The 56,689-nt window shown below is 63.0% G+C and carries 57 protein-coding genes and 1 tRNA gene (2 of these 58 running past the window's edge); 41 read left to right on the forward strand and 17 right to left on the reverse strand.

Going from position 1 to position 56,689, the window contains the following annotated elements:
• Nucleotides 1-480 carry the 5' portion of a MogA/MoaB family molybdenum cofactor biosynthesis protein gene (locus tag V8V93_RS13590; RefSeq protein ID WP_338667128.1) on the reverse strand. Its footprint begins 312 nt before the window's first position, so the window shows 480 of its 792 coding nt (coding positions 1-480); its start codon is at nt 478-480; its stop codon lies off the left edge, out of view.
• 17 nt (nt 481-497) lie between these two features.
• Nucleotides 498-1,229 carry a DUF1614 domain-containing protein gene (locus tag V8V93_RS13595; protein ID WP_338667129.1) on the reverse strand — a complete coding sequence of 244 codons (732 nt, stop codon included), beginning with the start codon at nt 1,227-1,229 and terminating at the stop codon, nt 498-500.
• Between the two features lie 137 nt (nt 1,230-1,366).
• Between V8V93_RS13595 and rfbA the strand changes: the two genes are divergently transcribed.
• A complete protein-coding gene (rfbA, locus tag V8V93_RS13600; protein ID WP_338667130.1) occupies nt 1,367-2,248 on the forward strand; it encodes a glucose-1-phosphate thymidylyltransferase RfbA in 882 nt (293 codons plus the stop codon).
• Between the two features lie 107 nt (nt 2,249-2,355).
• Here the strand turns inward: rfbA and V8V93_RS13605 are convergent, their stop codons facing one another.
• Nucleotides 2,356-2,499, reverse strand: coding sequence for a hypothetical protein (locus tag V8V93_RS13605; RefSeq protein WP_207259676.1), 144 nt, complete (start codon nt 2,497-2,499; stop codon nt 2,356-2,358).
• A 257-nt stretch (nt 2,500-2,756) separates the two neighbouring features.
• Between V8V93_RS13605 and V8V93_RS13610 the strand changes: the two genes are divergently transcribed.
• Nucleotides 2,757-3,329: a PilZ domain-containing protein gene (locus tag V8V93_RS13610; RefSeq protein ID WP_338667131.1), complete on the forward strand. Its 573-nt coding sequence runs from the start codon at nt 2,757-2,759 to the stop codon at nt 3,327-3,329.
• On the opposite strand, the gene V8V93_RS13615 is transcribed toward V8V93_RS13610, so the two are convergent.
• A complete protein-coding gene (locus tag V8V93_RS13615) occupies nt 3,326-3,703 on the reverse strand; it encodes a hypothetical protein (RefSeq protein ID WP_338667132.1) in 378 nt (125 codons plus the stop codon). The two genes, V8V93_RS13610 and V8V93_RS13615, sit on opposite strands and share 4 nt — an antisense overlap.
• Nucleotides 3,704-3,867: 164 nt before the next feature.
• On the opposite strand from V8V93_RS13615, the gene rdgC reads away from it, so the two are divergent.
• From rdgC to V8V93_RS13630, 3 genes are read left to right on the forward strand one after another with little or no spacing between them, the layout of a single operon-like run.
• A complete protein-coding gene (gene rdgC, locus V8V93_RS13620; RefSeq protein ID WP_338667133.1) occupies nt 3,868-4,482 on the forward strand; it encodes a recombination-associated protein RdgC in 615 nt (204 codons plus the stop codon).
• Between the two features lie 9 nt (nt 4,483-4,491).
• Nucleotides 4,492-5,013: a hypothetical protein gene (locus tag V8V93_RS13625; protein WP_338667134.1), complete on the forward strand. Its 522-nt coding sequence runs from the start codon at nt 4,492-4,494 to the stop codon at nt 5,011-5,013.
• A 4-nt stretch (nt 5,014-5,017) separates the two neighbouring features.
• Nucleotides 5,018-5,584, forward strand: coding sequence for an arylesterase (locus V8V93_RS13630; RefSeq protein ID WP_338667135.1), 567 nt, complete (start codon nt 5,018-5,020; stop codon nt 5,582-5,584).
• Here the strand turns inward: V8V93_RS13630 and V8V93_RS13635 are convergent.
• A complete protein-coding gene (locus V8V93_RS13635) occupies nt 5,574-6,308 on the reverse strand; it encodes a TVP38/TMEM64 family protein (RefSeq protein ID WP_338667136.1) in 735 nt (244 codons plus the stop codon). The two genes, V8V93_RS13630 and V8V93_RS13635, sit on opposite strands and share 11 nt — an antisense overlap.
• Before the next feature lie 152 nt (nt 6,309-6,460).
• Here V8V93_RS13635 and V8V93_RS13640 point away from each other — a divergent pair, with 152 nt between their 5' ends.
• Nucleotides 6,461-8,131, forward strand: a complete 1,671-nt coding sequence (locus tag V8V93_RS13640; protein ID WP_338667137.1) for a YcaO-like family protein — start codon at nt 6,461-6,463, stop codon at nt 8,129-8,131.
• On the opposite strand, the gene V8V93_RS13645 is transcribed toward V8V93_RS13640, so the two are convergent.
• Nucleotides 8,115-9,413 carry an APC family permease gene (locus tag V8V93_RS13645; RefSeq protein WP_338667138.1) on the reverse strand — a complete coding sequence of 433 codons (1,299 nt, stop codon included), beginning with the start codon at nt 9,411-9,413 and terminating at the stop codon, nt 8,115-8,117. The genes V8V93_RS13640 and V8V93_RS13645 overlap by 17 nt on opposite strands.
• Nucleotides 9,414-9,637: 224 nt before the next feature.
• Here V8V93_RS13645 and V8V93_RS13650 point away from each other — a divergent pair.
• Nucleotides 9,638-9,724: transfer RNA gene (locus V8V93_RS13650), tRNA-Leu, on the forward strand.
• 62 nt (nt 9,725-9,786) lie between these two features.
• Here V8V93_RS13650 and V8V93_RS13655 read toward each other — a convergent pair.
• Nucleotides 9,787-10,848 carry a TOBE domain-containing protein gene (locus tag V8V93_RS13655; protein ID WP_338667139.1) on the reverse strand — a complete coding sequence of 354 codons (1,062 nt, stop codon included), beginning with the start codon at nt 10,846-10,848 and terminating at the stop codon, nt 9,787-9,789.
• Nucleotides 10,849-11,005: 157 nt separating this feature from the next.
• On the opposite strand from V8V93_RS13655, the gene modA reads away from it, so the two are divergent.
• The 4 genes from modA (at nt 11,006) to V8V93_RS13675 (ending at nt 13,928) form a co-directional block, all read left to right on the forward strand.
• A complete protein-coding gene (modA, locus tag V8V93_RS13660) occupies nt 11,006-11,740 on the forward strand; it encodes a molybdate ABC transporter substrate-binding protein (RefSeq protein ID WP_338667140.1) in 735 nt (244 codons plus the stop codon).
• 3 nt (nt 11,741-11,743) lie between these two features.
• Nucleotides 11,744-12,412, forward strand: a complete 669-nt coding sequence (locus V8V93_RS13665) for a molybdate ABC transporter permease subunit (RefSeq protein ID WP_338667141.1) — start codon at nt 11,744-11,746, stop codon at nt 12,410-12,412.
• Between the two features lie 8 nt (nt 12,413-12,420).
• Nucleotides 12,421-13,146 carry a Rossmann-like domain-containing protein gene (locus V8V93_RS13670; protein ID WP_338667142.1) on the forward strand — a complete coding sequence of 242 codons (726 nt, stop codon included), beginning with the start codon at nt 12,421-12,423 and terminating at the stop codon, nt 13,144-13,146.
• Between the two features lie 182 nt (nt 13,147-13,328).
• Entirely contained in the window at nt 13,329-13,928 is a 600-nt protein-coding gene (locus V8V93_RS13675; protein ID WP_338667143.1) for a DUF922 domain-containing Zn-dependent protease, read from the forward strand.
• Between the two features lie 353 nt (nt 13,929-14,281).
• Here V8V93_RS13675 and V8V93_RS13680 read toward each other — a convergent pair whose 3' ends face one another.
• The 7 genes from V8V93_RS13680 to V8V93_RS13710 all read right to left on the reverse strand — a co-directional run bounded on the left by V8V93_RS13680 (nt 14,282) and on the right by V8V93_RS13710 (nt 24,229).
• Nucleotides 14,282-16,612 (reverse strand): FAD-dependent oxidoreductase, encoded by a 2,331-nt coding sequence (locus V8V93_RS13680; RefSeq protein ID WP_338667144.1) that lies wholly within the window; start codon nt 16,610-16,612, stop codon nt 14,282-14,284.
• A gap of 30 nt (nt 16,613-16,642) precedes the next feature.
• Nucleotides 16,643-18,277, reverse strand: coding sequence for a glutamate synthase-related protein (locus V8V93_RS13685; RefSeq protein WP_338667145.1), 1,635 nt, complete (start codon nt 18,275-18,277; stop codon nt 16,643-16,645).
• Nucleotides 18,241-19,377 (reverse strand): glutamate synthase, encoded by a 1,137-nt coding sequence (locus tag V8V93_RS13690; protein ID WP_338667146.1) that lies wholly within the window; start codon nt 19,375-19,377, stop codon nt 18,241-18,243. Before V8V93_RS13690 ends, V8V93_RS13685 begins: the two co-directional genes overlap by 37 nt.
• 449 nt (nt 19,378-19,826) lie before the next feature.
• On the reverse strand, nt 19,827-20,183 hold the full coding sequence (locus V8V93_RS13695) for a type II toxin-antitoxin system HicB family antitoxin (protein WP_338667147.1): 357 nt from the start codon (nt 20,181-20,183) through the stop codon (nt 19,827-19,829).
• Nucleotides 20,184-20,266: 83 nt separating this feature from the next.
• The gene (locus tag V8V93_RS13700) at nt 20,267-21,361 is read right to left on the reverse strand and encodes a murein transglycosylase A (RefSeq protein WP_338667148.1); all 1,095 of its coding nucleotides are present in this window, start codon (nt 21,359-21,361) and stop codon (nt 20,267-20,269) included.
• 152 nt (nt 21,362-21,513) lie between these two features.
• A complete protein-coding gene (locus tag V8V93_RS13705) occupies nt 21,514-22,623 on the reverse strand; it encodes an AI-2E family transporter (protein ID WP_338667149.1) in 1,110 nt (369 codons plus the stop codon).
• A gap of 40 nt (nt 22,624-22,663) precedes the next feature.
• The gene (locus tag V8V93_RS13710) at nt 22,664-24,229 is read right to left on the reverse strand and encodes a hybrid sensor histidine kinase/response regulator (RefSeq protein WP_338667150.1); all 1,566 of its coding nucleotides are present in this window, start codon (nt 24,227-24,229) and stop codon (nt 22,664-22,666) included.
• 422 nt (nt 24,230-24,651) lie between these two features.
• On the opposite strand from V8V93_RS13710, the gene V8V93_RS13715 reads away from it, so the two are divergent.
• From V8V93_RS13715 to V8V93_RS13835, 25 genes are all read left to right on the forward strand, one after another.
• Nucleotides 24,652-25,476 (forward strand): transporter substrate-binding domain-containing protein, encoded by an 825-nt coding sequence (locus V8V93_RS13715; protein ID WP_338667151.1) that lies wholly within the window; start codon nt 24,652-24,654, stop codon nt 25,474-25,476.
• 76 nt (nt 25,477-25,552) lie between these two features.
• Nucleotides 25,553-26,563 (forward strand): amino acid ABC transporter permease, encoded by a 1,011-nt coding sequence (locus tag V8V93_RS13720; RefSeq protein WP_338667152.1) that lies wholly within the window; start codon nt 25,553-25,555, stop codon nt 26,561-26,563.
• A 2-nt stretch (nt 26,564-26,565) separates the two neighbouring features.
• Nucleotides 26,566-27,297 carry an amino acid ABC transporter ATP-binding protein gene (locus V8V93_RS13725; RefSeq protein WP_338667153.1) on the forward strand — a complete coding sequence of 244 codons (732 nt, stop codon included), beginning with the start codon at nt 26,566-26,568 and terminating at the stop codon, nt 27,295-27,297.
• Nucleotides 27,298-27,530: 233 nt separating this feature from the next.
• Nucleotides 27,531-29,312 (forward strand): ABC transporter ATP-binding protein, encoded by a 1,782-nt coding sequence (locus tag V8V93_RS13730; RefSeq protein WP_338667154.1) that lies wholly within the window; start codon nt 27,531-27,533, stop codon nt 29,310-29,312.
• A 134-nt stretch (nt 29,313-29,446) separates the two neighbouring features.
• On the forward strand, nt 29,447-30,484 hold the full coding sequence (locus V8V93_RS13735) for a TIGR00180 family glycosyltransferase (RefSeq protein WP_338667155.1): 1,038 nt from the start codon (nt 29,447-29,449) through the stop codon (nt 30,482-30,484).
• A 10-nt stretch (nt 30,485-30,494) separates the two neighbouring features.
• The gene (locus V8V93_RS13740; RefSeq protein ID WP_338667156.1) at nt 30,495-31,340 is read left to right on the forward strand and encodes an NAD-dependent epimerase/dehydratase family protein; all 846 of its coding nucleotides are present in this window, start codon (nt 30,495-30,497) and stop codon (nt 31,338-31,340) included.
• 47 nt (nt 31,341-31,387) lie between these two features.
• Nucleotides 31,388-31,630 carry a hypothetical protein gene (locus V8V93_RS13745; RefSeq protein WP_338667157.1) on the forward strand — a complete coding sequence of 81 codons (243 nt, stop codon included), beginning with the start codon at nt 31,388-31,390 and terminating at the stop codon, nt 31,628-31,630.
• Nucleotides 31,631-31,644: 14 nt separating this feature from the next.
• Entirely contained in the window at nt 31,645-32,424 is a 780-nt protein-coding gene (gene rfbF / locus V8V93_RS13750) for a glucose-1-phosphate cytidylyltransferase (RefSeq protein WP_338667158.1), read from the forward strand.
• Between the two features lie 4 nt (nt 32,425-32,428).
• On the forward strand, nt 32,429-33,445 hold the full coding sequence (gene rfbG, locus V8V93_RS13755; protein ID WP_338667159.1) for a CDP-glucose 4,6-dehydratase: 1,017 nt from the start codon (nt 32,429-32,431) through the stop codon (nt 33,443-33,445).
• Nucleotides 33,446-33,479: 34 nt separating this feature from the next.
• On the forward strand, nt 33,480-34,010 hold the full coding sequence (locus V8V93_RS13760) for a dTDP-4-dehydrorhamnose 3,5-epimerase family protein (protein WP_338667160.1): 531 nt from the start codon (nt 33,480-33,482) through the stop codon (nt 34,008-34,010).
• A 24-nt stretch (nt 34,011-34,034) separates the two neighbouring features.
• Nucleotides 34,035-34,814, forward strand: coding sequence for a sulfotransferase domain-containing protein (locus tag V8V93_RS13765; RefSeq protein WP_338667161.1), 780 nt, complete (start codon nt 34,035-34,037; stop codon nt 34,812-34,814).
• Nucleotides 34,815-34,816: 2 nt separating this feature from the next.
• Nucleotides 34,817-36,043: a class I SAM-dependent methyltransferase gene (locus V8V93_RS13770; RefSeq protein WP_338667162.1), complete on the forward strand. Its 1,227-nt coding sequence runs from the start codon at nt 34,817-34,819 to the stop codon at nt 36,041-36,043.
• Between the two features lie 139 nt (nt 36,044-36,182).
• Nucleotides 36,183-37,214, forward strand: coding sequence for a glycosyltransferase family 9 protein (locus V8V93_RS13775; protein WP_338667163.1), 1,032 nt, complete (start codon nt 36,183-36,185; stop codon nt 37,212-37,214).
• A gap of 96 nt (nt 37,215-37,310) precedes the next feature.
• Nucleotides 37,311-38,321 (forward strand): NAD-dependent 4,6-dehydratase LegB, encoded by a 1,011-nt coding sequence (locus V8V93_RS13780; protein WP_338667164.1) that lies wholly within the window; start codon nt 37,311-37,313, stop codon nt 38,319-38,321.
• Nucleotides 38,322-38,329: 8 nt separating this feature from the next.
• Nucleotides 38,330-39,448, forward strand: a complete 1,119-nt coding sequence (locus V8V93_RS13785) for a LegC family aminotransferase (RefSeq protein WP_338667165.1) — start codon at nt 38,330-38,332, stop codon at nt 39,446-39,448.
• Nucleotides 39,449-39,450: 2 nt separating this feature from the next.
• Entirely contained in the window at nt 39,451-40,467 is a 1,017-nt protein-coding gene (gene neuB, locus V8V93_RS13790) for an N-acetylneuraminate synthase (RefSeq protein WP_338670193.1), read from the forward strand.
• Nucleotides 40,464-41,639, forward strand: a complete 1,176-nt coding sequence (gene neuC / locus V8V93_RS13795) for a UDP-N-acetylglucosamine 2-epimerase (RefSeq protein WP_338667166.1) — start codon at nt 40,464-40,466, stop codon at nt 41,637-41,639. The genes neuB and neuC overlap by 4 nt, the downstream gene beginning before the upstream one ends.
• A gap of 8 nt (nt 41,640-41,647) precedes the next feature.
• Entirely contained in the window at nt 41,648-42,715 is a 1,068-nt protein-coding gene (locus V8V93_RS13800; RefSeq protein ID WP_338667167.1) for a nucleotidyltransferase family protein, read from the forward strand.
• A 3-nt stretch (nt 42,716-42,718) separates the two neighbouring features.
• Nucleotides 42,719-43,630: a Gfo/Idh/MocA family protein gene (locus V8V93_RS13805; protein WP_338667168.1), complete on the forward strand. Its 912-nt coding sequence runs from the start codon at nt 42,719-42,721 to the stop codon at nt 43,628-43,630.
• The gene (locus V8V93_RS13810; protein ID WP_338667169.1) at nt 43,627-44,316 is read left to right on the forward strand and encodes an acylneuraminate cytidylyltransferase family protein; all 690 of its coding nucleotides are present in this window, start codon (nt 43,627-43,629) and stop codon (nt 44,314-44,316) included. The genes V8V93_RS13805 and V8V93_RS13810 overlap by 4 nt, the downstream gene beginning before the upstream one ends.
• Nucleotides 44,313-45,116, forward strand: a complete 804-nt coding sequence (locus V8V93_RS13815; protein WP_338667170.1) for an SDR family oxidoreductase — start codon at nt 44,313-44,315, stop codon at nt 45,114-45,116. The genes V8V93_RS13810 and V8V93_RS13815 overlap by 4 nt, the downstream gene beginning before the upstream one ends.
• Before the next feature lie 11 nt (nt 45,117-45,127).
• Nucleotides 45,128-45,997 carry an imidazole glycerol phosphate synthase subunit HisF gene (hisF, locus tag V8V93_RS13820; protein WP_338667171.1) on the forward strand — a complete coding sequence of 290 codons (870 nt, stop codon included), beginning with the start codon at nt 45,128-45,130 and terminating at the stop codon, nt 45,995-45,997.
• A gap of 1 nt (nt 45,998) precedes the next feature.
• Complete coding sequence (gene hisH, locus V8V93_RS13825) at nt 45,999-46,661, forward strand: imidazole glycerol phosphate synthase subunit HisH (protein WP_338667172.1); 663 nt, start codon at nt 45,999-46,001, stop codon at nt 46,659-46,661.
• Nucleotides 46,662-47,876, forward strand: a complete 1,215-nt coding sequence (locus tag V8V93_RS13830) for an N-acetyl sugar amidotransferase (RefSeq protein ID WP_338667173.1) — start codon at nt 46,662-46,664, stop codon at nt 47,874-47,876.
• A gap of 13 nt (nt 47,877-47,889) precedes the next feature.
• A complete protein-coding gene (locus V8V93_RS13835; RefSeq protein ID WP_338667174.1) occupies nt 47,890-49,236 on the forward strand; it encodes a surface carbohydrate biosynthesis protein in 1,347 nt (448 codons plus the stop codon).
• A 9-nt stretch (nt 49,237-49,245) separates the two neighbouring features.
• Here the strand turns inward: V8V93_RS13835 and V8V93_RS13840 are convergent, their stop codons facing one another.
• Nucleotides 49,246-49,449, reverse strand: coding sequence for a hypothetical protein (locus V8V93_RS13840; protein ID WP_338667176.1), 204 nt, complete (start codon nt 49,447-49,449; stop codon nt 49,246-49,248).
• Between the two features lie 239 nt (nt 49,450-49,688).
• Here V8V93_RS13840 and V8V93_RS13845 point away from each other — a divergent pair, with 239 nt between their 5' ends.
• Genes V8V93_RS13845 through feoB form a run of 3 tightly spaced genes read left to right on the forward strand, consistent with a single transcriptional unit; the run spans nt 49,689 to nt 52,313 of the window.
• Entirely contained in the window at nt 49,689-49,871 is a 183-nt protein-coding gene (locus V8V93_RS13845; protein ID WP_338667177.1) for a FeoB-associated Cys-rich membrane protein, read from the forward strand.
• A 59-nt stretch (nt 49,872-49,930) separates the two neighbouring features.
• Nucleotides 49,931-50,173, forward strand: a complete 243-nt coding sequence (locus V8V93_RS13850) for a FeoA family protein (protein WP_338667178.1) — start codon at nt 49,931-49,933, stop codon at nt 50,171-50,173.
• 4 nt (nt 50,174-50,177) lie between these two features.
• A complete protein-coding gene (gene feoB / locus V8V93_RS13855; RefSeq protein WP_338667179.1) occupies nt 50,178-52,313 on the forward strand; it encodes a ferrous iron transport protein B in 2,136 nt (711 codons plus the stop codon).
• Nucleotides 52,314-52,388: 75 nt separating this feature from the next.
• Here feoB and V8V93_RS13860 read toward each other — a convergent pair whose 3' ends face one another.
• Together V8V93_RS13860 and V8V93_RS13865 are read right to left on the reverse strand one after the other, a co-directional pair.
• Nucleotides 52,389-53,987, reverse strand: coding sequence for a 4Fe-4S binding protein (locus V8V93_RS13860; RefSeq protein ID WP_338667180.1), 1,599 nt, complete (start codon nt 53,985-53,987; stop codon nt 52,389-52,391).
• A gap of 1 nt (nt 53,988) precedes the next feature.
• A complete protein-coding gene (locus V8V93_RS13865) occupies nt 53,989-54,921 on the reverse strand; it encodes a DUF362 domain-containing protein (RefSeq protein WP_338667181.1) in 933 nt (310 codons plus the stop codon).
• A gap of 474 nt (nt 54,922-55,395) precedes the next feature.
• On the opposite strand from V8V93_RS13865, the gene V8V93_RS13870 reads away from it, so the two are divergent.
• Entirely contained in the window at nt 55,396-56,361 is a 966-nt protein-coding gene (locus tag V8V93_RS13870; protein ID WP_338667182.1) for a nucleoside recognition domain-containing protein, read from the forward strand.
• A gap of 20 nt (nt 56,362-56,381) precedes the next feature.
• A protein-coding gene (locus V8V93_RS13875) for a RidA family protein (protein ID WP_338667183.1) crosses the window boundary here: on the forward strand, nt 56,382-56,689 show its 5' portion. It continues 76 nt past the right edge of the window; only the first 308 of its 384 coding nucleotides appear in the window; it begins with the start codon at nt 56,382-56,384; its stop codon lies beyond the right edge, outside the window.

The raw sequence follows: 56,689 nt of genomic DNA on the forward strand, positions 1-56,689 counted from the left end.
GACTCCCTGGTTCAGGGCCAGGTCGGCCAAAAGCCCCTTGAGCTGGCCGGTCTCGTCCGGGATGACGAACCCCTGCACGTTGTTCAGCTCCAGGACCTCCCCCACCAGCTTGCCCACCAGCGGGCCGGATTCGTCCACGCGCTCGCCCCTGGCCCCCTTGTCGCTCAAGGTGATCCACGCCAGAGCGTAGCCGGAGCGGGAAACCTCGAACATGCCGTCGCCCGGAGCCATGTCGCCGAGGGCTTCAAGCAGGTACAGGGGACGGGACGAAGCGCCCGGCCCCTCGGGCAGCCAAGCCGCCGAGCGGACCTTGAACGCGCCGCCCTCCCCGCCCAGCCGGTCGCCGACGCGCAGGCCGGGCCGGACCGTGTTCGTGGTCAGGGCCGCCGGAGACAGATTGCCGCTGCCGGAGCAGAGATACACGAGGTCGCCCTTCTTGACAGGTGAGGCCAGGCCGATGTTCAGGCTTTTGCAGGACATGATTCCTCCCTTGGTTATCAGGCCAGCAGGACGGACAGGATGCCCGCCACGAACACACCGCCGAAAGTACCGGGGCCGCCGATGGAGACCAGTTGCGTACCCACCCGGTTGCGGAAGCGCGGCACCAAGAGCGGGATGACGTTGCCGCCGAGCACGGCCCCCATGGTCCCGGCCACGTAAGCGGCCACCGGACGGTACTCGGGGGGGACGAAAAAGAAGACGCACAGGAAGGTGATCAGAGCGGGCAGGACCAGCGGGATACGCATGCCGGTGAACGGGTCGGGCTTGGACATGGCGTAGCACCCGCCCGCGACCATGAGCAGGACGAATCCGATCCAGGGGTAGACCCCGCCCGCCTGAAAGATCATATGCTGGCGGATGATGAAGGTGATGCTCAGGAGCAGGGGCATGAGGAAGCCGCCCACGTTGACGGCGAAGACTTGCTTCCGGAGTTCGCTCTCCGCCTCCTCCTCGATGCGCACCGGACGGCCGCCCTCGTCCATGCCGAAGCTGACGGACCGGGGCTTCGTGACCACCACCAGCCGTTCGCTGGTGTGCACCGGGATGTTGATCATCCGCCCGAGCAGGATGGCGATGAGCATGAGCACGCCCTGGGCCGGGGTCAGCCCCAGCTTGGAGAAGGCGTCGGCCACCAGAGAGACCGGCAGGAATATGAACAGGAAAAAGAGCGCCACCAGCAGAAGCAGCGCCGGGATCATGCCGCCGGAATATTGAAAATAGGGATTCATTGGTCACACCTTTGGTAAGGACGCGCCCGGACCGGTTGCTTTTGCTTTTATCCCGGCCCTATAGTAAGGCAATGTCCATGCAGTTGGGGTGTATCCTAACTTGAAATCGAAGTAAATCAAAGCACTCAGAGGCATATATGAAAGGCATCATCCTCGCGGGCGGCTCCGGGACCCGGCTCCATCCCCTGACCAGGGTGGTCAGCAAGCAACTGCTGCCCGTGTACGACAAGCCGATGATCTACTATCCCCTGTCCACCCTGATGCTGGCGGACATCCGGGACATCCTGATCATCTCCACCCCCCACGACCTGCCGAACTTCAAAAAACTGCTGGGCGACGGTTCCCAGCTCGGCCTGAAGCTGACCTACCGCGAGCAGCCCCGGCCCGAAGGGCTGGCCCAGGCCTTTCTCATCGGCGAGGAGTTCATCGGCAACGACAATGTCTGCCTGGTGCTCGGAGACAACATCTTCCACGGCCACGGGTTGGGCTCCATCCTGCAGTCGGCGGGTCGCCTGAAAAAAGGAGGCCTGGTCTTCGCCTACCTGGTCAAGGACCCGGAGCGCTATGGCGTGGTAGAATTCGACCGCAATTTCAAGGCGTTGTCCATCGAGGAAAAACCGGCCAAACCCAAGTCCAAGTACGCGGTCACCGGGTTGTACTTCTACGACAACGACGTCATCGACATGGCCAAATCCCTCAAGCCGTCGCCCCGCGGCGAGCTCGAGATCACGGACATCAACAAGCTCTATCTCAAGCGCGGCGACCTGGAAGTCCAGACTCTGGGCAGGGGGTACGCCTGGCTCGACATGGGCACCCACGAATCCCTGCACGGGGCGGCCGGCTTCGTGCGCGCGGTCCAGGCCCGGCAGGGATACGTCATCTCCAGCCCCGAGGAGATCGCCTACCGCAGGGGGTTCATCGGCCGCGACCAACTCATGTTCCTGGCCGCGGAGATGAGCAACAACGACTACGGTCAATATCTCCTGGAAGTGGCCAAGGAGGAGCCCGGCATATTCTAGCCCGGTTGCGCCCGCCCCCGAAGACAACGAAGCCGCTTCCCCCGACAACGGGAAGCGGCTTCGCCATAAAGAGAGAAAACGCGGTCCGGAGACCGCGTTCCTAAGCTCTAGTGATGGTCGCTGTGCATGGCCTCACGCACACGGATGATGCCGATGGTGAGAATCCAAGCCAGGTAGATGAAAATCAGGGACACGCCGACAAAGCCGGGACCCGAACTCTGAGCCATACCGTGAAGCAGTTCGCCAATCATGTTATTCCTCCTCGATCACCCTTTTTAGCTTGAAAAGATGTATCTTATTGCCCCTCAAACCGGCTTGTTGTCAACCCTATTTCACTATTTGCCCGATTCCTTCCGGGGTCTCCGGAGAGTTGCCGACCCCGCCTTCGCAAGGCCGGGGACAGAGAATTTCTTCGCGCCGTACCCCGCTCCGGATATCTTGTCACCATCCCGGCTTTGCCATACTATTGTCCCGCAAGCGCAGCAAACCCTTCTACACACGGCAAGCAATGGGCATTCTGGATTCTCTCGGCAAGATCTTCTCCAAGTCCGGCAAGGACGGTTCTCCCGCCGTGGACAAGGCGGCCGGGACGTCCGCCGGTCCCGAAAGGAACGCCGCCGCCCCGGCCCCAAAGCAGCCCGCCCCACAGGACAGGGACGAGGACTTCCGCGGCGGGGCCGGGGACGAGGGGGCGCTGGGCTTCAGCATCACCATCAAGAACGGCCGGATCACCAAACGCAAGGCGTTCCGGATCACCGTGGACGGATTGGCCGTGTTCATCCCCCGGTTGGGCAAGACCTTCCCGGCGAGCGACATCAGCGCCTCAGGCCTGGGCTTTCGCTTTCAGAAGCCCCGGATCAAGTGCGGCGTGAAGATCAAAATGGACCTGCTGATCAACGGAGGCCGCGAGGTCGAGGGCGTGCTGTGCAAGGTCATGCGCCACGAACGCGGCGTGGTCGGCTGCGCCTTCATGGACCTGGACCGCAAACAGGAGGACGCGGTCAGCCGCATCGTCCTGGAGGGCGAAAAGCAATTGGCCGCCCGCAGGACCGCCGCCAGAAAGGGAAAGAACCGGTCCTAGCTTCCGGCCCGTTCGCGCAATTCCTCAATATATGCGTCGAGGTCGTTGGGCTCGCCCGCCTTATGGTCCTCGGGATAGAGCAGCGCGGTCATGAAAAAGACCGAGCCCAGGCGCAGGGCCGTGCTCGCGCTCATGGAGAACTGCTCCAGCCGTCCGGCCACGCCGTCCGCCAGGTCGTTGGGCAACCGCTCGACCAGCACCCACGCGTTCTCGGCCAGTCCGGCCAGCAGCTTGGCCTTCTTCTCCAGGCAGGCCTGAAAGGCGGTCTGCCCCCCTTCGGCCAGGGCGGTCTCGCCCTCTGTCTCGATGCGTTTCACCTCGGCGCTTGTGTGTTCCAGAAAGGTTATCAATTCCTGCAAGGCGTTGTCGGACATGTTGATCTCCTGATTTTTCATCAAAGCATAGCCGCGAAACTCTTTGAAAACAAGGGCGTGCGGAACCGGGATGCCCGCATCGGGCCGGTAAATCCGCTTTACACGGAGGCCAAGAGGTTTTACCTCATTGGGTCCCGGAACTCGAACATCCAAGGAGACCCGAATTGAGCATACTCTCCGCCAGCCTCGGGCTGACACGATACCGCATCATCGAAGAGGTCCCCACGGAACTGCTTCAACAGGTGCCTGAAAAACTGAAGCAATTCTGCATGGTGGACATCGACGGCACGGCCGACGAGCGCTCCTTCGGCTGGACCAACATCGACGACATGCTGGACATGAACTGGACCGCGTCCCCGCCTGAAAAGGCCGACTACTTCGCCTTTTCCCTGCGCCTGGACACCCGGCGCATCCCGCCCGCGGTGCTCAAGAAGCACAACACCATAGCGACCAACAAGGAACTCGAGCACAACAAGGAGCAGGGCAAGAATTTCGTGTCCCGCGACCGCAAGCGCGAGATCAAGGAACAGGTCACGCTCCGGCTGCGCGCCCGGACCCTGCCCATCCCCGCGGTCTTCGACGTGATCTGGAATGCTTCGGCCAACCGCATTTACCTGGACACCACCAACGCCAAGGTCCGCGCCCTGTTCGAAGACCACTTCACCCTGACTTTCGACCTCCACCTGGAACCGCTGACCCCGTTCTTCATGGCCATGGACATCCTCGGCGAAGAGGCCGCGCCCAGGCTGGAAAACCTCGACCCGACCATCTTCGTCTAGGAGCACGCCATGGATCTTTCACTCGTTGAACGCGAAAACACCCTGCTCGGCCAGGACTTCCTGACCTGGCTCTGGTTCAAGACCGACCAGGACGCCGTGCTCTTCAAGCTTGAGGACAACCGGACCTTCACCCTGCACATGGAGCAGAAGCTGTCTGTCCAGGGCGGCGAGGGCGAGACCAAGGCCACGGCCACGGTATCCAGCCCGGCCGGTGAACTGTCCGAGGCCAAGACCGGCCTGCGCACCGGCAAGAAGGTCAACAAGGCCCAGTTGCTCTTCGCCATGGACCAGGACGAATGGCTGGTCACGGTCAGCGCCACGGACTTCGGCCTGTCCGGCCTGAAGACCCCGAAGATCAGCACCAAGGACGACGAGGGCGATGACCCGGACGCCAAATTCCTGGAAAAGATGTTCCTGCTGGAGCGCTGCCTGGAGATGTTCGACGTGGTCTTCACCCAGTTCCTCAACCTCCGCCTGAGCAAGGACTGGGCCGAGGAATCCGCCCGGGTCAAACTCTGGATCAACGGCTAGCATCATGTCTGAAACCCTGCGTATCGCCTGCTTCGGCGACAGTCTGACCGAAGGGTACGGCCTGGCCCGGCAGGAGGCCCTGCCCGCCATCCTGCAGCGTGAGCTGTACGAGCGGGGCGTGAACGCCCACTGCCTCAATTTCGGCGTGTCCGGCGACACCTCCGAGGACGGCCTGGACCGGCTGGACGATGTCCTTGAGGCGGAACCCGACGGCGTACTCCTGGCCTTCGGGGCCAACGACTGTTTCCTGGACGACCCGGTGGACGAGGTGGCCGCACGGCTGTCCGCCCTGATCGAGGCCTTCCGCGACCGGAATATCCCGGTCCTGCTGGCGGGCGTCAACGCCGGGCTCAACCCGAACCCGTCCTACCGTACGCGCTTCGAGGCGATCTTCCCGGCTTTGGCCGAACGGTATGGGATTCCCCTGTTCCCGGACCTCCTCGCCCCGTACCAGGGCGACCCTTCCCTGACCCTGCTGGACGAGCTACATCCCAATGAGGCCGGGGTGGAGGCCATGGGCCGCGCCCTGCTCCCCCTGGTCGAGGAACTGGCGCGCGGGCTTACGCCCTAGGCGGCTTTCCCGCCCCTTCTGCGTCCGTCCCTCCATTGCCCTCGCCTTCGAGAAACTTCTTCTTTATCCGGTGGACCACTATGGCCACGGCCACACCGGCCACGGCCAGGGCGATGACCGCGCCCACCGGGACACGGCCGCGCACGCCCGAGGAAAGCAGGTGCCCGCCCGAGGCCAGGAAGACGGTCTCGGGCAGCATGGAGGCCCAGGTAAGCAGCGCATACGGCAGGGAGCGAACCTCGGTGATGCCGAGCAGGTAACTCGTCACCGGAAAGGGCAGGACCGGGATGATCCGGCTCAGGGAGATGAGATGCAGGGGGTGGACGCGGCTCAGGGAGAGCATGCGCCGGTATACGGGATGGTGGGCGAACCGGGTGCGCAGCCGTTCGCGTACGCCGTAGCGGGCCAGGAGGAAGGCCATCACCGCGCCGATGGTCATGCCCGCCGAGGCATAGGCCGCCCCGAGTTTCCAGCCGAAGAGGGCTCCGGCCGCCACAGTGAAGAGCACCTGGGGCACCAGGAGCATGGTCATCAGCGCGTTGACCGCGATGAAGACCACCGGGGCGAGGCTGCCCTGGTCGGCCACGAAGTCGGTGACGCGGGACATGTACCGTTCCCCCCAGTGCTCCATGGCCAGGGAGACCAGACCGAGCAGCCCCAAGACCACCGCGAACTTGATGATCATCGGCCAGGGCAGGGACGTTTTTTTCCCGTGTTGTTCCATGTGTCGCGTCCTCCAGTGGGGTGCGGCCGGACCGGGTCTTGTGCTCGGTCGAGGAATGCCATAGCGTAACGCCGGGTCCCGGCCCCCATCCTTTTACGGGGTTATCGGCGGAAAATGAAGGCGGAATTGAAGAGGGAAACCAAAGGACGACAATGCGCTACAAATTGCAGATGATGGATACGGATTTCGGGGTGGGCATGTTCGCCGCACTGCCGGACGTGAACCTGAGCCACAACGAGATGATGGATCACCTCCGCGAACACCCCTTCGACGACTACATGCATGAGTTCGTGCTCCAGGGATTCAAGGAGTTCCGCCCGCGCAAGCTGGAGAAGATGATCAAGGACGCCATGCTCGACCAGGGCAAGTCCGACCCGGCAGGCACCGCGATCATGTATGAGGCGTGCATCTGCCACCAGCGGCTGAACCGGCTCCTGCCCCTGTTCGACGGCCTGGACCCCAAAGACCTCCTGGCCTTCACTCCGGCCATCCACATCCGCTCCCGCCTGCTCGAAGACCAGCCCCTGCACCACGCATGGACCCGCGTCTTCGGCCGGAACATCTTCACCCTGGCCCCACTGCCCGCGCCTGCGGATGCGCCCGAACCGCTCTTCGGCAACGAGGAGCCGGCCGCGCCCGAACCGGTGAGCGCCGCCGAGGTGCGCGCCGGACTGGACGGCGAGCTGCCCCCGCCCCTGCCGCGCAGGCCCCTCAAGGAGACCATCGAGACCGCCCTGCCCGCCCTGGGCAAGGCCGACGCCTTCATGGGCCCGCCCATGGAGCACAGGGCCTCCCTGTCGCCCAACGCCCGGCTGCGCCACTGGTCGGTGAAGACGCGCACGGTCAACGGCAACCTGTCCAACTCCCTGAACGGGTTGCAGACCTGCTACGGCCGCGGGCTGACCAAGGAGCGCGCCGACGCCTCCTACGCCATGGAGATGGTCGAACGCTTTTCCTCCTACGCCAGCTTCGGCCCCAAGGGCGTGCTCGGCTACGCCCGCGACTACCCGCTGACCCTGGCGGCTTACGGCGAACTGGACGTCCCGGCGGTGAACCCGGCGGACATCCGCCTGGAAGTGCCCTACGCGGGCCAGCGGCTCCACTGGCTGGAGGGCCACAATCCGGACGGCGAGCCCGTCCTGGTCCCGGCCCAGTTCGTGTTCCTGTTCTGCAACCTGGACGAGCCGTCCCTGTTCAGCGCACTCGGCTCCACCGGCCTGGCCTCGGGCAACACCCTGTTCGAGGCCAAGGCGGCCGCCCTGACCGAGGTCATCGAGCGGGACTCGGACGCGACGCAGCTCTTCGACCCCGCACGGTGCTTCCGCGTGGAAAGTTCCGATCCCGAGATCGGCCCGCTGCTCGAAAAATACCGCGAGGACGGCATCGACGTCTGGTTCATGGACATGACCACCGAGCTGGGCGTGCCCTGCTACAAGTCCGTGGTGCTGGGCAGGCACGGCGACGTGAACAAGGGCGGCGGCTGCTCCCTGAGCGGCAAATCCGCCCTGGTCTCGGCCATGACCGAGACGGCCTACCCCTATCCCGGCCCCAAGAGCGGCCCGGCCCCGGAAGGGTTGCCCGTGCGCAGGCTCGAAGACCTGCCCGACCTGTCCACGGGTAGCGCAGAGGGAGACGTGATGGTGCTGGAAAGGACGCTCGCGGCCAACGGCTACCGGCCCGCCTACGTGGACCTGACCCGACGGGACCTGAACATCCCGGTGGTCCGGGCCCTGGTCCCCGGCCTGGAGCTGATCTCCGACTTCGACCAGTATTCGCGGGTCAGCCCGAGGCTGTACCGGAACTACCTCAAAGCGTTCGCGTGACCTTGGCTTGGCGGCGCCGCTTGCGCGGGCCCTTGGTGCCTATGGTCCGGTAGAACACCTCCAGGGCGCCCGCCCCGCCGAAGAGCACGGCCAGAACCCAGGCCGTGGACGGATTGTCGCTGACGCTCTGCCAGACCATGGTGCCGAAGGCGACGGTGCAGGTCAGCACGCCCAAGGCGGACAGGACCCGGCCCGCGCCCCAACTGTCCTCGTCCCGAAAGTTGGCCGCATTGACCACGGCGAACACCGACAGGAAGCCCGCACTGCCCAGGGTGGAGATGGCCGAAAGGTCAGCCACGTTGGCCAGGATCAGGGCGAGTACGGTGGTAACCACCAGCCCCTCGGCGGGCGCGCCCCACATCTGCCGCTCCAGCTGGACGGGTAGTTCCCCTTCCTTGGCGATGGTGTAGCACAGCCTCGACGATCCGTAGAGCGTGGCGTTGATGGCGGAGAAGGTGGACAGCAGCGCGGCCACGGCGATGAGCGTGAACCCGGTCTGACCCAGGAACGGCTTGGCCGCCTCGGCCAGGGCGTAGTCCCGGGCGTTGACGATGTCGCCCAGCGGCAGGTTGCCCACCACCACGATGGCTATGGCCACGTAGAGCAGGACCACGAACCCCACGGAAATGTAAAAGGCCAGCGGCAGGTTGCGGTCGGGCTTGCGGATGTCCGCCCCGGTGTTGGCGATGAGCTCGAACCCCTCGTAGGCCACGAAGATGATCATGCCCCCGGCCACCAGCGGGAGCATGGGCACCCAGGTGTCCGTGGCCAGCCGTGCGGGCTCCACCCCCTTGACGCCCACGGCCAGAAAAAAGAGCAGGATGGTGATCTTGATGACCACCACATAGGTCTCTGCCTTGCCCACCACCTTGGCGCTGGCCAGGTTCAGTACGGCGGGCACGGCGATGGCCAGGGAGATGAGCCCATGGAGCACCAGCGGGCCGCCGTTCTTGGGAAAGAAGACCGCCCCGTACGAACCGAAGGCATGGGCGTACAGGGCAAGCATGACCACGTAGGAGAACCATAGCAACACGTTCAGTGCGCCCACGTGCATGGAGTTGCCGAAGACCCGGTCCAGGAAAACCACGGTGCCGCCCGGCCCGGCATAGCGCACGGACAGCCGCGCATAGGACGCGGCGGTGATCAGGGCCACCAGCCCGGCCACGGCAAAGGCCACGGGCGTGCCGCCCTTGGCCAGCTCTACGCTCAAGCCCAGCACGGCGAAGATGCCGCCCCCGACCATGCCGCCCACCCCGATGGAGACGGCTCCCCACAGACCCATTTTATTATCTTTCGAAACCATAACTCGCCTTGTTCACTTATGCAGGCCGGAACCCGGCCCTTCGAATCGGACATCCCACCCGTCGGAACCCGGCGAGTGCCCGACAGGATAGCTCAATCCTCCAGAAGAATAAAGCGAACCGCCACCCCGCCCGCCCACTCCCCGGAAACCGGCCAAAACCATTGACTCCCCGCCGAGTTGCACGATACTGAAACACACCCCAAGCCCGGGTGGTGGAATTGGTAGACACCAGGGACTTAAAATCCCTTGGAGCTTGCTCCGTGCGGGTTCAAATCCCGCCCCGGGTACCAAAAAGGACCGGCTCGCAGCCTCATGCCGCGAGCCGGTTTTACTTTTCTTGCCGGAAAACTCCCTACAACTGCACGGTGTTCAACACCACAGACATGGCCTTGAACCAGAATTCCACTTCGTCGCCGGGCTTGAGGGCCAGATCCTGGGCACTTTGGGCGGAGATGAGGGAACAGACGTCGGTGCCGTCCGGGAGGCGGCCCAGGACTTCGGCCAGGACCGGGGTTTCGGTGACCCGGAGGATTTCGGCCTCAAGGCGGTTGCGGGCGCTGCCGGAGACGCATTCGGCCCGGCGCAGGACGTTGACCAGCGGGGCCTTGACCGTGGCGACCACCGGGCTGCCCACCTGAATTTTGAGGTTGCGCAGGGAGTCCATGGTGATGACCGAACTGATCTTGATGTTCGAGCGCGTCTCCAGGACCACCTGGGCCATGACCGGGTCCGTGTCCACGTGGACCACGTGGCCCAGGAAGGAGTTTCGCGCCGAGGTGCGCTTGCGCATGGCCTCGTGGGCGGTGCGCACGATGGACTGCACGTCGCCCGGTGAAAACTGCTGGAAGTTGGCGGTCAGGTCCAGCGAGGACTGGCCCAGGACCTCTTTAACGATGGTAATGGGCACACCGCTGCGGAGCATCTCCACGGCCCTGGTGTTGCGCAGGGACTTGGGGCAGACCAGGTCCTTGGCCAGGCCGCATTCATTGCCCCGCTCATAGCAGATGCGCCGGAAATAGCCGGGATCCACGCGGAAAAGTTCCCCGCGCAGGCCGTAGCCCATGGGACTCTCCTGGAAGGCGGCCAGTTCGGTGTAGAATTCCTCGGGCAACGGGACCTCGCGGATGCGGTCCTCGCGTCCCAGGCGCACGAACGGCCCGTTCGCGTCAAAGGCCTCGGTGTCATCCAGGGAGAGGATCTCGCCCAACCGAGCCCCGGTGTGGCGGACGAGCAGGAAGAGCAGCCATAGCCGGGTCCGGGCCCGGACGCTGTCCATGCGCCTGGCCGCATCCTTCCACGAACGGAAGGCTTCTTCGAACGCGCACATCTGCGACGGCTCCAGATAGCTCACCTGGTCCGAGACACTGAAAAACTCGCGGGGGCACACCTTGCCCGAACGCTTTATCTCTTGCATGAAAGGCCCACCTGCGAGGTTATCACGTTTTTATCCATTCGCGTGACTTGGTTGCGACATAACAGCACAGAACATAGGAGATTTAGTGACGGGACACAACCCGTTCGAAAAGCGCACACCCAGCCGCGCCCCGGCGCGGAGAACCAAGGAGAACCCCATGCGTTTCATGCGAATCTGCACCCTCATGCTCAGCCTGTTCCTCGCCCTGCCTGCGAGCGCCTGGGCGGACGGCAACGTCGTCCTGGCCGCCGGCGCCGGGTACAAAAAAATGGTCAACGCCCTCAACGCGGCCTATGGGAAGAAAACCGGCCAAACCCTGGATCTGATCTACGGCAACATGGGCCGCGTGACCACCTTGGCCAAAGAGAGCGGCAAGGTGGACATCGTCCTGGGCGACCAGCAATTCCTGCTCAAGCGCGCGGCCCTGCCCGTGACCGAGAAGACCGAACTCGGCCGGGGCAAGCTGGTCCTGGCCTTTGCCAAGGGGTCCCAATTCTCCAAGGCGGCCGACCTGGACAACCCCGAGGCCGGGCGCATCGCCATGCCGGACACGAGCAAGGCCATCTACGGCAAGGCGGCCCGCGAATACCTGACCAAGACCGGCAGGCTGCCGGGCATCAAGCCCCGCCTGGTGGAAGTGGCCACAGTGCCCCAGGTCTTCTCTTACCTGGCCACCAACGAGGTGGACATGGGCTTCATCAACTTGACCCACGCCCTGAACGTCAAGGACAAGCTGGGCGGCTACGTGGTTCTGGACGAAAAGGACTACTCGCCCATCAGCATCATCGCGGCGATACTCGAAAGCGCCCCGAACAAAGACAAGGCGAAGGCGTTCCTCGACTTCGTCAAGACGGACGAAGCCCAGGCCATCGTCAGGGCCAACGGCCTGTAGCACATGGACTTTGTCGGCATATTGTCCCAGCCGGAGACCATCAACCCTCTCCGACTCACTCTGAAGACGCTGGCCGTATCCGGTGTGCTGCACCTGTTCGGCGGCGTGCTCATCGCCTACTACCTGACCTCGGGCAAGGGGGTGCTGCGCTCGGCCGTGGACTTCCTCGTCACCCTGCCGCTGGTCTTTCCGCCCATCGCCACCGGGTTCATCCTGCTCATGCTCCTGGGCAGGGCCGGGTGGCTTGGGCGGTTTGCGCCCATGGACATCGTCTTCAACTTCCCCGGCGTGGTTCTGGCTTCCTTCGTGTCCGGGCTGCCGCTCATGGTCAAGCCGGTGGAGGCAGCGCTCAAGGGCGACGTCAGGCGGCTGGGAGAGATCGCCCAGGTCCTGGGCAAGAGCGACTGGCAGACCTTCTGGCTGGTGCTCCTGCCCAACATCCGGCGCAACGTGACCGCGGGCTGGTTCCTGGCCCTGGGCCGCTCCCTGGGCGAGGTCGGGGTGACGCTCATGCTCGGCGGCAACATCATCGGCAAGACGAACACCCTGTCACTCGAAATCTACAACGCGGTCTTCAGCGGCGAATTCGATCGGGCCATGGTCCTGGCGGTGATCATCGGCCTGTTCTCGCTGACCATCTTCGCCGCTCTGAAGAAACTGTCCGCCGTCTAGGAGACACAATGAAAACCGTTTTTGATACCGTGTGCGACCGAGCCCTCGACCTCTGGACCGAGGAAGGCATTCTCGACGAAACCATCACCGTGACCGCCGCCCCCTTGAGCGTGAAGGAGGCCATCGGCACGCCCGACGGCGACGACTTCCCCATCCAGAAGGGCAAGGAGAAGCTCATGGAGGCCAACTTCCGCGACGCGCGGGGCCAGGCCTTCACCGATCACTACGGCAACTACTCCGGCACCTTGCGCGAAATCGCCTCGCTCTCCCGCGACGACAACTACCACCGGGCCGTGTTCGTCTCGACCATGAACGCCGTGTGCCGCTCTCTGGGGCTGACGGGCAACACGGTCCACTGCCGCGACAAGGGACCCGCCGAGTGCGCCAAGGGCGTGTTCCGCTATATCGAAGAATATTACGGCAAGGGCCGGGTGACCATCATCGGTTTTCAACCCGCCCTGGCCCAGGCCGTGAGCGCGGAGACCGACGTCCGCCTGGTGGACCTGGACCCGGACAACATAGGCCAGACCAAGCGGGGCGTGCTCGTGGAAGGCGGCGAGGCCACGGCCGACGCCATCGACTGGGCCGACATGCTGCTCGTCACCGGTACCACCCTGGCCAACGCGTCCATCGACCTCTTTCTCGCCGGCAAACCCGTGCTTTTCTATGGCACGACCATAGCCGGAGCGGCCAGCCTCATGGGTTGGAACCGCTACTGTCCGCAGAGCAGCTAGGGGGTCTCCTCCATCCCTCCCCGGCTGCGGGGAAAGGGTTCTTGCTTGCCGCGCGAGAACCCTTTCCCGAGGCGGCGGCCCTTCCCGGCCACGCTCCTCGGGCCCGCGCCCTGCCCGCTCCCTCCCAGGCCTTTTCGACGGCCGTTCTTGCCGAAGCAAACAGGAATGTTTATTATCGCTGCATGCAGCAAATTCATCTCCTCCGCCTCCGGCGGTCCATTTCTGCCGCATTGGCATGCGCCCTGCTCCTCATGGCCGTCCCGGCCAAGGCCGACGTGGTGCGCACCGTGTCCACCGAATACTACATGGTGGACGGGACCAAGCCGGCCGCCATCATCATGAACCTCAAGCGCAGCTCTCCCCTGAACGAAGGGAACAAGACGTACCAGGCCAACACGCGCACGGACATCCGGACCACCTACAATATCGAGCAGCGCGGCGACTCCTGTCGGATCACCAACGTCATCGTCTACCTGCACCTGACCTACCTGTACCCGAAGCTCAGGCACAGCGTTGATTTCGAGACCCGCAAGTGGTGGCGAACGTTCTACCGTGATCTTGAAAAACACGAGCTCATCCACGGCGAGATATCCAGCAAGGCGGCCCACAAGCTGAGCGACACCCTGGAAAATCTCAAACCCGGCGACTGCTATAATTTCAAGAGCACCGTAAAGGTCAAGGCCCGCAGGATCATGAACCAGATGAAAAAGGACCAGGTGGCCTACGACGCACTCACCCAACACGGATTCAAGCAACAGAGAAATATGGGGCGCTATCCGTAGGCGGCCTCCGAGGACGATTTTACGGCATAAGAAGAAAGCCGCTGTCGGGTGCTGAAGCACCCGATTCACTCCAAAAAAAAGACCTTCTACTCAGTGTTGAGCCGGAGGCTTTTTTATGTGGTCCCGCCCCGCTAAGCGGATAGAAAAAATTTAGGAAGGATGAGGGGATGGGGGTCCGGGAAGGGGAGAAGGGAACCCTTTTCTCACCGGGGTCCCTTCTCCCCTTCCCCGGCCGATCGCTGCCGTCCTCATCCGTAAGGCTTGAAGACTCGCCAACGGCTGGAGGCCCGGAGGCGAACAAAAAAAGGGCGACGGTGTACCGTCGCCCCTTTTTTATTGGTATCAGGTGCGCCCTATTCCATGGGGGCCGGGTTTTTCATGTCCCAGATGCCGCAGGGGCAGGCGTCGGCGCAGAAGCCGCAGGCGATGCATTTGTCCGGATCGACCACGCGCTCGAAGCCGCCGTCGGGCAGTTCCAGACGCTTGATGGCGTTTTGCGGGCAGAGCGTGTCGCAGATGTAGCAGTCGCGGCAGGAGCCGCAACTGGAACACTCCGCGCCGCACTGGTTGGCGTCGCTGAACTCAATGACGCGCGGATCGAAGTACTCCAGCGTCATGCGGGTGTAATCGATCATGTCGCGGGTATCGGATTGCGGGCGACGGTTGTTGAAGATGTCGTCGATGACCTCGGCGGCGCGTCGGCCGTGGCCGATGGCGTGGGTCAGCAGGCCCGGACGGACGGCGTCGCCGATGGCGAAGACGCGGGAGTCCGTGGTCTGGTAATCGTCGTTGACGACCACGTGGCCGCGGTCCAGGGCGATGGTGTCGGGCAGGAAGTCCACGTCCGGCTGGTCGCCGATGGACATGATGACCGTGTCCGCCTCAAGCAGTTCGCCGGATTGCAGCAGCACGCCCTCGTCGGTGATCTCCTTGGTGAAGCAGGGCCACTTGAAGCGCGCGCCCACGGCCTCGGCCTCCTTGCGTTCCTTGCCGAAGGAGGCGGGTTCCTGGATGTCGATGAGGGTGATGTCTTCGGCGCCCACCGAGGCGGCCATGGTGGCCACGTCGCAGCCCACGTTGCCCGCGCCGATGATGACCAGCTTCTTGCCGATCTTGGCCGTCCCCGCCTTGGCGTCCTTGAGGAAGGTCAGGGCCGGATAGATGCGCTCGTGGCCGGGCACTGGAATAATGCGCGGCTTCTGGGCACCGATGGCCAGGACGACGAAGTCGTATTCCTGCTTGAGCTCCTCGAATTCCTTGGTCTTGAGCTGCTGTTGCAGGTGGACGTGGGGGATGACCTTGGCGGCGCGCTCGACCTCCTTCTCCACGATCTCCTTGGGCACACGGCTGTAGGGAATGGCCGAGGCGATCTTGCCGCCCAGGGTCTTGGCCATGTCGAAGACCACGGCTTCGTGTCCCTTCATGCGGATCTGCCAGGCCACGGAGATGCCGGCCGGGCCGCCGCCGATGACGGCCACGCGCTTGCCGGACAGGGGCGGCAGATCCGGAACCTTGGACTTGTGCCCTTCCCGACCGAGCTTGGTGATGTCCACGGCGGCCATGTGCTGCTGGGTGGACCGGGTACAGCCCTCCATGCACAGGTTGGGGCAGAGATAGCCGCAGACCGTGGCCGGGAACGGCGTGTAGGCCAAGGCCAGGTCCACAGCCTCGTCCACCAGCCCGTCGCGGACGAGCTGCCAGCGCTTCTGCACGGGCATGCCCGTGGGACAACTGGCCTGGCACGGGGCCATGTACTTGCGGTTTTCCCACACGGGCACCTTGCGGCGCAGGTCGCCATGCACCACGAGCGGGATGGGTGAGCGGTCCAGGTCGGTCAGGTCGCCGATGATGCCGCCCTTGCCCAGTTCCGCGTCCCAGGTGTTGACCCGGAAATCGTGCATGGCGCGGCGGACCTTGCCCTTCTTCTCAAAGGGGGTCTTGGCCCGGATGAGCTGCCACTCCTCGCGGCGGGTCAGCCGCTTCAGGAGACGGGACCGCTTAATTTTCTTGAGGAACTCTTCGATATTCTTGGTCAGCCAGGCCCAGATCTCGTCGTCGATGGGCTCCATCATGGCGTCGGCCTGGGAAAAGCCGTCGATGGGACCGCGGACGAAGATGCGGCCGCCGACCATGCCCACGCAGGGGCGGTAGCCGAGCACGTTCTTGGGGTTCTGGGCCTCAACGCCGCAGACCACGGCCGTGCCGCCGGCCATGAACTCGGCGAAGTAGTCGCCCACCGAGCCCAGGACCCACAGCTCGGGCGGGTCGAAGCGGGGGTTGGTCTTGGTCATGGTCATGCCGCGCGAGCCGATGTTGCCCGCAATGAAGACCTTGCCCTGGGCCATGGCGTTGCACACGCCGTTGGAGGCGTTGCCGTTGACTATGACCTCGGCACCCGCGTTGAGCCAGGCCACGTCGTCCGAGGCCGGACCCATGACCTGGATGGTCGTGCCGGGAAAGCCCTTGGAGCCGATGCGCTGGCCGGGGGAGCCGGAGATGGTCACGGAAATGGGCTCGTCCTTGGAAATCCAGAGCCTGCCGCCGATGCCGTGCTGGCCCCAGGCGTCGATCTCCAATCGGCGCGCGCCCTGCCGGACCGCAGCCTGGATGCGTTCCTCCAGGATGCGGGATTCCACGCGGACACCGTTCTCGTGTCCGTCTATGCGCTGTATTTTCTTTGCCATTGTGTACTCCGATATGTCCTGAAGCTTCGATTAGATGACGTACTTGATGTCCAGGCGGTCCGCCGCGTCCTTGTCCGAGATGCCGAGCGCGTCGGACATGCCGACGGGCAGGGACGTGGACCGGCCGAGCGGCGCGATGACCTTGCGCAGTTCCGTGTCGAAGCTCAGGTAGAAGTCGACCACCCTTTCCGCGACCTTTTCGGGGTCGAGGCGGCGGTAGACTCTCGGGTCCTGGGAGGTGATGCCCTTGGGGCAGACGCCGATGTTGCAGACGTTGCAACGGTCCTTTTCGGAGCCGAGGCAGCCCGCGCCGGCCTGCATGACGTACTTGCCGATCTGGACCATGGAGGCACCGAGCATGATCAGGGCCGCAGCGTTGGCGGCCAGGTTGCCGTGCTTGCCGATGCCACCGCCCGCGATGAGCGGGATCTCGTTCTGGGCTCCGGCCACGCACAGGGCCTTGTAGCAGTCGCGCAGGTTGGAGGCGATGGGATGCCCCATGTGGTTCATGGACACGTTGTAGGCCGCGCCCGTGCCGCCATCCTCGCCGTCGATGGCCAGACCGGCCGCATAGGGGTTGCGGACCAGGTTGTTGAGCACAGCCAGCGAAGTGGAGGACGCCGAGATCTTCGGGTAGACCGGCACGCGGAAGCCCCAGGCCATGGACATGGACTGAATCATCTTGGCCACGGCCTCCTCGATGGAGTACTTGGTCTGGTGGGTCGGCGGGCTGGGCAGCGAGACGCCGGACGGCACGCCGCGAATGGCCGCGATGAGCTTGTTGACCTTGTACCACATGAGCAGGCCGCCGTCGCCGGGCTTGGCGCCCTGGCCGTACTTGATCTCGATGGCGCAGGGGTCTTCCTTCATCTCGGGGATGGCGTGGATGATTTCGTCCCAGCCGAAGTAGCCCGAGGCGATCTGCAGGATGACGTACTTGAGGAAACGGGAGCGCAGCAGGCGCGGCGGGCAGCCGCCCTCGCCCGTGCAGATGCGCACCGGCATGTTCATTTCCTCATTGAGGTAGGCCACGCCCATCTGCAACCCTTCCCACATGTTCGGGGAGAGCGCGCCGAAGGACATGCCGCCGATGACCAGGGGATATATCTCCCGGACCGGCGGCTTCCAGCCGTTTTCGCGGAAACACTTGATCTCTGCCTCGGGCGAAAGCACCCGGCCGAGCAGCGTACGTACGTCAAACTCGTGGCGGCCCGCGTCGAGCGCCGGGTCGGTGAGCATGGAGATGCGGATGAACTTGATCTGGTCCAGCAGGGACTCGGAATTGTTCCTGCGGCCGCCGCGCGTCCTGGGCTGGCCGCCCCGGTTGTTCTGGAACTGGAGCGTGGTGGAATCGTACTGGCGGCTCGGCTCGATGGCATTGTTCGGGCAGACCATGTTGCACATGGCGCAACCGATGCAGGCGTAGGCCGGGTCGGTCCGCTGGCGAATGCCGTAGAAGGTGGAGAATTCCGTGGTCGGCTTGGCCGACAACCCCATGGGCGGCTTGACGTCCCGCTTGCGGAACACGCCCAGTTCAATGGCGTTGACCGGACAGACCGAGGTACACCGGCCGCACTTGGTGCAGGTGTTGATGTCCCACTTGATCTGCCAGGGCAGGTCCTTGCGGCTTAAAGTTGCTGGCGTAATGGGTCTTTCTGCGAGCATTGGAGAACCTCCCGGCAATCGGGTCCAACGATCGCCGTGTCGAGATGCATGGGTTGAAAATCCTTGGTCCGGTCACGTTCGGGGATGGCGGCGTTGAGCCCGCAAATCTCGGAGGAGAATCCGTAGATGCCGAGCTCCGGGTTGCCGCCGACCACGCCGGGCCGCAGTTTCTTGCGGTCCTGAGCCATGAACATGGAACCGTCGGGCAGACAGCCGATGATGCAGTTGGGGCCGTCGATGATCAGCTTGCGGCAGGCGCGCTTGAGGTCGGACAGGAACTCCCGGTCCGGGTGGTCGCGCATCTCGTCGTCGTTCATGGGCGTGATGACGTGCTTGTACGAGCTGATGTCCAGACCCAGCCGCTTGGTGGCGTAGTGGGCGATGTGGGTAAACACCTCGGAATCGGACTGGTAGCCCTGATAGCCGGTGACCCCGCGCGACATGAGGTATTCGCGGATGGGCACGAAGGCGGTGTTCTCGCCGTTGGTCATGGTCGAGATGCCCTCGATGAAGAAGGGATGGCAGGCGTACAGGTTGATGGCGTAGTTGGTGTTCTGCCTGCCCTGGGCCAGGATGTGGCGAGCGTAGAGTTCCTCGCGGTCGAGCTTGAGGTACCCGGCGATGGCCAGGGGGTCGCCCACTTCCTTGATCATGATGGTGTCGGGCCAGAACGAGAAGACCATGATGTCGCCCTCGGCCTCTCCCATGGCCCTGAGGTCCAGGCGCATCTGGACCAGATTGCGGTCCGCCTGCTCCCGGGTCATGCCCTTCCACTCGTCGGGAATGCGGAAGGCGATGGAGGCGTAGGTGCCCCGCTTGGGTGTCCCGACCGGCGGCTCGACGTCCGGCTTGAACGTCGCCGAATACTTGGACTGGAATCCGTTCTTCGTCATGTATTCGGACATCCGCGCCAGCCCCGCATCGGTGAAGATGCCGGACAGAATGGGATATTCCTTGAGTTCCTCCCACGGTCCTCCCAGACCGCTTAGGAACAGTCCCACGCCGGAGCCGTCGTGCCCTTCCTTCATGACGTTGAGGGCATCGATGGCGCGCATGGGTGACACCGGGTCACGGCTTGTAAGCGCAAACAAACGGCACATGGTCTCGATTCACTCCACAGTTAAAGGTCCCTCGCCCCGCCGCGAAAAAACGACGGCACGCATGCAGACACCGGACAAAAATCCAATGATTCCAAAAGAACTCAGCACCGCAGGAGCGCATCCGGCAGGGGCAAAAAAGCCTGCGATGCGACCGATAAAACGATCGCGGCAGGCTCTTCGGCTCAGGCGTTTCACAATAATGCAACTTCCAAGGAGCTGTTCACCGTTGCATTGCATAAGGAGTCTATACAAATCCCGGAAGCAGAACCTAAATCAAAACGAGGAAACGTGCAACTGTAACATATTAATAACTTTTGTCAAATTTGTAAATCGCTAAAATCAGGCACGACAAAAGACCCTCTAGCCCCCACGAATGACAGGAGAATCAAATTCTCTCCATCATGGAAGGCCGATTCAAATCAGGCTACAAAATGGTGGGATCAGGGGTGTCAGGCGGCAAAAATATCGGTTTTGATTGCCAATCGTGACGCGGCCGCCAGAAAATCGGCCGGGGAAACCCCATACTGGCGGCAATATTTCTCGATTCGGGCCAGAAGATGAACATGCATGACCATTTCGAACTCCTCGAAGTCGCTCCCATCCCCTTCAACCGATATATTGATCGCTTTCTTCCCTTCGTTCTCGGGTTGCGCGAGCAAAACCTTCTTCTTCGAGGGGTCGGGAAGGAGTTCGCCGCCCTGAAGACGGTCTTCCAGGAACATGGCCAGGGCTTCGTGGGCATTGTCCACGGCCTCGTCCAGGTCCTCGCCGAAGCTGGTGCATTCCGGAAAATCCGGGAAGGTCACGGAAAGACCGTGCTTCTCCTGTTCGAAAAGCGCCACATACTGCATTTGCCGCCTCCTTGGCTGCTGGAAACCGGTGAAAATCCCTATTCGGGTTTGTTTGCCAGGGACGCCATGACCCGCTTGCTCAAGAGCATGTAGACCTCGGCCCCCTCCTGCAGGTGACCGGCCAGGGTCTCGGCCTCCTCGCCCGTGCCGCAGAACAGGTCCATGCGCGTGCCCTGGATGGCCCCGCCCGTGTCCTGGGCCAGAACCAGGGAAAAGAACGGATCGGCCTGGCCGGTGTCGTAGTCCATGAGCGTGGTTTTGAGCGCCACCACGCTGCCCAGCGGGATCATTGCCCGGTCCACGGCCACGCTGACGCGCGGGGTCAGGATGGAGTTGATGGAGCCGAACGGTCCCTCGTCCGCCAGCCGGAAGAAGACGTAGCTCGGGTTGCGGAAGAGGATGTCCTCGGCCACGTCCGGGTGCGCGTTCAGGAACTTGCGGATGCGCTGCATGCTCATCTCTTCCTTGGGAATGTATCCCTCGTCGATGAGCACCCTGCCTATGGAAACGTACTGGCGGCCGTTCTTGCCGCCGTAGAGGATGTGCTTGTAGCTCCCGTCGGGCAGGTCCAGCCTGCCCGATCCCTGGATTTGGAGAAAGAAGACGTCTACCGGGTCGGCGGCCCAGGCGATTTCGTCGCCCGCCCCTTCCAGGGCGCCCAGGCCGTCGATGGCCGAACGGTCGTAATACGGCTCCACCTTGCCCCCGTCCACGCGGTAGACCAGCTTCTGCCCGGCCCAACGCGGATGAAAGGCGCCCAGGTCCACGACCTTGAGGTCATCGGGTACGCCATAGAGCGGATACTTGTAGGTCGCGTCCGGGGTGAGCGAGGCCTTGAGCCACGGCTCGTAGTAACCGGTCAGCAGAGTGCCGGGTTCGAGCTTGAGCCAGGTGAACCGCCTGGCCAACAGGGACGGGTCATGGTCCAGCAGAACAAGCGTGGAGGCCAGTTCGGCCACGGAATCCTTGAGCTGTCCCCAGGTCAGGCGCAGGCCGGGCTGGTTCACGCAGACCGCATCCTGCGGGCGGGTCCGGATGTAGTTCAGACTGGCCTCAATGCCGGGGCGCAGGTCGGCCCAGGAGCACAGGTTCTGCGGTTTGAGGGAAAGGGCCTCGGCCAGATCTTTGGCCACGCTCTCTCCCACCGGCACATAGGTCGGCACCTCGGGCGCGGCAAGCGCCGGGGGGGCCGGAGGTTGCGGGGTCGGCGCGGTGGCCTTGGGAGCGCAACCGGCTGCGAGAAGGAGAAGGAAAAGGACACAACCGAAGAAAGAATTCCTTGAAATCATTGAGCCGCCTCTTCGTGGTCGTCCAGGTCGTCGGCGTATTCCTCAAGGTAGATCTGCAGCATGACCATGACGAAACTCAGGATCAGCGGGCCGTAGAAGATGCCCAGCATGCCGAAGGAATAGATGCCGCCGAGAATGGCGATGAAGATGTAGAAGGTGGAAACGCGCGATGCCTCGCGCATGAAGATGGGTCGCAGGATGGTGTCGATGCCGACTACGAAGATGCCGCACCACAGGGCCAGGAAGATGGCCATCTTCCACTGCCCGGACAGGAACAGGTAGGCCACGGCGGGCACCCAGACAAGGCCGGTGCCGAGCACCGGGATGAGCGAAGACAGGGCCATCATGCCGCCCCAGAAGAAGGCGGGGATGCCGGCCACGGCCAGCCCGATACCGCCGGCGAACCCCTGGAGCACGGCCACCAGCAGGCAGCCCATGAGTACGCCCCTGGCCACCCGCTTCAGGCTGTCGATGATGTAGTCCTCCTGCTTGGGCCTGAGCGGCGAGAGGCGCTTGATGTAGGCGACCATCTTGGTGCCGTCGCGCATGAAGTAGAAGAGGATGAAGACCATGAGCAGGAAATGCATGACCAGCTTGGCCCCGTCACGGGCCAGGGAGGTGCCGAAGGAGAGCATGTTCTGGGCGAACTCCCTGGAGTACTGGAGCACGCCCGCCTGAATCTGGACCTCGTCGATGCGCAGGAACGGCAACTGTTCATGGATCACGGCCGCATACTTGTCGAGCGCCTCCAGACTGAGGAAGGACTTGTAGGTTCCCTGGGCGATCCAGGCGTTCAGGGAGACCAAGGACTCGACGCCCTGGCTGATCAGGGCCATGAACAGGAAGGCCAGGGGCAGGACCAGGGCAAAGACGATGATCCCCACGGTCAGGGCCGAGGCCCAGGTACGCCGCCCCTTGCACAGCTTCAGGGCCCAATTGAAAACCGGGGTGAACAGGACCGCCAGCACGGTGGAGAAGATAATGGTGTGCATGAAGGGCTCGACCAGTGAAAACCCCAGGTACAGGGAAAACAGCAGGAGGAGGATCAGGAACACCTTGTAGATGCCGCCACTGATCAGGGGGGTCGGTCCGTCGAAATCACTCATACTCGTTCAAGCTCCATGGAAGGGAACAGCAGGACTGGATTTATTCCTTCTTCAGAGTTGATTGTATGATTGCGGCGACGGTGTCAACGTCAACCGGCTTGGAAACATAGTCATCCATGCCCGCGTGTATGCAGCGCTGCTCGTCGCCCCACATGGCCCGCGCGGTCAGGGCCACCACGGGCACGGCCGGATCCAGGCAGCCGGTTTCGGGGTCGCGGATGCGCCGAGTGGCCTCGATGCCGTCCATCTCCGGCATCTCCACGTCCATGAGCACGAGATCAAAGGAATTCTCTTTCAACGCATCCACGGCTTGGGCGCCGGTCTCGGCCAGGGTGACCGCGCAGCCCATTTTCTCCAGCAGGCGGACGAGGTAGCGCTGGTTGACCAGGTCGTCCTCGGCCACCAGGACCCGGACGCCCTTGAGCGGCGACTCCCCGCCCAGGACCGAGGCGGACGGGGACGACGCCTCGTAGGGGCTGCGCTCCAGCGGCACGGTGACGGAAAAGACGCTGCCCTTGCCTTCCTCGCTCGAACAGCGCAGGCAGCCGCCCAGGAACTCCACGAGCCGGCTGGCGATGGCCAGCCCCAGCCCCAGGCCGCCCGAGGAGTGGTAGAGGTGGTCCTCGCCCTGCCTGAAGCTCTCGAAAATCTCGTCCAGCCTGTCGCGGGGAATGCCCACCCCGCTGTCCCGAACCAGGATCTGCACGGCCAGCCCGTTCTCGCCCTGTACGGCGCAGTCGCCCTTCCCGGCCAGGGAGACATCGACCATCACCTGACCCGCCGGAGTGAACTTGACTGCGTTGCCTATGAGATTGCCGACCACCTGGCGCAGTTTGGCCGGATCGCCGCGCACCCAGTCCGGAATCGCCGGGTCGAGGGAGTATTCCAGGCTCACGCCCTTGGCCGCGGCCGGGCGCCGGTGCTGCGAGAGGATGCCGGTGACCATGTCTTCCAGACGGAAGTCCATCATGCGCGCGGTCAGGGAGCAGGTCTCGAGCTTGGAGTAGTCGATGATCTGGTTGAGCACCGACAGCAGTCCCATGGAGGAGTCCTTGATGAGCCGGACGTTCTCGCGGTACGGCTCGCCCAGGTCGGACATGAGCAGCAACTCGGTCATGCCGAGTACGCCGGTCATGGGGGTGCGCAGCTCGTGGCTGACCGTGGACAGGAACGAGGCCTTGGCCCGGCTGGCGGCCTCGGCGGCCAGCTTGGCCTTGCGCAGTTCGCGCTCCATCTGGTGCTTGTACAGCCCCACCTCGATGGCCGAGCGGAGTTCGAGGTGGTCCACGGGCTTGACCAGGTAGCCGAAGGGACCGGTCACCTTGGCCCAGTGCAGGGTCTCCTCGTCCACCACCACGGTCAGATATATGACGGGAATGTCGAAACGGTTGCGCAGCTCGCCCGCGGCCTCGAGCCCGTCCATCGCCCCTTCGAGCATAATGTCCATGAGCACGATGTCCGGAGCCAGCCTGTCGGCCAGGACAAGGGCCTCCTCGCCGCTGCCGGTCATGCCTATAACGCCGTATCCGGCCCGTTCCAGGGCCAATTTGACGTCCAGTCGCGCAACGGCGTCGTCTTCAACGACCAATATCTTGTTGGTGGGCATGTTTTTTCTCCGTTAACGGACCCCACAGGTATATTCTGCCCCTTGCGAGTACCCTACCGCCGACCATACCACAGGAAAATGATAAATATAATTTCCCGGACGCCTTCTTTCCTTTTTTTCGGCACGACCGAACGGCCCTCCTTTTGTCGGGATATTTTCCTGCAAATCGACGACGCTTATTCTGAATTATTTAAAAACAGACGCAATATATTCTGCAAAAAGCAACAATCGGGCAATCGGCGGCATCCGAGAACTCTCTTGAAATTTCCGGGTATTGAGGCTATGGAAGACTGTCGCTCTGTGAACAAAATCGTTACAATACGGAACGACGGAGAGGAACCTATGCCCCGGGGCCGTGTACCCGGACGGAATCGGGGCAATGGATGGATACCAACCAACCTAATGTTTCATTGGAGGAAAGGATGAAACGCATCATTACTCTTGTGGCCGTGCTGTCTCTGCTGATGTGCGCCGCCATGTCCGCCCAGGCCGCCGACATCGAACTCGCTAAAACATCCACCCTGGAACAGATCGTCCAGCGCGGTACCCTGCGCGTGGGCCTCGAAGCCGGTTACATGCCCTTCGAAATGACCGACAAAAAGGGCAACATCGTCGGCTTCGACGTCGACATGGTCAAGGAAATGGCCAAGGCCATGGGCGTCAAGCTTGAACTCGTCAATACCGCCTGGGACGGCATCATCCCCGGCCTGCTCTCCGGCAAGTACGACATCATCGCCTCCGGCATGACCATCAACCAGGAGCGCAACCTGAAGGTCAACTTCGCCAATCCCTACATCATCGTCGGCCAGACCGCGCTCATCGCCAAGAAGTCCGCCGACAAGATCAAGTCCTGGAAGGACCTGAACCAGCCGGGCGTCATCATCACCTCCAAGCTGGGCACCACCGGCGAACAGGCCGCCAAGCGCCTCTTCCCCAAGGCCACCTACAAGTCCTTCGAGATGGAGGACCAGGCCATGCTGGAGACCATGAACGGCAAGTCCGACGCCACCGTCTACGACCTGCCCATGACCTCCATCTTTTACTCCCAGCACGGCAAGGATGCGGGTATGAAGTTCCTGGACGAGCCCTTCACCTACGAGCCCCTTGGCTGGGCCATCAACAAGGGTGACCCGGATTTCCTGAACTGGCTGAACAACTTCATCGTCCAGATCAAGAACGACGGCCGTTACGAGCGGATCTACAACAAGTGGTTCGGCTCCAACGACTGGTACAACAACATCCAGTAACCACCGATCGATTGTCCGGGGGCCGCTCAACGCGGCCCCCGGTTTTTTTCCGTGCACCTATCTCATCGAGTAAACAATGAATGAAACCGCGACTGTCGAGCCTAAAAAGGAATTCGACAAGGACAAGTTTTGGAAAGCGGCATACGCGGTCACGCTCATCGCCGTGTGCCTGGGCTTCTACTGGGCCACCACCCAGACCGACTATATCTGGCGCTGGAACCGCATCCCCAAATATTTTTACTATGTGGACACCGTCAACGTGAACGCGGAGATGGAGGGCGAAGTGACCTCCATCACCAAGAAGGACAAAGACTCCGTGGTCATCGTCTCCGACGGCAAGGACTCGGAATACTATACGGTCCCGGGCTCCAACCTCAACGTGGACCAGGGCGAGACCGTGTTCATGGGCGACACCATCGGCTCGTACACCGAAGGCAGGATGGGACTGCTGCTGGAGGGCACGCTCATCACCATCGAGGTCAGCGTAATCTCGATCTTCTTCGGCATCCTCGTCGGCCTGTTCACCGGCCTGGCACGGATATCGAGCAACCCGTTCCTGAAGATGTCGGCCATTACCTACATCGAACTCATCCGGGGCACCCCCCTGCTCGTCCAGATCATGATCTGGTACTTCGTGCTCGGCACCATCATGAACAACCTGCTGCTCAGGGCGGGCCTGTTCCAGATTCCCGAGCTGTGGTTCGGCGTGGCCTCCCTGGCCATCTTCGCCGGCGCCTACGTGGCCGAGATCGTCCGCGCAGGCATCCAGTCCATCCACAAGGGCCAGATGGAGGCGGCGCGCTCGCTGGGCATGACCAAGGTAACCGCCATGCGCAAGATCATCCTGCCCCAGGCATTCAAGCGCATCCTGCCGCCGTTGGCCGGACAGTTCATCAGCCTGATCAAGGACTCCTCGCTGCTCGGCGTCATGGCCATCCGCGAGCTGACCAAGGCCACCCGAGAGGCGGTCACCACCAGTCTGATGCCCTACGAACTGTGGTTTGTGTGCGGCGTGCTCTACCTGGTCATCACCTTCACCCTGTCCATGTTCGTCCAGTACCTTGAAAGAAGGACAGCGGAGGCCTAACCATGATCGACGTCAAAAACGTATACAAAACCTTCTTCGTCCCGCATGAAGTCCAGGCCCTGCACGATGTGTCCTATCACGTCAATCCGGGCGAGGTGGTCGTGGTCATCGGCCCGTCCGGGTCCGGCAAGTCCACCTTCCTGCGCTGCCTGAACCGCCTGGAGAAGGCCAACTCGGGCCACATCATGATCGACGGCGTGGACATCCTCGACCCCAAAACCAACATCAACAAGGTCCGCATGGAAGTGGGCATGGTCTTCCAGTCCTTCAACCTCTTCCCGCACCTGACCGTGCTGGAAAACGTCACCGTGGGCCAGACCTCGGTTCGCAAGCGGGGCCGGAAGGAATCCGCGGAGAAGGCCATGGTCCTGCTGAACAAGGTCGGCATCCATGCCAAGGCGGAGAATTACCCCGGCCAGTTGTCCGGCGGCCAGATGCAGCGCGTGGCCATCGCCCGCGCCTTGGCCATGGACCCCAAGGTCATGCTCTTCGACGAGCCGACCTCGGCGCTCGACCCGGAGATGGTCGGCGAGGTCCTGGACGTCATGAAGACCCTGGCCAAGGAAGGCATGACCATGGTCGTGGTCACCCACGAAATGGGCTTCGCCCGCGAAGTGGCCGACCAGGTGGTCTTCATGGACGAGGGCAAGATCGTCGAGGTGGGCACCCCGGAGCACTTCTTCACCAACCCGCAGAACGACCGGACCAAGCTGTTCCTCAGCCAGATCCTGTAATTCGCCCGTCCAAAGAGCAAAGAGGGGGCTGCGCATTGCTGCGCAGCCCCCTTTGTCTTGGCAGACGCCGGGACATTCGTCATCCCCCCCCCCCGGGAAGGCCGGGAGATGAATGACGGCGGCAGATGCCCGGAATCCAACCCGGCGGGAGACTTTGCCCTTTACTCCCCGAGGGCAAACTCGTATGAAGCGAACAACTTTCATGCGCCCAATACAGATATCAAGGAGAAATTGTGGCTCGCGAAGTCAAACTCTATAGTTTCAGCAATCGATATCTTTTCAAACGAAGCATCGGATATTTCGGGGCGTACAAGGGCCGGGTGACACTGTCCATCATCGCCATGCTTCTCTACGCCCCGGTCCCGCCCGCTCTGGCGTGGCTCAGCAAATACCTCACCGACGAGGTCCTGGTGGCCAAGAACTACACGATGCTCAAACTGTGCATCGCGGGATTCGTCGCCCTCATCCTGCTCAAATGCCTGCTCCAGTTGAGCCAGGTCTACGTCATGAACGTCACCGGCTTCCTGGTCCTCAGGGACCTGCGCATGGACCTGTTCAAGAAAATCATCAGGCTCCCCATGCCCTATTTTGCCGAAGCCGAGATCGGCATGCTCATGAACCGCATCACCGCCGACGTCATGGCGGTCCGGGTCTGCCTGCCCAGCGGCATCATGTTCATCCGGCAGGTATTCACCCTGTTCGCGCTCATCGGCACGGCCGTCTACCTTGATCCCTACCTGGCTCTCTGGAGCCTGCTGGTCATGCCGATCGCCATCTACCCGTTCTTCTACTTCGGGCAGAAAATCCGCAAATACGGCCGCAGGATGCAGCACGAGTTCTCCGACATCAACGTCGTGCTCGAAGAAAACTTTTCCGGCATCAAGGTCATCAAGGCCTTTGCCAACGAGATCCGGGAGGAGTTCCGTTTCAAGAAGGAGAACGACAGTTTCACCAGGCTGCTCGTGCGTCGCACATTGTACTCCGAAGGCTCCTCCAGGATCATGGACATCATCGCCGCGGTGGCCGGCGCCACCGTCATGTGGGTCGGCGGCAACCAGGTCCTCAAGGGAACCATGACCCCCGGTGATCTGACCGCGTTCCTGCTCTGCCTCGTGCAGTTGTACGATCCGATCAAAAAACTCAACGCCTCCAACCACGACATCCAGGGCGGCCTGGCCGGGGCCGAGCGCGTGTTCGACATCCTCGACTCGCCGGACATCACCGTGGAGGATGACGGGAAGACCGTGTTCGACGGCGATCTCAAGGAGCTCTCCTTCAAGAACGTCTCCTTCACCTATCCCAACTCGGACGTCCCCGCAGTGGACGATTTCTCCCTGGACATCCAGGCCGGGCAACGCGTGGCCATCGTCGGTCGCAGCGGCTCGGGCAAGACGACCCTGGTCAATCTCCTGCCACGCTTCTATTCGCCGCAGTCGGGGAGCATCACCATCAACGGCGTCCCCTTGGATGAGTTTACCCTCGAGTCGCTCCGCATCAACCTCGGCCTGGTCTCCCAGGATACCTTCCTGTTCAACGTTACGGTGGCCGAAAACATCGCCTATTCGCACAAGGAATTCCGCATTGAGGACGTCGAGGAGGCGGCCCGCGCGGCGTTCGCCCATGATTTCATCATGGAGATGCCCAACGGTTACGAAACCGTGGTGGGCGAAGGCGGCGTCAAGATCTCCGGCGGCCAGAAGCAGCGCCTGACCATCGCCCGCGCCATCATGAAGGACCCGAGCCTGCTCATCCTGGACGAGGCCACCAGCGCCCTGGACACCGAGTCCGAACGCATCGTGCAGCAGGCGCTGGAGAACCTCATGGTCGGCAGGACGTCCATTGTCATCGCCCACCGGCTGTCGACCATCCTGAACGCGGACGTCATCGTGGTCATGCACGACGGCAAAATCGTCGCCAAGGGCACGCACAAGGAACTACTGCAGGTCAGCCCGATTTATGAACGTCTCTACAAGACCCAATTCGAAGACTCGACCATGGACCCGACGCTCTCCTGAAACGGGGACGTCGAATGAGTCGAGGCTGTTTGTTCCCTGAACCCCGCACCGATTCCAAGATTCTTGACGGAACTCGGCAACTCATGAAAAATTGGGGTGTTTTTTCATAAGGCATCCCGCGAAGGAGCGCGTACATGATCAATAATATGGTAACCATTGTTATCCCCACGCATGAGCGTCACCACCTTCTGGAGAAAAGGGTCCTCCCGTATTATTTGCAGTTCGACGTCCCGATCCTCGTTGTCGATTCGAGTCAGGAGCCGCACCAGCCCTCCGTCGAAAATCCGGCCATCGACTACATCCACTGCCCGGGCGAGCCGATCCCGCACAAGCTGAAGGGACCGATCCTGGACCATGTCCATACTCCATACATGTTCACGAATGCCGACGACACGCTCCACTCAATGAAAGGCGTACAGACCTGCATTGAGTACCTGGAGGCAAACCCGGACTATTCCACTGCGCTCGGCCTGCTCTTCCAATGCTACCACAACGACCGGTCCAGGGTGGGCGCCAACAACTTCGACCTCTACTCCCTCCCAGTGGATTCCGACCGGGCCGAAGAACGCCTCCTGCAGGACTTCGCCAACTTCGACTCGGTGTTCTACGCGGTGACCAGGACCGACTGCTGGCAAAACACCATGCGCAGGCTGCCGCCGGAGATAGTCAACTATTACCTTATGGAAACATACGTGGTCATGATGGCCCTCATCCACGGGAAACGGGCCAAGCTGCCGATCATGTACTCCGCCACCGAGGCGGGGCCGTCCATCAACGATCAGGACCTCAGGTACCATTGCAGCCCGTTCAAGCTGGCGACCGAGGCCCGCTACGCAGTGGAAGTGGCAGCGGTGAAACAGGCGGCCGTGGCGTACCTGCAGGATAAATCCGGCATTTCCGAGGCCCGCTCCCGCCTCTATGTGGACGGCGCCCTGGCCCTGTACTGGCTCCAGGACAAACCGATCAAGAGCCTGAAAGACCGGATCGGGAACGAATGGAATACCTTTCTCGGCAAGACGTTTTGCAAGAAGAAGTACAAGCGCCTGAAAGCCGAGCGGCGCGCCGCGGCGCTCGAACGGCAAAAACGCGACACGGAACGATCCTTCGAGCTCATAGGCGAGGAAGGCCGCCTGGAATACGAGCAACTGATGGAACGGGTACGGAACTCTTAGAGGAAGACACATGCGCATACTCGTGACCGGAGCAACGGGATTCATCGGGAACCACCTCGTCCCCGCACTGCTTGCCAGGGGCGTCCGGGTGATCGCGACCACCCGGCACATGGATGCCGCCGCGGCCCTGCCCTGGGCTCCGGACGTCTCCTGGCGGGAACTGGACGTTTTTTCCCCGCCCCCCTCGCCCTTCGAAGCCCTGGGGGCCCCGGACCGCATGGTCCATCTTGCCTGGCACGGCCTGCCCAACTACAAGGACTCCTTCCATCTCGACAAAAACCTGCCCGCGGACACCTTTTTCCTGAGCGAGATGATCAGAGGCGGCCTGAAACATCTGCTCGTGGTTGGCACGTGCTTCGAGTACGGCCTGCAGGAGGGCGAACTGTCCGAGACCATGGCCGTCCGGCCCAATACAGTCTACGGCAGGGCCAAGCATTTGCTCCAAGAACGAATTTGCAACGTGGCCGAAGAATGCGGGACCGTATTCCAATGGGCCAGGCTGTTCTACACCTACGGCAAAGGGCAAAATCCGAACTCGCTTTTCGCCCAGCTCCAGGCGGCGATTGACAACGGGGAAAAAACGTTCAACATGTCGGGCGGCCAGCAGATCAGGGACTATCTCCCTGTCGAGGAACTGGCCGAGGCCCTGGCTTCGATTGTATTGCAGACTAAAATTACGGGCATAATAAACGTTTGCAGCGGCCGGAACCTGACCGTGCAGAATCTCGTGGAAGCGTATATACGGGAACGAAAGGCGACCATGGCCCTCAACCTCGGCCATTATCCCTATCCGGATTACGAGCCGTTCAAGTTCTGGGGGAGCACTCGGAAACTCGAGCGGGCCCGGAAAATTTGAACGGCCTCCTTCACCCCTGGTTTGCCAAAACTCTTCAGGAAAGATAAATGGATGCCATTAAGGCTGCGGAACGGGGAAACCGCATGGGCACACAGGGCGTGAACAGCCGGGCCCAAAAAACGGCCCGGACGTTGCGGCGCAATCCCTACGCAGCCGTTACTCCCCTATCCGGGCAGACCCGTCATCCGGCATCCGCAGGACGCAATCGAGTTGAACGCGTCATGACCGTCGACGGAAAAACGCCGATCGGCATGACGCCCGGCGGCCGCCTCGAGTGCGCCGGGAATTAACCAAAGGACACCTCATGGAAGTCATTATATTGTGCGGAGGGCTTGGAACCAGACTCAGGGAAGAGACCGAATTCCGGCCCAAACCCATGGTGAACATAGGCTCCAGGCCGATTCTGTGGCACATCATGAAGACCTACGCCCACTACGGGCACACGGATTTCCTGCTCCCCCTCGGGTACAAGGGCGAAATGATCCGGGACTACTTCGTCAACTACGAGTGGATGAACAACGACATCACGCTCGAACTGGGAAACCGGGCGAACGTCTGCATGCACGGCTGCCACGAGGAGACCGACTGGCGCATAACCATGTCGAACACCGGCCAGCACACCCTCAAGGGCGGGCGCATCAAGCGGGTGGAGAAATACGTCAAGGGCGACACCTTCATGCTGACCTACGGCGACGGCGTGGCCAACATCGACATCAACGCGCTGCTCGACTTCCACCATTCCCACGGAAAGATCGTCACCGTCTCCGGCGTCAACCCGGCCCAGCGCTTCGGCGAGCTCAAGACCGACGGGGACCGCGTGCTGGCCTTTCAGGAAAAGCCCGTGCACACCACCTGCGAATTGATCAACGGCGGCTACTTCGTGTTCGACCGAAAAATCTTCGACTACCTGACCCCGGACGAGGACTGCGATCTCGAATACGGACCGCTGGAGAAACTCGCCGCCAAGGGGGAGTTGATGGTCTACCGCCACGAGGGATTCTGGGCCTGCATGGACACCCTCCGGGATACGGAGCACCTGAACAGGCTCTGGGATCAGAACAAGGCCGAGTGGAAGGTCTGGTAAGGGCATGCTGCGCGAATTTTACAAGGGCAAACGCGTCTTCCTGACGGGCGACACCGGCTTCAAGGGGGCCTGGCTCTCCCTGTGGCTGACGCGCCTGGGCGCCGAGGTGGGCACCTACTCGCTGGCGCCGCACACGACGCCGTCCCTGCACGAACTGGCCGGCGTGGCGTCCCGGGTCCAGCGCCTGGGCGGCGACATCCGGCAGCCCGCTCCCCTGGCAAAAGCCATGCGCGATTTCCGGCCGGACATCGTCGTCCACATGGCTGCGCAGTCCCTGGTCCGCCCTTCCTACGAGGACCCGCTCACGACCTTCGAGACCAACGTCATGGGCACGGCCAACCTGCTGGACGCCGTCCGCGGGACCGATTCGGTCCGGGCCGTGATCAACGTAACCAGCGACAAATGCTACGAGAACAGGGAATGGATCTGGGGCTACCGCGAAAACGATCCCATGGGCGGACACGACCCCTATTCCGCCAGCAAGGGGTGCGCGGAGCTGGTCGCGGCCTCCTACATCAAAAGCTATTTCAGCAGCGGCCGGGCCGCCGTGGCGTCGGTCAGGGCGGGCAACGTCATCGGCGGCGGCGACTTCGCGAAAGACCGGCTCATACCGGACATGGTCCGGGCCTTCTCGCGCGGGGAAGCGGTCAAGATCCGCTCGCCGCGCGCCACCCGGCCGTGGCAGCACGTCCTGGAACCCTGCACGGATACCTCATGCTCGCCAAAAGGCTCGCAGAGGACGGCCACGCCTTCGAGGGCGGCTGGAACTTCGGCCCGGCCGACGAGTCCACCCGCACTGTGGGCGAAGTGGTTGCGAGATTCAGCGAGAAATGGGGTGACGGAGCCCGGTACGAGCTGGATGAAGGGGACCACCCGCACGAGGCGGGCCTGCTCAAGCTCGACTGCTCCAAGGCCGCCAGAGTACTGGAGTGGAGCCCAAAAATGGATTTCTTCACGGCATTGGACCGGACCGCCTCCTGGTACAAGGCGTGGTCCGAGGGTGCCGACTGCACGTCGCTGACCCTGGAACAGATTGAAGCTTACGAAAGCCTGTGATGAAAAAACACGACACCGGACTCGAAGGGCTCTACGTCTTGGAATCGGAACCCGTGGGCGACCACCGGGGGATCTTCGCCCGCCTGTTCTGCGCGAAGGAACTGGCCGGAATAGGCCTGGACAAGCCCATCAGGCAGATCAACCTCTCCCGCACCACGGCCAGGGGCGCCCTACGCGGGATGCATTTCCAGAACCCGCCCTTCGCCGAAATCAAGATCGTGCGCTGCATCCGGGGGGCGTGTTTCGACGTGGCCGTCGACCTCCGCCCCAAGTCCCCTTCCTACCTCAAGTGGCACAGCGAAATATTGACTCCCGACAATTTCAAGGCCATGTACATACCCGAAGGGTACGCCCACGGCTTCCAAGCGCTCGAACCGGACACCGAACTCCTCTACTGCCATACGGAATACTACGCCCCGGGGGCCGAGGGCGGCGTCCGCTACGACGATCCCGCCCTGGCCATCGCTTGGCCGCTGCCCGTGGCAGACCTGTCGGCCCGCGACGGCCAATTCGAATACATAACCACATAACCCGTAAATCCTTGAGGGGATATAATGCATCCGACCAAAAGCCTGCTGAAAAGACTCTACGCCGTCACCTCGGCGCTCTCGTCCCACTCCGACGAGCGGGTATTCATCGCCTGCTTCCCGAAGAGCGGGTCCACGTTTTTGCGCAACGTCATGGCCGAGATCACGGGATACAAGACCGAAGAGGTCTGCGTGGGCGTCAAGAACGACGAGCAGGGCATCTATCTGCCGGCCCTGATCGACCAGGCCTTCAACGGCATCTCCAGCCGCATGCACATGAAGGCCAAGGACCAGAACATCGAAATCCTGCAAAAATGCGGAATACGGCCTGTCGTGCTGGTGCGCAACATCTTCGACATCGTGGTCAGCCTGCGCGACCACTGCCACCGCACGCCCATCTTCGCCATGGTCCAGATGAAGGACGCCTACGCCAAACTGTCCCCGGAAAAACAGTTGGACGCCATCATCGACATGCTCGTGCCCTGGTACATCGAGTTCTACGCGTCCTGGTACCGGGCCAGGGAGAGCAACGCGGTGGACCTCTACTGGACCAGCTACGAGGAAGTCATGTCCGACAAGCCCAAGGCCGTCAGGGACATCTGCGGCTTCTACGGCATAAAGACCTCGGACGAGGAGATCGACAGGGCCATCAAGACCATCGAGGGAGACAGGAAGCGGTCGAACTTCAACGTCGGCAAGACCGGGCGGGGCAAGGAAAACCTCACCCCGGAGCAAATCAGGAAGATCACCGGCATGGCGGGCTACTTCGAGGACATCGACTTCTCCTCCATGGGAGTGGTCCGCTAGCCATGAACTGCCGCCACTGCCATACGCCGCTCAAGGACGTGTTCATCGACCTCGTGAACCAGCCGCCGTCCAACTCCTTTCTGAAGCAATCGCAACTGGACGATCCGGAAACCTATTTCCCGCTCAAGCTCTACGTCTGCTCCGAGTGCTTCCTCGTGCAGGTGGACGAATACAAGAATTCCCAAGAGATATTCTCGGACGACTACGTCTACTTCTCCTCCTTTTCCAGCTCCTGGGTGGAGCACGCCAGGCGATACGTGGACATGGCGGAAGAGCGCTTAGGCCTGGACCGCGATTCCATGGTCATGGAGATCGCCTCCAACGACGGCTACCTTCTGCAATGGTTCGTGAAAAAGGGCATCCCCTGCCTGGGCATCGAACCCACCGGCGGGACGGCCGACGCCGCCGAAAAGATCGGCGTCCCCACCCGGCGCGAATTCTTCGGGACCGACCTGGCCCGCAGGCTCAAGGCCGAGGGGAACCGGCCCGACCTGCTGCTGGGCAACAACGTGCTCGCCCATGTCCCGGACATCAACGACTTCGTCCAGGGGCTGGAGATCGCGCTGAAAAAAGGCGGGACCATCACCATGGAATTCCCCCACCTCATGCGGTTGATGGACCAGAACCAGTTCGACACCATCTACCACGAGCACTTTTCCTATCTCTCCCTGACCACGGTGGACAGGATATTCCGGGAGAGCGGGTTGACGATCTTCGACGTCGAGGAACTGCCCACCCACGGCGGCTCGCTCAGGATATTCGCCCGCCACGCCGACGAAACGGACCGTCCCGTCCTGCCCTCCGTCTCCGGTCTGCTGCAAACGGAGGAGGAGAAGGGCATGAAGACGATCGCCCACTACACCGGCTTCCAGGCCAGGGCCGACGCGGTCAAGGCCGATCTGCTCGAATTCCTCATCCGGCAGAAGCGGGACGGGAAACAGGTGGCCGCCTACGGGGCCGCCGCCAAGGGCAACACCCTGCTCAACTACTGCGGCATAAAGAACGACCTGATATCCTTCTGCGTCGACGCCTCCCCGCACAAGCAGGACCTGTTCCTGCCCGGGAGCCACATCCCCGTGCTGCACCCCAAGGCCCTACGGGAGAGACGGCCCGACTACATCCTCATCCTCCCGTGGAACATCCAGAAGGAAATCATGCAGGAGCACGCCTACGTCTCCGAATGGAACGGCCGTTTCGTCACGGCCATCCCCCGGCTGACGGTCCATTAGCCCGGAACCGACCCTGCCCAACCGCCGCAGGTCGGCCGCCACCCGGACTGCGGGCTTGTGCCCCGCGAAAAATGGGTGCATACCTCCAGCGAACCGATCACGGAAGGTTTACAGCCTTTCCAGAACCGATTTGACCGCAATGAAAGATATTTCCAATCTACATCCGAAAAAAATCCTGGTCTGCCAGCTCAGGCAGATCGGCGACGTGCTTCTGGCCACGCCGTCCATCCAGCTCCTGAAGGAACGCTTTCCGGACGCGGAGATACATCTGCTCACCGAAAAGAAGTGCCTCCCCGTGGTGGAGAACAACCCGCACCTTTCCCACATCTGGGCCATCGACAAGAAAAAGCTCAAAAACCCCTTCCTGGCCCTGCTCTGGTACCGCAAGGTCGGTCGCGGCGGCTACGATCTGATCGTGGACTTCCAGCGGCTGCCCCGCTGCCGGTACGTGATCATGTTCTCGGGGGCAAAGGTCAAGCTGACCCAGCACACCGCCTGGTACAACCGCTTCTTCTACACCCACTTCAGCGACGTGATCTACGGCTACGCGGCCATGTTCAAGGCGTCCATCCTGCGCCCGCTGGGCATCAACTGGGATGGCGAACTGCCCAAAATCTACCTGACCGACGAGGAACGGGCCTGGGCCGACGAATTCATCCGGGCCGAGGGCATGGAGGAAAACCGCTTCGTGACCATCGACCCGTCCCATCGGCGGATCACCCGCAAATGGCCCGAACGCCACTTCGCCGGGCTGATCAAGCTGATGCGCAAGCGGCACCCCGAACTCAAGTTCTTCATCCTCTACGGCCCCGGCGAGATCGAGGTGGCCCGCAAGGTGGCCGAACTGGCGGGCGAAGGCGCGGTCATCTCCGAACACATGCTCACCCTGCGCGAGATGGCCGCCATCCAGGAAAAAGCCGCCCTGCACGTGGGCAACTGCTCGGCCCCCAGGCACTTCGCCGTGGCCGTGGACACCCCGTCCCTGGCCATCCACGGAGCCACCGGGTTCGGCTGGTGCCCCAAGTCCGAGCGCCATTCCAGCGTGGACAAGGGGCTGCCCTGCCGCTCCTGCAACAAGAACTCCTGCGAGACCCTGGAGTGCCTGGAGACCTTCCTCCCCGAGGAATGCCTGGACGAGGCCCTGCGCCTGCTCGCCTTCAAACTGCAGTAGGCCCCGGGCCGCCCCGCCTTGCCATAGGCATGGACAGGATATATACAGTGAAGCATCATCATTCGCCATTTTCACGGCCAACGCCGTTGGAGCACCATGCATCTCAATAACAAAAGAATTCTGGTCACCGGGTCGGACGGTTTCATCGGCTCGCACCTGGTGGAACACCTGGTCCGCCAGGGATATTCGGTCCGCGCATTCGTCCTGTACAACTCCTTCAACTCCTGGGGCTGGCTCGACGAATCGCCCAAGGAGATCCGGGATTCCCTGGAGATCTTCGCGGGCGACATCCGCGACCCCAACGGGGTGCGCGAGGCCATGAAGGGCTGCGACGTGGTCCTGCACCTGGCCGCGCTCATCGCCATTCCCTACTCCTACCACTCCCCGGACACCTACGTGGACACCAACGTCAAGGGCACCCTGAACATCGTCCAGGCGGCCCGCGACCTGGGCGTTGAACGGTGCGTGGTCACCTCCACCAGCGAGGTCTACGGCACGGCGCAGTTCGTGCCCATCACCGAGGATCACCCGCTCCAGGGCCAGTCGCCCTACTCGGCCACCAAGATCGGGGCGGACCAGATCGCCATGAGCTTCCACAACGCCTTCGAGACCCCGGTGTCCATCATCCGGCCTTTCAACACCTACGGCCCCCGCCAGTCCGCCCGCGCGGTCATCCCCACGGTCATCACCCAGATCGGGAACGGGGCCGAACGGATCAAGCTCGGGGCCCTGACCCCCACCCGGGACTTCAACTTCGTCTCCGACACGGTGCGCGGCTTCGAGGCCGTGGCCGCGTCCGATGCCTGCGTGGGCGAGGTGGTCAACGTGGGCAGCGGGTTCGAGGTCTCGATCGGCGACACGGCCGCGGCCATCGCCGAGGTCATGGGCGCGGACATCGAAATCGTCTGCGAACAGGAGCGCATCCGCCCGGCCAAAAGCGAGGTGGAGCGGCTGTTCGCGGGCAACGAGAAGGCCAAACGGCTGTGCGGCTGGGAACCGGAATTCGGCGGGCTCGACGGCTTCAAGCGGGGCCTTGCGCTGACCGCCGAGTGGTTCGCGGACCCGGACAACCTGCGGCGCTACAAGGCCGACATCTACAACATCTAGGACGGATCGTGGACGCCATCATCCAATTCATACGGCAGCTCTACGGCGAGCCGGAGGCCTTCATTCTCCTGCACGCCCCGGTCTTCACCGGACGGGAAAAGGAATACCTGACACACTGCATCGACACCACTTTCGTGTCCAGCGTGGGCGAATACGTGACCCGGTTCGAGGATATGACCCGCGACTTCACCGGCGCGAAAAGGGCCGTGGCCGTGGTCAACGGCACCTGCGGCCTGACGGCCGCGCTGGAATTGGTAGGCGTGGGGCACGGCGACTTGGTCCTGACCCAGGGGCTGACCTTCGTGGCCACGGCCAACGCCATCTCCAACACCGGCGCGATCCCCATTTTCATCGACTCGGACCCCGACACCCTGGGCATGAGCCCCGATGCGCTCGTGGCCTGGCTCGATGCCCACCCTGAGGAGGTTCCGCGGATCAAGGCATGTGTGCCGGTCCACATTCTGGGCCACGCCTGCCGCATCCGCGAGATCTGCGACATCTGCGAGCAGCACTCCATCCCCGTGGTGGAGGACGCTGCGGAGGGATTGGGCTCCTTCCTGGACGGGCGACACCTGGGCACCTTCGGCAAACTCGGCGTGCTCAGCTACAACGGCAACAAAACCATCACCACCGGCGGCGGAGGCATGATCCTGGCGGGCGACGAGGAGCTGGGCGGACACGTCAAGCACATGACCGCCACGGCCAAGGTCCCGCACCGCTGGGAGTTCCGCCACGACGCCGTGGCCTGGAACTACCGCATGCCCAACATCAACGCGGCGCTCGGCTGTGCGCAGATGGAGAAGCTCGACGAGATTTTGGCCGACAAACGGGCCGTGGCCGCCGCCTACCGCGACTTTTTCGCGAGCGTGGACGGCATCGACTACGTGGACGCCCCCGAGGGCTGCCTGTCCAACTACTGGCTGAATACCGTGCTCTTCGAGGACCGCGCACGGCGCGACGAATTCCTGGCCCGGTCCAACGACGCGGGCGTCATGACCCGGCCTCTGTGGGCGCTCATGGCCGACCTGCCCATGTACGCGAACCACGAAAACGACGGCCTGAAAAATGCCCGAGAACTGGCCGAGCGGGCCGTGAACCTGCCCAGCGGGCCGAGGCTCAAACCGTGACCATGCAGCGCGAACCAATCTTCATCATCGCCGAGGCGGGCGTGAACCATAACGGCGACATGGAACTGGCCAGAAGGCTCATCGACCTGGCCGCCGAGGCCGGGGCCGACGCGGTCAAGTTCCAGACCTTCCGGGCCGAGGAGATCGTCACCGGGTCCGCGCAGAAAGCCGAGTACCAGAAAGAAACGTCCGGCGCCGAGGAGTCCCAGTTCGAGATGCTCAAGAAGCTCGAACTCGACGTGGACGCCCACGCCCTGCTCATGGACCACTGCCGGACGCGCGGCATCGCCTTCCTGTCCACGCCCTTTGATGGGGACAGCCTGGACATGCTCATCGAGATGGGTGTGCCGGTGGTCAAGATCCCGTCCGGCGAGATCACCAATCTGCCGTACATGCGCAAGATCGGTTCCAAAGGGCTGCCGGTCATCCTGTCCACGGGCATGGCCACCCTGGACGAGGTACGCGACGCCGTGGCCGTCCTGACCAGCTCGGGTACCCCGGCAGCACGGATCACCGTGCTCCACTGCAACACGCAGTACCCGACTCCCATGGCCGACGCCAACCTGCGGGCCATGGCCACCCTGGCCGAGACCCTGCCCGAATGCCGCGTGGGCTATTCGGATCATACGTCGGGCATCACCTGCGCCGTGGCCGCGGCCGCCATGGGCGCGACGGTCATCGAAAAGCATTTCACCCTGGACAAGACCCTGCCCGGTCCGGACCACGCAGCCTCCATGGACCCCATCGAGCTGGCCGACATGGTCCGGTCCGTGCGCGAGGTGGAGCTGGCCTTGGGCGACGGCGTGAAGCAGCCGAGCGGATCCGAACGGTCCAACATCGACATCGCGCGGCGGTTCCTGGTGGCGGCCGCGCCCATCAAGACGGGCGAACCGTTCTCTGAGGCCAACGTGGCCGCCCGGCGCACCGGCTGCGGCGGCATCTCGCCCATGCGCTGGGACGAAGTCATGGGCTTGCCCGCAAAAAAGGATTTCCAACCCGGCGAGGGCATCGAGCTGTGAGAATCTGCGTCTTCACCGGTACCCGGGCAGAATACGGGCTGCTCACCCCGCTCCTGAAGCGGCTTGAAGCGGACCCGGACGTGGAGCCGACCCTGCTCGTCACGGGCTCCCACCTGTCCGAACGCCACGGCCATACCGTGGACGCCATCCGTGCCGACGGCTTCGCCATCGGGGCCGAGGTTCCCCTGCCGCTCACCGACGACTCCCGCCTGGGCGTGGCCCTGGCCATGGGCGAGGCGGTGTCCGGCTGCGCCCGCGCCCTGGATGTGCTCGCGCCGGACCTGCTGGTGCTCCTGGGCGACCGCTGGGAGTGCTTGGCCTGCGCCACGGCCGCGAACCTGCTGGGCGTACCCGTGGCCCACATCCACGGCGGCGAAACCACCGAAGGGGCCGTGGACGAGCAATTCCGGCACGCCATCACCAAGTTGGCCCGGCTCCACTTCACCTCCTGCGAGCCCTACCGCAAACGGGTCATCCAGATGGGCGAGGTCCCGGACAGGGTCTTCAACGTGGGCGCGCTCGGCGTGGAGAACGTCAAGACCGCGGCCCTCATGGACCGTACGGCCCTGGAAGCAGACCTCGGCTTTTCCCTGAGCGAAAAATTTCTCCTGGTTACCTACCACCCGGCCACCCTGGCCGAGGACGGCGCGGCCGAGACCGAAGGATTCTTCGCCGGGCTTGAGACCGTGCTGGCCGAAGACAAATCCCTGAAAGCGGTGATCACCGGGGCCAACGCCGACCCCGGCGGCTCACTGGTGGATGCCCGCGCCGCCCGGCTGCACGACACATTTCCCGAGCGCACCCTGGTCACCCCGTCCCTGGGCCTGATCCGCTATCTGTCGGCCATGCGCCTGTGCGCGGCCGTGGCGGGCAACTCCTCCTCCGGCATCCTGGAGGCCCCAAGCTTCAACGTGCCCACGGTCAACGCGGGCGACCGCCAGAAAGGGCGCGAGCGGGCAGCCTCGGTTTTCGACTGTGCGCCCGACGCCGGCGCCGTGGCCCGGACCCTGCGCCGCGCCCTGTCGCCCCAAGGGGCGGACATTGCCAAGCAGGCCCGGAACCCGTATGAAAAGCACGGCACCAGCCGGCGCATGCTGGACATTCTGAAACATGGCGCGCCCAAAGGGCCCAAACCCTTCTTCGACATCGACTACCGCCTGTCCAAGGACTAGAGGTACCTATGAATACATGGAAAAATGCCGTCATCCCGCTCACTGCCACCATCCGGGACGCGGCCGAGACCCTGAACCGCATCAACCTGCAGATCGTTCTGCTGACCGAGGCGGACGGCAGGCTCAAGGGGGTCATCACCGACGGCGACATCCGGCGCGGCCTGCTGGCCGGCAAGACCCTGGAGTCCCCGGCCGTCGAGATCATGGAGACCAAATTCTTCTCGGCCAGGCCGAACGAGGACCAGGCGGCTCTGCTGGCGACCATGCGCGAGCGGGAGATCCGCCAGGTGCCGCTCCTGGACAGGGACGGCCGGGTGGTAGGGCTGCGTACCCTGCTCGACGTCATCACCCCGGAGCGCCGCGACAACTGGGTGGTGCTCATGGCGGGCGGCCTGGGACAGCGGCTGCGCCCTCTGACCGAGGACTGCCCCAAGCCGCTCCTGAACGTGGGCAACAAGCCCCTGCTCAAGACCATCCTGGACCAGTTCGCGGAATACGGCTTCAACAAGTTCTACATCTCGGTCAACTACCGCGCGGACATGGTCGAGGAATACTTCGGCGACGGCTCCAAACACGGAGTGGAGATCCGCTACCTGCGCGAGGACAAGCAGCTCGGCACGGCCGGGGCCGTGGGGCTCATCCCCGAGAAACCTGACGCGCCCGTCTTCGTCATGAACGGCGACCTGCTGACCAAGGTGGACTTCCCCGGCATGCTTGCCTTCCACCGCGAACAGGCGGCCAAGGCGACCATGGCCGTGCGCCGCTTCGACATCCAGGTGCCCTACGGCGTGGTCAAGGTGAAGGATCACCGCATCACCAAGCTGGAAGAAAAGCCGACCCACAAGTTCTTCGTCAACGCGGGCATCTATGTGCTCGAACCGGATGTTGCCGCCGCCATCCCGCAAAACGAATACCTGGACATGCCCACCCTGTTTGGCAGGCTCATGGACCGGGGCGAGACCACGGCGGCCTTCCCCATCCACGAGTACTGGATGGACATCGGCCGCAAACAGGATTTCGACCAGGCCAACTGCGACTACGAAATGCATTTCCACATGCGGGAAGAAGGCTGTTAAATCATGCACGCTCTGATCATCGGCTACGGCTCCATCGGTGCCCGCCACGCGCGCCTGCTCAAGTCCATGGGCCACGAGGTGGCCTGCGTCACCCGAAACCGAGAGTGCCCTTTCCCGGCCTTCCCGAACATTCAAGCGGCCCTTGAGGAAACCGCCCCCTGGCTGGCCGTGGTCTGCACGGCCACGGTGGAGCATGCGGCCGGTCTCAAGACGCTGCTCAAGGCCGGGTTCACGGGCCGCATCCTGGTGGAGAAACCGCTCTTCGAGCGCATCCGCGAGCTCGATCCCGCACCCGGCGACAACGTCTTTGTGGCCTACAACCTGCGCTTCCACCCCATGGTCACCCGGACCCGCGAGCTGCTCGCCGGGCACAGGGTTCTGAACGCAAGGTTCGCCGTGGGCCAGTATCTGCCGGACTGGCGACCCGGCCGGGACTACACCAAGAGCTACTCGGCCAGCCGGGCCCTGGGCGGCGGTGTGCTGCGCGACCTGTCCCACGAGCTGGATTTGGCCCAGTTTCTCCTGGGCGACTGGAAACGGGCCACGGCCTTGGGCGGCCACTACAGCGATCTCAAGATCGATTCGGACGACCAGTTCGCCGTGCTCATGGAGACGGAACGCTGCCCCATGGTCGGCGTGCACATGGACTATCTCAGCCGGGCCAGCCACCGCGGCTTCGACATCACCTGTGCGGACATGACCCTGCGGGCCGACTTTCTGGCGGGCATGCTCACCGTGAACGGAACCATGGAGGAGTTCCCGGTGGACCGGGACATCACCTACCGCCGAGAGCTGGAGGCCATGGCCGTGGGCGACCCCACGCCGTGCACCTATGAACAGGGCCTGGCCTTGGTCGCGCTGATCGAGACCCTGGAGCGGTGCGCCGAGCAACAGGTGTGGGAGTCCGCGTCATGAAGCGTTACGGATTCATTTTCGCCCGGGGCGGCTCCAAGGGCGTGCCCGGCAAGAACATCCGCCCCCTGAACGGAGTACCGCTCATCGGCCACGCCATCCGCGCGGGCCGGGACAGCGGGCTTCTCGACCGGATCATCGTGTCCACCGACGACCCGAAGATCGCGGCCGTGGCCGAGGAATACGGGGCCGAGGTCCCGTTCATGCGCCCGGCCGAGCTGGCCCGCGACGATGCGCCCGAGTGGCTGGCCTGGCGGCACGCTGTGGACGCGATGGAGGCCGAAGACGCCTTCGACCTGTTCGTCTCCCTGCCCTGCACCGCGCCCCTGCGCAGCGCAAAGGACGTGCGCGACTGCATCGAGCTGTTCGAACGGGGCGGCTGCGACATGGTGGTCACGGCCAGGCCCGCCGAGCGCCATCCCTCCTTCAATATGGTCACCATGAGCGATGATGGATACGCGGCCATAGCCATGCCGCCCGGCGAGCGCATCACCCGCCGCCAGGACGCACCGCCGATCTTCGACCTGACCACGGTCTGCTACGTAACCACACCGAATTTCATCCGAAGACACGAAGGGGTATTCCAGGGAAGGGTCAAGGCGGTCATCATTCCGCCCGAACGCGCCCTGGACATCGACACAGAACAGGACTTCGCCTTTGCCGAATTTCTGATGGAGCGGAACCAATGAAGAGCATCAAGGAACTTATGGACCTGACCGGCCGGACCGCCCTGGTCACGGGCGGGGCCGGGCACATCGGCCAGGCCTTTTGCGACACCCTGGCCGAGGCCGGGGCGAACGTCGCCGTACTGGACGTGGACTCGGACCGCGTGGAAGACACCGCCGTGCGCGTGGCCGAGGAATGGTCGGTCGAGACCATGGGGCTGACCCTTGATCTGGCCGACGAGAAGGCCGTGGTCGCGGCCCCCGGCAAAGTGGCCGAAGCGCTCGGCTCCCTGGACATCCTGGTCAACTGCGCCGCCTTTGTGGGCACCTCCAAGCTGACCGGCTGGGTGGTTCCCTTCGAGGAGCAGTCCGTGGACACCTGGCGCGCGGCCCTGGAGACCAACCTGACCGCGCCGTTCGCCCTGATCCAGGCGGCCACCCCGCTGCTTCGCCGGTCCGGGCACGGCAGTGTCGTCAACATCGGCTCCACCTACGGCGTGGTCGGCCCGGACATGTCCCTGTACGACGACACCAAGATGGGCAACCCGGCGGCCTACGGTGCCTCCAAGGGCGGCCTGATCCAGCTGACCCGCTGGCTGTCCACGGTGCTGGCCCCGGAAGTGCGGGTCAACTCCATCTGCCCGGGCGGCGTGGCCCGCGGCCAGGACCCGAAATTCATCAAACGCTACGAGGCCAAAACCCCCATGGGCCGCATGGCCACCGAAGAGGACATGAAGGGCGCCCTGCTCTTCCTCGCCAGCGACCTGTCCGCCTACGTCACCGGCCAGAACCTGCTTGTTGACGGCGGCTGGACCGCTTGGTAAAGGACTCCACCATGAATTATCGTGTTATCCCACGCCTGGACATCAAAGGCCCGAATCTTGTAAAGGGTATTCATTTTGAGGGGTTGCGAGTCCTGGGAAAACCCGAGGATTTTGCCCAGCTCTACTATGAGCAAGGGGCGGATGAGCTCTTCTTCCAAGACGCGGTGGCCAGCCTGTACGATCGCAACAGCCTGCACGCCATCGTCGCAAAGACCTCTTCCCAAATTTTCATTCCACTGTGCGTGGGGGGCGGCCTCCGCTCCGTGGACGATATCCGCGAGGTCCTACGGGCGGGGGCGGACAAAATCGCGGTCAACACAGCAGCCATCAAGCGGCCCGAGCTTATCCGTGAGGCTTCGATCGCTTTCGGTTCCTCGACCATCGTGGTTTCCATCGAGGCCATCCGGCAGGACAACGGGAGATGGGAGGCACTCATCGAATACGGACGGGAGACCACCGGCGTGGATGCCGTGGATTGGGCTCGTCGGGCGGCCGATCTGGGTGCCGGGGAGTTGATGGTCACGAGCATTGATCAGGAAGGTACCGGCAAGGGCTTCGACCTCGAACTGATCCGGGCCATCTCCGAAAGTGTGTCCATTCCGGTCATAGCCGGAGGCGGATGCGGCACCCCCGAGGACGCGGCCAAGGCCATCAGCGAAGGCCGGGCCGACGCCGTGTCCATAGCGGCTGCCTTACATTACAGAGCCATGGACGAACTGTCCTCCAAATCCGTATCCCATGAATACGAACAGGAAGGGAACATCGAATTTCTCAAGACCGGCCGCCGCTTCACCAAGGTACAGCCATGCACCATCGGCGAGATCAAGACAACGATACGAAAACAAGGCATTCCGTGCCGGATGAAGGCGGACAATGCATAACATGGACGTGGCCATCATCGATTACGGCCTGGGCAACCTCTTTTCCATCAAGCACGCCTGCGAGCACGTCGGCCTCTCCGTGGAGATCACCAACGACCCTCAGGATGTGGTCAACGCAAAATCGGTGATCCTGCCCGGCGTGGGCGCGTTCGGCGACGCCATGGACGCGCTGAATCGGCTCGACCTGGTTTCACCGATAAAGGACGTGGCCGAAAAAGGCACTCCCCTGCTCGGCATCTGCCTCGGGCAGCAACTCCTGTTCTCCAGCAGCGAGGAATTCGGTGCCCACAAGGGGCTAGACATCCTTTCCGGCAACGTCTGCTACTTCCCCGTGCAGGAAATCGACGGGCGGACCTACAAGGTGCCCCAGGTAGGTTGGAACGCCATCCGGCCGCCGGACTGCGATCCGGATGCATGGAACGGCACGCTGCTCGAAGACGTCACACCTGGGACGGATATGTACTTTGTCCATTCCTGCTACGTTGTCCCTGATTCGGACAATGTGATCCTGAGCATGACGCAGTACGGAGAAATCACTTTCTGCTCAGGCAGCCGCAAGGGAAACATCACGGCCTTCCAGTTTCACCCCGAACGCAGTGGAAGCGAAGGCCTCGCCATCTATAGCAATTTTGCAAAACTCATCCATTCTTCGGAGGCACAATAAATGACCCAACCCAAAACCCTTTTCGGCCTGCCCGAAGAAGTCCGCTTCTGCAAGAAATGCGTCATGTCCAACCAGCGCCCCTCCTCCTACCCGGAGTTCAAGCACACCAAGGACCGCATAACCCCCACCCTGCACATCGACGAGGACGGCGTGTGCGACGCATGCCGTTACAATGAGCAGAAAAAGGGCGAGATCGACTGGAAGGCGCGCGAGGAACAACTGCTCCAGTTGTGCGACAAGCACCGTCGCAACGACGGCGGCTACGACTGCATCGTGCCCGGCAGCGGCGGCAAGGACAGCGCCCTGGCCGCCCACGTCCTCAAATACAAATACGGGATGAATCCCCTGACCGTGACCTGGCCGCCGATCATGTACACGGACTACGGGTACCGCAACTTCCGCAACTGGATCGAGGTCGGGGGGTTCGACAACCTGACCTTCAACCAGAACGGCCGGGCCCACAAGCTGCTGACCAAGCTGGCTATCGAGAACCTATTTCACCCGTTCCAGACCTTCATCCTCGGCCAGAAGAATCTGGCCCCCAAGATTGCCCTGGAATACAATATCCCGCTGATCTTCTACGGGGAGCCAGAAGCCGAGTACGGCAACCCCATTGCGGAGACTTCAAGCTCCCTGCGCGACAAGTCCTACTACAGCATGACAAATATCGACGACCTGTACCTGGGCGGGGTGTCCATCAAGGAACTGATGGAGGTCCATGGACTGCGCCTGAATGAGTTGTCCTCCTATTTCCCGGCCGAGGCCGACCGCCTGGCCCAGTCTAACATCGAAGTCCACTACCTCGGCTATTACGTGCCTTGGACGCCGCAGGAGGCCTACTACTATGCGGTGGAGAACACCGGCTTCAAGGCCCGCCCGTTCCGTACTCAGGGGACCTATTCCAAGTACAACTCCATCGACGACAAGATCGACGACCTCCACTACTACACCACGTACATCAAGTTCGGCATCGGACGGACCACCTACGACGCATCCCAGGAGATCCGCAACAAGCACCTGACCCGCGAAGAAGGCGTCGCCCTGGTCCACAAGTACGACGGTGAGTTCCCCGACAGATACTTCGACGAGATCATGGACTACCTCGAGATCACCCCGGAGCATTTCCAGGAACTGACCGACAGGAACCGTTCCCCGCATCTCTGGGAGAAGGTCAACGGCGAGTGGAAGCTGAAACACCGGGTGGAGAACCTCTAGTCCCGGAGAACCCATGCTCTGCGCCTTCGAGGTGGAAATACTCATCCGCGAACTGGATGGAGTCCTTTACCAGGCCCTGCATCTCGCGAGAAAGGGCCTGCCTTCGCTGGTGGGAGACCGCATGGTCAACCGCTACATCCGGTCCGGCTCCAACCCGGTCCTCTACTTCGACAGCGACCAGCACGTGCCCACCAACCGACACGTGCTCGACAACCACGGCGTGGTCCTCAACCTGAACGCGGAGGGCCAGGGGTTTGTGGACGACCCGCCCACGTTGCAGGCCAATTTCGCCAAGATCATCGACCACGTCACCGCCATCTGCCTCTGGGGGCAAAAGCAGGCAGATATCCTCGCCGCCCTGATCCCCGATGACCGGCGGGACGACCTGATCGTCACTGGCCACCCGGCCTTCGACCTGGCCGACGAGCGTTTCATCGGCTACTACCGCAATCCCGACATCGTCCGGGAGCACGGCGAGGATTACATCCTGATCAACACCAGCTTCGGGATGTTCAACCATGAGATGGGCTTCGACCACTACGTGAAGATGCTCAGCCGGATGGACGAGTGGAAAGTGTACGGCGACCCCGCCCACCTGGCCCGCCTCAAGAAACGCTGCGCCCACCAGGAGAAGACGGCCCTGGCCATGATCGAGTTGTGCGCCATGCTGGCCGAGGCCCACCCTGACCGCCACATCATCATCCGGCCCCACCCGGCCGAGGACGCGGAGTTCTACCGGTGCCGGACCTCGGACCGAACCAACATCTTCGTCACCAAGCAGGGCGCGGCCCGCGAGTGGATCGCCTCGGCTGCGGCGGTCATCCACCACGACTGCACCACCGGCCTGGAGGCCACCCTCATGGGCAAGCTGGTCCTGCAATATGCCCCCTTCGAGGACATCGAGGAGGCGGCCGCGCTCATGACCACCATCGGCCACCGCGTGACCTCCCCGGAGGAGGCGATCCGCGCCATCGACCAGGGGACCATGCCCGAGGAGACCAGCCGAGAACTACGGGCCCGGCTGGCCCCGTACCTGGCCAACGTGACCGGCCGCGCGGCCGAGGTCATCGCCGAACTGGCCGCAAGCCATGCCGCAGGCGTGAAGACCTGGCTGCCCGCTCCGCTGGGGCCGTGGGGCCAGGCCAAGTGCTGGCGCAAGTACCTGAGCAAACTGCTGCGCGCGCGGCAGCCCGGCCGCAATGGACGCAAGGTCCGCTATGCCCTGAACAAATTTTCGCGGTTGCGGAAGGAAGAAGTGGAACGCAGGCTAAACGGCCTGCGCACCGCTGAACCGGAGCTGCCGGAGGTGGATGTCAGGCCCTTGTGCCTGAACACCTTCCTGATCACGCCCCGGCCCTGATCCAGGCGGCTACTTGTCCCGGTTCTTCCGATCGTCCTGACGGTTCTTGAACGTGATGGACGCGAGGCAGCCCGCCAGGCCGCCCAGGGCCACGGCCTTGCCCGGAGCCATCATGTCCGTGAAGCTGAAGAGATAGCCGATGGCCGCGCCCGCGATGATGCCCTTGGCCAGGACATCTATCCATTGCATGAATTCCCTTCCGTCGTCATCCATGGAACTCTCCGTGACAGGTCTGATGTTAGCGGTTGCCGTATGCGGGCAATACCATTATCATCCGCACGCAAACGCAGGCATATGACCATAAAATAAGGTTGAAGACAAGGAATACCGGGCTCTTCAGCCTTTCGGCCCGCCCCGCGTTTTTTATGGATTTTCACTTGACACTGATTCTCAACATCACTATCAAGTGAGTGTCCGGCAGCGCTGCCGGAAGAAACTTTGGGGGAATCCATATGCTCGATACCATCATTGTCGTGGCCATCGTCGCCATAGCGGCCTTTTTCGTGGGCCGCAGAATCCTGCGCGCCTTCACCGCCAAGCAGCCCGGCTGCGGCTGTAGCGGCTGCGGGCAGTCCGGATCATGCTCCGGCATCAAGGACAGCCCGGACCGACACGACTGCTGCGGTTCAAGGTAATTTTTTTTGATCAACCGTTGAGAACAATTCTCAACCAACGCTTTTCGAGGATCATCACAATGGCTCAAGACATGTGTTTACGCAAAGCCAAGGTCAACCAGAGACTGAAAATCAGGACGGTCAGCGCGGACGGCGAGCTCGGCCGCCGCATCCGCGACATGGGACTCATCCCCGGCACCGAGGTCACGGTCATCGGCAAGGCCCCGTTGCGCGACCCCGTGGCCCTCAGGCTCCGCGACTTCACGCTGACCTTGCGCAACAGCGAGGCAGACCACATCACCGTCACCCCCCTGGAGGACTAAACGCATGGGCCAATACATCATCGGCATCGCAGGCAACCCGAACTGCGGCAAGACCACCATGTTCAACGCCCTGACCGGAGCACGCCAACATGTGGCCAACTGGCCCGGCGTGACCGTCGAAAAGAAAATCGGCCACATCAACGCCGGGACCGACTCCGTGGAGCTCGTGGACCTGCCCGGCACCTACTCCCTGACCGCCTACACCCAGGAGGAACTGGTCGCCCGCAATTTCCTGGTGGACGACCGGCCCCAGGCGGTCATAGACATCATGAACGCCGACGCCCTGGAGCGGAACCTCTACCTGGCCGTGCAGATCATGGAACTGGGCGTACCGCTGATCCTCGGCCTGAACATGATGGACGAAGTGCGCAAGTCCGGCAAGCGGATCGACAGCGCTCGCCTCGAAGAACTGTCGGGCTGCGCCGTGGTCGAGACCGTGGCCCGCTCCGGACGGGGCGCCCAGGAGCTGCTGCGCTCCACCCTGGAGGTGGCCGCCAAGCAGACCGGGGAGTGGAAGGCCCTGAACATCTCCTACGGCCCGGATCTGGACCCGGTCCTGTGCGAGATGGAGAAACTGATAGCCGAGGCCGAGTTCCTGACCGACAAGGTGCCCGCCCGCTGGACCGGGATCAAGTACCTGGAACGTGACGAGGACGTCATCATCAAGGGGCGCATGGCCAACACCGAGCTCTCGGAACAACTCGAAGCCATGGCCCGCGAGGTGGCCGAACACACCCGCAAGACCCTGAACATGCGGCCCGACGCGCTCATCGCCGACTACCGCTACGGGTTCATCGCCTCCATGATCAAGGACGTGGTCACCTACCCGGCCTCCAGCGAGGACCGCATCAGCCGCTCCGACAAGATGGACAAGGTCCTGACCCACCGGTTCCTCGGACCGCTGATCATGCTCGGCATTGTCTACCTCATCTACGAGATAACCTTTACCGTGGGCGAGATCCCCATGGGCTGGCTGGAATCGCTCTTCGGCCTGCTCGGCGACGCGGCCACCAACCTCCTGCCCCCCGGCCACCTGCAATCGCTCGTCGTCTCGGGCATCATCGACGGCGTGGGCGGCGTGCTCGGCTTCGTGCCGCTGATCATGTTCATGTTCCTGATGATCTCCGCCCTGGAGGACTCCGGGTACATCGCCCGAATGGCCTACATGCTCGACCGCATCTTCAAGATCTTCGGCCTGCACGGCACGTCGGTGCTGCCCTTCATCGTGTCCGGCGGCATCGCGGGCGGCTGCGCCGTGCCCGGCGTCATGGCCACCCGCACCCTGCGCTCGCCCAAGGAAAAGCTGGCCACCCTGTTCGTAACCCCGTACATGACCTGCGGCGCCAAGGTGCCCGTCTTCCTCATGCTGGCCGCCGCCTTCTTCCCCGAGGACTCGGCCACGGTCATGCTGGTCATCACCCTGTCCGCCTGGGCCATGGCCCTGCTCGTGGCCCGGCTGCTGCGCTCCACGGTCATCAGGGGCGCCTCCACGCCGTTCGTCATGGAACTGCCACCCTACCGCATGCCCACCCTCCAGGGCGTGCTGATCCACACCTGGGAACGCACCTGGGAGTACGCCAAGAAGGCCGGTACCGTGATCCTGGGCATCTCCATCCTGCTCTGGGCCATGATGACCTTCCCGGAGCTGCCCGCCGACCGCGTGGCCCACTACGAGGCCCAGCGAGCCGCGGCCCAATCCGAGGAACAGATCACGACCATCGACAACGCCGAGGCCGAGGAGGCCGTCCGCCACACCCTGGCGGGCCGCATCGGCACCGCCCTGGAGCCCGTGTCCGAGCTGGCCGGCTTCAACTGGCGGGTGAACATCGCCCTGACCGGCGGTTTCGCGGCCAAGGAGGTCATTGTCTCCACCCTGGGCACGGCCTACTCCCTGGGCGAGGTGGACACCGAAGAGGCACTGCCCCTGTCCGAGCGCCTGGTCGCCGATCCGGCCTTTTCCGCCGCCACGGCCATCGCGTTGATCATCTTCACCATGCTCTACGCCCCCTGCTTCGTCACCGTGGTGACCATGGCACGCGAATCGAGCTGGCGCTGGGCCGCCTTCAGCGTGGTCGGCTCCACCTGCCTGGCCTTTGTCATGGCCGTCCTTGCCTACCACGTCTCCAAGGCCTTCCTGTAGCGAACGGCGGGCCTGGCGCAAAAAAAGAGAGCCCCTAGGGGCTCTTTTTTTTCGTCTGTGGGAGGTGGAAACCCATTAAAACGGGAAGTCTTCACCCGTATCGGGAAGGGGTTCCATCTTTTCGACCACCGGTTTCTCGGCGAGCTTGTGCGACGGATTGCCGTTCACGTAAATGGCCTTGTAGGGACGGGTGGGACAGGCGTGCTCGCAGCCGCCGCAGCCGACGCATATGGCCGCGTTGACCTCGGGGATAACGAGCTTGCGGCCAGGGCCGTTCAGATAGGGCACCATATGGACGGCCTTGGTCGGGCAGTGTTCGGAACAGGCGCCGCAGTTGGTATTGTCCGTGTACACCACGCAATTTTCCCTGATGAACTGGGCCACACCCACCTGGGTCCGCTGCTTGCGCTCCTTGGACAGGGGCAGGATGGCCCCGCTGGGACAGATCTCCGAACAGACCGTGCAATCGAAATTGCAATGGGCCGATTGAAACGACATGCGCGGCTGCATCATGCCGGACAGGCCGTACTCGAAAAGCGACGGGGCCAGCACCCGTGACGGGCAGGCGGACACGCACAGGTGGCACGCCGTGCACCGGGACGTGAAGTGCTTGATGCTCCGGGAACCGGGCGGGGAAACCGGGCTCGTCCGCTTTTCCGGAACCGTGGTGGACCGGCTCGGCGTCACCGCCGGAGGCGGCGCCGCATCCGACATGGCCGACGGAGGCGATGCCGCGTTCGCCCCGGTCGCCGCCAGGCCGACGCTCCCCGCCACCAGGCCGATCAGGAATTTTCGGCGCCCAGGGTTCTCCCCGGCCCCGCCGGAGCCGCTCCCGCTGGCGCCCGACAGGCGCAACGCGTTGTCCGGGCAGACGGCCAAGCAATTGTAGCAACCCACGCAGCGGGAGGCATCCACCGACTGCGCCTTGAAGTCGATACATTCGGCCTTGCAGACCCGCTCGCACCGCCCGCACTCCCGGCACGCCCCGCTGTCGAACCGGATACGGAACACCGAGAACCGGGAAAGAATTCCCAACAACGTGCCCACCGGACAGAGCGTGTTGCAGTAGAGCCGGCCCCGCCCGGTGCTGAGCCAGCCGACCAGCAGAAGCATGGCCAGGGCCACGCCCATGGAAAGCGGGGCGATGGCCGGCCACCGGACGCGGTACAGGCCGTGGTATCCGGCCTGCTCGAACACGAGAGCCGCCAGGTTGTTGGCGGCCAGGAGCAGGGGGCGAACGAGATTCGACAGGATCCTGCCGAAATTGCTGAACGGCTCCAGGAGGTTGAGCAACAACCCGCTGCCCGCGACAAAGAGCACTACGGTCAGCCCGAGCACCGCATACCGGATTCCGTTGTGCGCCTTGGTGAAACGGTAGCGCCGCCTGCCGCCCAGGCGGCCGAGGACGTCCTGGAGCGCGCCTAACGGGCAGATGGTGGAGCAGTACACCCGACCGAAGGCCAAGGTCAGGACGATCACGATCAGGAAGCCCGTCGCCCCCAGAGTCGCGGCCTCCAGAAAGTTGAGGAACGAAGGCGCGAATTGCAGGTACAGAACGGCGTCCGCCATGGACCGGGCCCCGATCTCCCTGAAATCGAGGAAAAGGAAGGCGGTCAGCCCGAGAAAAATTGCGGCGACCGCAACCCGCAGCGGCTTGAGACTGCCAAGCTGCATGTCAGCCGAGCTTGATGCGGTTGATGGACAGGTTCTGCAGGTCCATGCGGCCCAAGCCCATTTCCGCGGCGAGTCGGATGTGCCGGACGTCCGACGGCTCCACGCCATACAGTTTCGCGGCCGCGGCGTCCGCGGCCACGAAGTCCGTGGATAGGACCTGCGCCTTCATGTTGACCACGTCGTTGACCGACACGCCTCGGGGGCCGTTGCGCTTCATGACGTTGTAGGCGTCCACGATGGTCAGGTCCGGCCTGCGGAAGGACGAGAAGTCCGCAATGCACTGGTGCAGGTCGTTGCGGTGCCAGTACCACCGGTCCCAGACCACGCCCATCAGGTTCTTCATGCTCGCGGTGAGCATGGAGGAGCTGTGGTCCTTCAGCACCGGGACATTGAAAAAGACGTCCGCATCCAACAGGGCCTGGTGGACCAGGGCCTTGTTCAGGCGTTTGCCCTTGGGGACGGAAACCTCTCGGTAGTAGCCCTTGCTGTCCGCCGAGACCATCTTGCCCCCGGCCTTCTCAACGGCCTCCCCGATCCCGCTGTTCAGGTAGCACTGCCGCCAACTGTCGCAGGAGTGGTCGAACACGGTCACCTCGGAGGCCCCGGCGTCGAGGCAGTGCTCGACGATGCGGGTCACCAGCTTGGGATTGGTGTTTCCCCCCCGTTCGGGGGGCACGTCCCAGCCGATGTTCGGCTTGACCACGACCTTGCTGCCACGGGAAACAAAGGTTCGCATCCCACCGTAGGCGCTGATGGCGCTGTCGAACATGGCGTCGGGCCCGCCGCCGCGGACGGCCACCAGGTCCCAGGTCTTTCCGGACTCCGCCGCATCCGCTGCGGCATTCCAGAAGCCGCCCACTTTGCCGAACGCCAGGGTGGCTCCGGCGACAATCGTGCCGCTCAGGGTTTTTTTCAGGAAATCACGACGATCCATGGTGTTACCTCCAAGGTTGGCGATAGTCTTGAAATGAGGTGGCTGCCGTCGTTCGGGGACCCTACGGGTTCCCGATGCCGCGCAGGGGCGGTTTGGTTCTGATAGCATGTTCGGATTTCCAGGGACAATAGCACTGGGCCCGTTTCGGGAGATCGAGCAAGAATAAAGGAGGATCGGTCTATTCCCCCCGTGCGGGACGACCGCATGCAATGTGGACGGTCAAGGCGTTGGCGGACGCGTGCCAAGAGAGCACGACGCCAGGGGCCTCCTCGACTGAGGAGAATCGGATAACAATTCCGATGAATCGGACCGCCAACGCCGTTCTGGGAACCGATACTCATACTATTCCTGTTAGTTATCGAAGTTGCTGAGCCGGTCCGGCGGAACACCTTGAAGGCTCAATACAAACAGGAAAAGGGCCTTTTCTTTTGCATGCCGATGCCCTATCCTCCGCATGGTAAAGGAGCCCCCACCGTGGCGAAACTCTTCCTGACGCTGAAGGCCATCTTCCACGAGACCGTGGACGCCTGCTTGCAACTGTTCAAGATCATGATTCCGGTGCTCATCCTGGTCAAGGTTCTCCAGGAGTTCGACCTGATCCACTACCTGGCCTGGCCGCTGGAGCCGATCATGGGCGTGCTCGGGCTGCCCGCCGAGATGGGCCTGGTCTGGGCCACCACCCTGATCAACAACATCTACACTGGGATGATCGTCCTGGCCTCGTTTGCCGGGGATGCGCCCCTGACCGCGGCCCAGGCCACGGTGCTCGGCGTGCTCATGCTCCTGGCCCACGGCCTGCCCATCGAGACCGCCATCGCCGACCGTTCCGGGGCCCGGTTCCTCTTTCAGTGCTGCGTGCGCATGGCCGGGGCCTTTGTCCTGGCCTGGCTGCTCCATCTGATCTACTCGGCCACCGGCACCCTGAGCGGCCCGGCACCCATGCTCTTCCAGACCGACCCCACGGCCGGAACCGGCTCCATCGCGGCCTGGACGCTGGGCCAGGCCCGGAACCTGGTGTCCATCTTCTGCATCATCTTCACCCTGATCACCATCATGCGCGTACTCGGGGCCATCGGGCTCATCGACCTCATGAACCGCATCCTCCGGCCGGTACTCGACCTCATCGGCATCGGGCCCAAGGCCTCGGCCATCACCGTCATCGGCCTGACCATGGGCCTTTCCTACGGCGGCGGCCTGATCATCAACGAGGCCCGCAACGGCAGCCTGAGCAAGGAAGACGTCTTCTATTCCCTGACCTTCATGGGCTTGTGCCACTCGCTCATCGAGGATACGCTGCTGATCATACTTATCGGAGGGCACCTGAGCGGCGTGCTCTGGGGACGCCTCATCTTCGCCGTGCTGGCCATGGCCGGCATCGTCCAAATCGTCCGCCGCGTGCCCGAACGGGCCCGCGCCGCCTGCCTGTGGGCCGAAAAATAACCCCTCAAAAGGAGAACATCATGTCCGATATCCAGCTCATCCATACCGAAAAAGCCCCGGCCGCCGTGGGCCCATACTCCCAGGCCACCGCCGTGAACGGCACCCTGTACGTCTCCGGCCAACTCGGCATCATCCCGTCGGAAGGCAAGCTGGCCGAGGGCTTCAAGGCCCAAACCCGCCAGGCTCTGGAAAATCTCAAGGCCATCCTCGAAGAGGCCGGGTCCTCCCTGGACAAGGTCATGGCCGTGGACGTGTTCCTCATGGACATGGGCCGGTTCGCCGACCTGAACGCGATCTACGCCGAATACTTCTCCGGGCACAAGCCCGC

The sequence above is a fragment of the Pseudodesulfovibrio sp. 5S69 genome (genome assembly GCF_037094465.1).
Classification (GTDB): domain Bacteria; phylum Desulfobacterota; class Desulfovibrionia; order Desulfovibrionales; family Desulfovibrionaceae; genus Pseudodesulfovibrio; species Pseudodesulfovibrio methanolicus.

Coding starts and splice junctions, on each gene's coding strand:
- V8V93_RS13780 (WP_338667164.1), top strand. CDS start 37,311: ATGCATCTCAATAACAAAAGAATTCTGGTCACCGGGTCGGACGGTTTC.
- V8V93_RS13670 (WP_338667142.1), top strand. CDS start 12,421: ATGAAAACCGTTTTTGATACCGTGTGCGACCGAGCCCTCGACCTCTGG.
- V8V93_RS13665 (WP_338667141.1), top strand. CDS start 11,744: ATGGACTTTGTCGGCATATTGTCCCAGCCGGAGACCATCAACCCTCTC.
- rfbA (WP_338667130.1), top strand. CDS start 1,367: ATGAAAGGCATCATCCTCGCGGGCGGCTCCGGGACCCGGCTCCATCCC.
- feoB (WP_338667179.1), top strand. CDS start 50,178: ATGGGCCAATACATCATCGGCATCGCAGGCAACCCGAACTGCGGCAAG.
- V8V93_RS13685 (WP_338667145.1), bottom strand. CDS start 18,277: ATGCTCGCAGAAAGACCCATTACGCCAGCAACTTTAAGCCGCAAGGAC.
- V8V93_RS13725 (WP_338667153.1), top strand. CDS start 26,566: ATGATCGACGTCAAAAACGTATACAAAACCTTCTTCGTCCCGCATGAA.
- V8V93_RS13775 (WP_338667163.1), top strand. CDS start 36,183: ATGAAAGATATTTCCAATCTACATCCGAAAAAAATCCTGGTCTGCCAG.
- V8V93_RS13765 (WP_338667161.1), top strand. CDS start 34,035: ATGCATCCGACCAAAAGCCTGCTGAAAAGACTCTACGCCGTCACCTCG.
- V8V93_RS13715 (WP_338667151.1), top strand. CDS start 24,652: ATGAAACGCATCATTACTCTTGTGGCCGTGCTGTCTCTGCTGATGTGC.
- V8V93_RS13710 (WP_338667150.1), bottom strand. CDS start 24,229: ATGCCCACCAACAAGATATTGGTCGTTGAAGACGACGCCGTTGCGCGA.
- neuB (WP_338670193.1), top strand. CDS start 39,451: ATGCAGCGCGAACCAATCTTCATCATCGCCGAGGCGGGCGTGAACCAT.
- V8V93_RS13735 (WP_338667155.1), top strand. CDS start 29,447: ATGATCAATAATATGGTAACCATTGTTATCCCCACGCATGAGCGTCAC.
- modA (WP_338667140.1), top strand. CDS start 11,006: ATGCGTTTCATGCGAATCTGCACCCTCATGCTCAGCCTGTTCCTCGCC.
- rfbF (WP_338667158.1), top strand. CDS start 31,645: ATGGAAGTCATTATATTGTGCGGAGGGCTTGGAACCAGACTCAGGGAA.
- V8V93_RS13810 (WP_338667169.1), top strand. CDS start 43,627: ATGAAGCGTTACGGATTCATTTTCGCCCGGGGCGGCTCCAAGGGCGTG.
- V8V93_RS13690 (WP_338667146.1), bottom strand. CDS start 19,377: ATGTGCCGTTTGTTTGCGCTTACAAGCCGTGACCCGGTGTCACCCATG.
- V8V93_RS13675 (WP_338667143.1), top strand. CDS start 13,329: ATGCAGCAAATTCATCTCCTCCGCCTCCGGCGGTCCATTTCTGCCGCA.
- V8V93_RS13655 (WP_338667139.1), bottom strand. CDS start 10,848: ATGCAAGAGATAAAGCGTTCGGGCAAGGTGTGCCCCCGCGAGTTTTTC.
- V8V93_RS13610 (WP_338667131.1), top strand. CDS start 2,757: ATGGGCATTCTGGATTCTCTCGGCAAGATCTTCTCCAAGTCCGGCAAG.
- V8V93_RS13605 (WP_207259676.1), bottom strand. CDS start 2,499: ATGATTGGCGAACTGCTTCACGGTATGGCTCAGAGTTCGGGTCCCGGC.
- hisH (WP_338667172.1), top strand. CDS start 45,999: ATGGACGTGGCCATCATCGATTACGGCCTGGGCAACCTCTTTTCCATC.
- V8V93_RS13705 (WP_338667149.1), bottom strand. CDS start 22,623: ATGAGTGATTTCGACGGACCGACCCCCCTGATCAGTGGCGGCATCTAC.
- V8V93_RS13830 (WP_338667173.1), top strand. CDS start 46,662: ATGACCCAACCCAAAACCCTTTTCGGCCTGCCCGAAGAAGTCCGCTTC.
- V8V93_RS13595 (WP_338667129.1), bottom strand. CDS start 1,229: ATGAATCCCTATTTTCAATATTCCGGCGGCATGATCCCGGCGCTGCTT.
- V8V93_RS13645 (WP_338667138.1), bottom strand. CDS start 9,413: ATGGGTCTGTGGGGAGCCGTCTCCATCGGGGTGGGCGGCATGGTCGGG.
- V8V93_RS13805 (WP_338667168.1), top strand. CDS start 42,719: ATGCACGCTCTGATCATCGGCTACGGCTCCATCGGTGCCCGCCACGCG.
- V8V93_RS13800 (WP_338667167.1), top strand. CDS start 41,648: ATGAATACATGGAAAAATGCCGTCATCCCGCTCACTGCCACCATCCGG.
- V8V93_RS13615 (WP_338667132.1), bottom strand. CDS start 3,703: ATGTCCGACAACGCCTTGCAGGAATTGATAACCTTTCTGGAACACACA.
- V8V93_RS13680 (WP_338667144.1), bottom strand. CDS start 16,612: ATGGCAAAGAAAATACAGCGCATAGACGGACACGAGAACGGTGTCCGC.
- V8V93_RS13815 (WP_338667170.1), top strand. CDS start 44,313: ATGAAGAGCATCAAGGAACTTATGGACCTGACCGGCCGGACCGCCCTG.
- V8V93_RS13740 (WP_338667156.1), top strand. CDS start 30,495: ATGCGCATACTCGTGACCGGAGCAACGGGATTCATCGGGAACCACCTC.
- hisF (WP_338667171.1), top strand. CDS start 45,128: ATGAATTATCGTGTTATCCCACGCCTGGACATCAAAGGCCCGAATCTT.
- V8V93_RS13640 (WP_338667137.1), top strand. CDS start 6,461: ATGCGCTACAAATTGCAGATGATGGATACGGATTTCGGGGTGGGCATG.
- V8V93_RS13850 (WP_338667178.1), top strand. CDS start 49,931: ATGGCTCAAGACATGTGTTTACGCAAAGCCAAGGTCAACCAGAGACTG.
- V8V93_RS13770 (WP_338667162.1), top strand. CDS start 34,817: ATGAACTGCCGCCACTGCCATACGCCGCTCAAGGACGTGTTCATCGAC.
- V8V93_RS13745 (WP_338667157.1), top strand. CDS start 31,388: ATGGATGCCATTAAGGCTGCGGAACGGGGAAACCGCATGGGCACACAG.
- V8V93_RS13625 (WP_338667134.1), top strand. CDS start 4,492: ATGGATCTTTCACTCGTTGAACGCGAAAACACCCTGCTCGGCCAGGAC.
- V8V93_RS13630 (WP_338667135.1), top strand. CDS start 5,018: ATGTCTGAAACCCTGCGTATCGCCTGCTTCGGCGACAGTCTGACCGAA.
- rfbG (WP_338667159.1), top strand. CDS start 32,429: ATGCTGCGCGAATTTTACAAGGGCAAACGCGTCTTCCTGACGGGCGAC.
- V8V93_RS13760 (WP_338667160.1), top strand. CDS start 33,480: ATGAAAAAACACGACACCGGACTCGAAGGGCTCTACGTCTTGGAATCG.
- V8V93_RS13860 (WP_338667180.1), bottom strand. CDS start 53,987: ATGCAGCTTGGCAGTCTCAAGCCGCTGCGGGTTGCGGTCGCCGCAATT.
- V8V93_RS13845 (WP_338667177.1), top strand. CDS start 49,689: ATGCTCGATACCATCATTGTCGTGGCCATCGTCGCCATAGCGGCCTTT.
- V8V93_RS13720 (WP_338667152.1), top strand. CDS start 25,553: ATGAATGAAACCGCGACTGTCGAGCCTAAAAAGGAATTCGACAAGGAC.
- V8V93_RS13840 (WP_338667176.1), bottom strand. CDS start 49,449: ATGGATGACGACGGAAGGGAATTCATGCAATGGATAGATGTCCTGGCC.
- V8V93_RS13865 (WP_338667181.1), bottom strand. CDS start 54,921: ATGGATCGTCGTGATTTCCTGAAAAAAACCCTGAGCGGCACGATTGTC.
- V8V93_RS13635 (WP_338667136.1), bottom strand. CDS start 6,308: ATGGAACAACACGGGAAAAAAACGTCCCTGCCCTGGCCGATGATCATC.
- V8V93_RS13835 (WP_338667174.1), top strand. CDS start 47,890: ATGCTCTGCGCCTTCGAGGTGGAAATACTCATCCGCGAACTGGATGGA.